Source organism: Undibacterium sp. Ji50W (assembly GCF_049340445.1).
Lineage (GTDB): Bacteria > Pseudomonadota > Gammaproteobacteria > Burkholderiales > Burkholderiaceae_D > Undibacterium.
Genome location: NZ_JBMPOX010000010.1, coordinates 57,672 through 115,342, shown reverse-complemented (window position 1 = coordinate 115,342; position 57,671 = coordinate 57,672). Strand labels below are relative to the sequence as shown.

The 57,671-nt window shown below is 52.1% G+C and carries 44 protein-coding genes (2 of these 44 cut by a window edge); 23 read left to right on the top strand and 21 right to left on the bottom strand.

Annotation, left to right across the window (positions count from 1 at the left end; translation table 11 throughout):
• The 4 genes from ACO0K9_RS15720 to ACO0K9_RS15705 form a co-directional block, all read right to left on the bottom strand.
• On the bottom strand, positions 1-102 hold the 5' portion of the coding sequence (locus tag ACO0K9_RS15720; RefSeq protein WP_422986668.1) for a DUF2256 domain-containing protein. Its footprint begins 54 nt before the window's first position; the window shows 102 of its 156 coding nt (coding positions 1-102); its start codon is at positions 100-102; the stop codon falls past the left edge of the window.
• Between the two features lie 183 nt (positions 103-285).
• On the bottom strand, positions 286-963 hold the full coding sequence (can, locus tag ACO0K9_RS15715; protein WP_422986527.1) for a carbonate dehydratase: 678 nt from the start codon (positions 961-963) through the stop codon (positions 286-288).
• A 213-nt stretch (positions 964-1,176) separates the two neighbouring features.
• A complete protein-coding gene (locus tag ACO0K9_RS15710) occupies positions 1,177-2,268 on the bottom strand; it encodes a hypothetical protein (RefSeq protein ID WP_422986525.1) in 1,092 nt (363 codons plus the stop codon).
• A 40-nt stretch (positions 2,269-2,308) separates the two neighbouring features.
• Complete coding sequence (locus ACO0K9_RS15705) at positions 2,309-3,016, bottom strand: glutathione S-transferase N-terminal domain-containing protein (RefSeq protein WP_422986523.1); 708 nt, start codon at positions 3,014-3,016, stop codon at positions 2,309-2,311.
• 160 nt (positions 3,017-3,176) lie between these two features.
• On the opposite strand from ACO0K9_RS15705, the gene ACO0K9_RS15700 reads away from it, so the two are divergent.
• Positions 3,177-5,339 carry a DUF7133 domain-containing protein gene (locus ACO0K9_RS15700; protein ID WP_422986521.1) on the top strand — a complete coding sequence of 721 codons (2,163 nt, stop codon included), beginning with the start codon at positions 3,177-3,179 and terminating at the stop codon, positions 5,337-5,339.
• A 272-nt stretch (positions 5,340-5,611) separates the two neighbouring features.
• Here the strand turns inward: ACO0K9_RS15700 and ACO0K9_RS15695 are convergent, their stop codons facing one another.
• The 9 genes from ACO0K9_RS15695 to grpE all read right to left on the bottom strand — a co-directional run bounded on the left by ACO0K9_RS15695 (position 5,612) and on the right by grpE (position 16,754).
• Positions 5,612-6,430 (bottom strand): TOBE domain-containing protein, encoded by an 819-nt coding sequence (locus ACO0K9_RS15695; RefSeq protein WP_422986519.1) that lies wholly within the window; start codon positions 6,428-6,430, stop codon positions 5,612-5,614.
• A complete protein-coding gene (locus ACO0K9_RS15690; RefSeq protein WP_422986517.1) occupies positions 6,427-7,140 on the bottom strand; it encodes a sulfate/molybdate ABC transporter ATP-binding protein in 714 nt (237 codons plus the stop codon). The genes ACO0K9_RS15695 and ACO0K9_RS15690 overlap by 4 nt, the downstream gene beginning before the upstream one ends.
• A 5-nt stretch (positions 7,141-7,145) precedes the next feature.
• Positions 7,146-7,826, bottom strand: a complete 681-nt coding sequence (gene modB, locus ACO0K9_RS15685; protein WP_422986515.1) for a molybdate ABC transporter permease subunit — start codon at positions 7,824-7,826, stop codon at positions 7,146-7,148.
• Between the two features lie 9 nt (positions 7,827-7,835).
• Positions 7,836-8,609: a molybdate ABC transporter substrate-binding protein gene (gene modA, locus ACO0K9_RS15680; protein ID WP_422986513.1), complete on the bottom strand. Its 774-nt coding sequence runs from the start codon at positions 8,607-8,609 to the stop codon at positions 7,836-7,838.
• A 208-nt stretch (positions 8,610-8,817) separates the two neighbouring features.
• Positions 8,818-9,420 carry a chalcone isomerase family protein gene (locus tag ACO0K9_RS15675; protein ID WP_422986511.1) on the bottom strand — a complete coding sequence of 201 codons (603 nt, stop codon included), beginning with the start codon at positions 9,418-9,420 and terminating at the stop codon, positions 8,818-8,820.
• Between the two features lie 73 nt (positions 9,421-9,493).
• The gene (locus tag ACO0K9_RS15670; protein ID WP_422986509.1) at positions 9,494-12,472 is read right to left on the bottom strand and encodes an EAL domain-containing protein; all 2,979 of its coding nucleotides are present in this window, start codon (positions 12,470-12,472) and stop codon (positions 9,494-9,496) included.
• Between the two features lie 351 nt (positions 12,473-12,823).
• Positions 12,824-13,942, bottom strand: a complete 1,119-nt coding sequence (gene dnaJ, locus ACO0K9_RS15665) for a molecular chaperone DnaJ (protein ID WP_422986507.1) — start codon at positions 13,940-13,942, stop codon at positions 12,824-12,826.
• A 147-nt stretch (positions 13,943-14,089) separates the two neighbouring features.
• Entirely contained in the window at positions 14,090-16,030 is a 1,941-nt protein-coding gene (dnaK, locus tag ACO0K9_RS15660; RefSeq protein ID WP_422986505.1) for a molecular chaperone DnaK, read from the bottom strand.
• A gap of 151 nt (positions 16,031-16,181) precedes the next feature.
• Entirely contained in the window at positions 16,182-16,754 is a 573-nt protein-coding gene (grpE, locus tag ACO0K9_RS15655; protein ID WP_422986503.1) for a nucleotide exchange factor GrpE, read from the bottom strand.
• 504 nt (positions 16,755-17,258) lie between these two features.
• Here grpE and rfbB point away from each other — a divergent pair.
• The 14 genes from rfbB to ACO0K9_RS15585 all read left to right on the top strand — a co-directional run bounded on the left by rfbB (position 17,259) and on the right by ACO0K9_RS15585 (position 32,022).
• Positions 17,259-18,329, top strand: coding sequence for a dTDP-glucose 4,6-dehydratase (gene rfbB, locus ACO0K9_RS15650; RefSeq protein WP_422986501.1), 1,071 nt, complete (start codon positions 17,259-17,261; stop codon positions 18,327-18,329).
• Entirely contained in the window at positions 18,326-19,219 is an 894-nt protein-coding gene (rfbA, locus tag ACO0K9_RS15645) for a glucose-1-phosphate thymidylyltransferase RfbA (protein WP_422986499.1), read from the top strand. Before rfbB ends, rfbA begins: the two co-directional genes overlap by 4 nt.
• A 3-nt stretch (positions 19,220-19,222) precedes the next feature.
• Complete coding sequence (gene rfbC, locus ACO0K9_RS15640; protein ID WP_422986497.1) at positions 19,223-19,768, top strand: dTDP-4-dehydrorhamnose 3,5-epimerase; 546 nt, start codon at positions 19,223-19,225, stop codon at positions 19,766-19,768.
• Entirely contained in the window at positions 19,765-20,700 is a 936-nt protein-coding gene (gene rfbD / locus ACO0K9_RS15635) for a dTDP-4-dehydrorhamnose reductase (RefSeq protein ID WP_422986495.1), read from the top strand. Before rfbC ends, rfbD begins: the two co-directional genes overlap by 4 nt.
• Before the next feature lie 60 nt (positions 20,701-20,760).
• Positions 20,761-22,062: a flippase gene (locus ACO0K9_RS15630; RefSeq protein WP_422986493.1), complete on the top strand. Its 1,302-nt coding sequence runs from the start codon at positions 20,761-20,763 to the stop codon at positions 22,060-22,062.
• Positions 22,063-22,085: 23 nt separating this feature from the next.
• Positions 22,086-23,021 carry a glycosyltransferase family 2 protein gene (locus ACO0K9_RS15625; RefSeq protein WP_422986491.1) on the top strand — a complete coding sequence of 312 codons (936 nt, stop codon included), beginning with the start codon at positions 22,086-22,088 and terminating at the stop codon, positions 23,019-23,021.
• Positions 23,022-23,134: 113 nt separating this feature from the next.
• On the top strand, positions 23,135-23,422 hold the full coding sequence (locus ACO0K9_RS15620; RefSeq protein ID WP_422986489.1) for a hypothetical protein: 288 nt from the start codon (positions 23,135-23,137) through the stop codon (positions 23,420-23,422).
• A gap of 708 nt (positions 23,423-24,130) precedes the next feature.
• Positions 24,131-24,922, top strand: a complete 792-nt coding sequence (locus ACO0K9_RS15615; RefSeq protein WP_422986487.1) for a hypothetical protein — start codon at positions 24,131-24,133, stop codon at positions 24,920-24,922.
• A gap of 3 nt (positions 24,923-24,925) precedes the next feature.
• Positions 24,926-25,879, top strand: a complete 954-nt coding sequence (locus ACO0K9_RS15610) for a UDP-glucose 4-epimerase family protein (RefSeq protein ID WP_422986485.1) — start codon at positions 24,926-24,928, stop codon at positions 25,877-25,879.
• Positions 25,880-25,891: 12 nt separating this feature from the next.
• A complete protein-coding gene (locus ACO0K9_RS15605; protein WP_422986483.1) occupies positions 25,892-26,455 on the top strand; it encodes a sugar transferase in 564 nt (187 codons plus the stop codon).
• A gap of 89 nt (positions 26,456-26,544) precedes the next feature.
• Positions 26,545-28,482 carry a polysaccharide biosynthesis protein gene (locus ACO0K9_RS15600; RefSeq protein ID WP_422986666.1) on the top strand — a complete coding sequence of 646 codons (1,938 nt, stop codon included), beginning with the start codon at positions 26,545-26,547 and terminating at the stop codon, positions 28,480-28,482.
• Between the two features lie 25 nt (positions 28,483-28,507).
• Complete coding sequence (locus ACO0K9_RS15595) at positions 28,508-29,884, top strand: phosphomannomutase/phosphoglucomutase (RefSeq protein ID WP_422986481.1); 1,377 nt, start codon at positions 28,508-28,510, stop codon at positions 29,882-29,884.
• 182 nt (positions 29,885-30,066) lie between these two features.
• On the top strand, positions 30,067-31,062 hold the full coding sequence (gene waaC / locus ACO0K9_RS15590) for a lipopolysaccharide heptosyltransferase I (RefSeq protein WP_422986479.1): 996 nt from the start codon (positions 30,067-30,069) through the stop codon (positions 31,060-31,062).
• Positions 31,063-31,656: 594 nt separating this feature from the next.
• Entirely contained in the window at positions 31,657-32,022 is a 366-nt protein-coding gene (locus ACO0K9_RS15585; RefSeq protein WP_422986477.1) for a DUF6717 family protein, read from the top strand.
• Between the two features lie 155 nt (positions 32,023-32,177).
• Here ACO0K9_RS15585 and ACO0K9_RS15580 read toward each other — a convergent pair whose 3' ends face one another.
• The 5 genes from ACO0K9_RS15580 to ACO0K9_RS15560 form a co-directional block, all read right to left on the bottom strand.
• On the bottom strand, positions 32,178-32,624 hold the full coding sequence (locus ACO0K9_RS15580; protein WP_422986475.1) for a hypothetical protein: 447 nt from the start codon (positions 32,622-32,624) through the stop codon (positions 32,178-32,180).
• Between the two features lie 33 nt (positions 32,625-32,657).
• Positions 32,658-33,086, bottom strand: a complete 429-nt coding sequence (locus tag ACO0K9_RS15575; protein WP_422986473.1) for a hypothetical protein — start codon at positions 33,084-33,086, stop codon at positions 32,658-32,660.
• Positions 33,087-33,096: 10 nt separating this feature from the next.
• On the bottom strand, positions 33,097-33,453 hold the full coding sequence (locus tag ACO0K9_RS15570) for a hypothetical protein (RefSeq protein ID WP_422986471.1): 357 nt from the start codon (positions 33,451-33,453) through the stop codon (positions 33,097-33,099).
• Between the two features lie 109 nt (positions 33,454-33,562).
• Positions 33,563-34,408, bottom strand: coding sequence for a 3-deoxy-8-phosphooctulonate synthase (gene kdsA, locus ACO0K9_RS15565; protein ID WP_422986469.1), 846 nt, complete (start codon positions 34,406-34,408; stop codon positions 33,563-33,565).
• Between the two features lie 67 nt (positions 34,409-34,475).
• Positions 34,476-35,480: a hypothetical protein gene (locus ACO0K9_RS15560; RefSeq protein WP_422986467.1), complete on the bottom strand. Its 1,005-nt coding sequence runs from the start codon at positions 35,478-35,480 to the stop codon at positions 34,476-34,478.
• 326 nt (positions 35,481-35,806) lie between these two features.
• On the opposite strand from ACO0K9_RS15560, the gene ACO0K9_RS15555 reads away from it, so the two are divergent.
• Both ACO0K9_RS15555 and waaA read left to right on the top strand, forming a co-directional pair.
• Positions 35,807-36,721 carry a DMT family transporter gene (locus ACO0K9_RS15555; RefSeq protein ID WP_422986465.1) on the top strand — a complete coding sequence of 305 codons (915 nt, stop codon included), beginning with the start codon at positions 35,807-35,809 and terminating at the stop codon, positions 36,719-36,721.
• 3 nt (positions 36,722-36,724) lie between these two features.
• Complete coding sequence (waaA, locus tag ACO0K9_RS15550; RefSeq protein ID WP_422986463.1) at positions 36,725-38,002, top strand: lipid IV(A) 3-deoxy-D-manno-octulosonic acid transferase; 1,278 nt, start codon at positions 36,725-36,727, stop codon at positions 38,000-38,002.
• A 13-nt stretch (positions 38,003-38,015) separates the two neighbouring features.
• Here the strand turns inward: waaA and ACO0K9_RS15545 are convergent, their stop codons facing one another.
• Positions 38,016-43,232, bottom strand: a complete 5,217-nt coding sequence (locus ACO0K9_RS15545) for a two-component regulator propeller domain-containing protein (protein ID WP_422986461.1) — start codon at positions 43,230-43,232, stop codon at positions 38,016-38,018.
• A 611-nt stretch (positions 43,233-43,843) separates the two neighbouring features.
• Here ACO0K9_RS15545 and ACO0K9_RS15540 point away from each other — a divergent pair.
• Both ACO0K9_RS15540 and ACO0K9_RS15535 read left to right on the top strand, forming a co-directional pair.
• Positions 43,844-46,330: an adenosylcobalamin-dependent ribonucleoside-diphosphate reductase gene (locus ACO0K9_RS15540; RefSeq protein WP_422986459.1), complete on the top strand. Its 2,487-nt coding sequence runs from the start codon at positions 43,844-43,846 to the stop codon at positions 46,328-46,330.
• A 222-nt stretch (positions 46,331-46,552) separates the two neighbouring features.
• Entirely contained in the window at positions 46,553-49,159 is a 2,607-nt protein-coding gene (locus ACO0K9_RS15535) for a hypothetical protein (protein WP_422986457.1), read from the top strand.
• A 187-nt stretch (positions 49,160-49,346) separates the two neighbouring features.
• Here ACO0K9_RS15535 and ACO0K9_RS15530 read toward each other — a convergent pair whose 3' ends face one another.
• Together ACO0K9_RS15530 and ACO0K9_RS15525 are read right to left on the bottom strand one after the other, a co-directional pair.
• Positions 49,347-49,787 carry a hypothetical protein gene (locus tag ACO0K9_RS15530; RefSeq protein ID WP_422986455.1) on the bottom strand — a complete coding sequence of 147 codons (441 nt, stop codon included), beginning with the start codon at positions 49,785-49,787 and terminating at the stop codon, positions 49,347-49,349.
• 34 nt (positions 49,788-49,821) lie between these two features.
• Positions 49,822-51,282: an efflux transporter outer membrane subunit gene (locus ACO0K9_RS15525; RefSeq protein ID WP_422986453.1), complete on the bottom strand. Its 1,461-nt coding sequence runs from the start codon at positions 51,280-51,282 to the stop codon at positions 49,822-49,824.
• 120 nt (positions 51,283-51,402) lie between these two features.
• Here ACO0K9_RS15525 and ACO0K9_RS15520 point away from each other — a divergent pair, with 120 nt between their 5' ends.
• The 4 genes from ACO0K9_RS15520 to ACO0K9_RS15505 all read left to right on the top strand — a co-directional run.
• Positions 51,403-52,029, top strand: coding sequence for a TetR/AcrR family transcriptional regulator (locus ACO0K9_RS15520; RefSeq protein ID WP_422986451.1), 627 nt, complete (start codon positions 51,403-51,405; stop codon positions 52,027-52,029).
• Positions 52,030-52,112: 83 nt separating this feature from the next.
• Positions 52,113-53,222 (top strand): efflux RND transporter periplasmic adaptor subunit, encoded by a 1,110-nt coding sequence (locus tag ACO0K9_RS15515; protein WP_422986449.1) that lies wholly within the window; start codon positions 52,113-52,115, stop codon positions 53,220-53,222.
• Complete coding sequence (locus ACO0K9_RS15510; protein WP_422986447.1) at positions 53,219-56,287, top strand: efflux RND transporter permease subunit; 3,069 nt, start codon at positions 53,219-53,221, stop codon at positions 56,285-56,287. The genes ACO0K9_RS15515 and ACO0K9_RS15510 overlap by 4 nt, the downstream gene beginning before the upstream one ends.
• A gap of 748 nt (positions 56,288-57,035) precedes the next feature.
• A protein-coding gene (locus ACO0K9_RS15505) for a sugar-binding domain-containing protein (protein WP_422986445.1) crosses the window boundary here: on the top strand, positions 57,036-57,671 show its 5' end (the start). It continues 2,334 nt past the right edge of the window; the window shows 636 of its 2,970 coding nt (coding positions 1-636); it begins with the start codon at positions 57,036-57,038; the stop codon falls past the right edge of the window.

Sequence of the window (57,671 nt, the reverse complement as noted above, 5' to 3'; positions counted from 1 at the left end):
ATATTTCACATCGTCCCAAACTTTTTCCCACTTCTTGCGCCAGTTAAAAGGCAGACCGCAAGTCTGGCAAAGTTTGCTGGGTAAATCCGCTTTCTTTCGCATTTTCATTTGAATAGCTCCAGCAAATCCCCGCATAGATTACCCGAACCAGAAAATCTCGTTTGAAACATGACGTAAGCAGGGTATAAAAAAACAGATGGCTGCTGCAATGCAGCCCTCTGTTTTAGCGATAATTTATTGTGACATGAATTTGAAATTCACTTATTTGCTCACTTACTTTCTCACTTATTTGCCCACTTCGTCATAACGTGCCAGGCTGGATTCCAGATGCGGCGCAAGTTCATCGGCTGAACTGATAGTCATACCCAGCTCACTGAGCAAACCGTCACGCAAGCCATATACCCAGCCATGTACGGTGACTGACTGGCCACGGTCCCAGGCGTCTTGCACAATGGTGGTCTGGCACAGATTCACCACTTGTTCGATGACATTCAATTCGCACAGGCGTTCGCTTCTTTGCTGTACAGACAGTGTTTCACCCAGGTATTTTTCATGCTTTTGATGCACATCCTGCACATGACGCAACCAGTTGTCGGCCAGGCCGACGCGGCGCCTGGTCATGGCGGCATGTACCCCTGAGCAGCCATAGTGGCCGCAAATAATGACGTGTTTGACACCCAGCACGTCTATCGCAAATTGCAGTACCGACAAGCAATTCAGATCAGAATGGACGACAACGTTGGCGATATTACGATGGACGAATAATTCACCAGGCAAAAGCCCCAGTAACTCATTCGCTGGAACGCGGCTATCAGAACAGCCTATCCATAAGTATTCAGGGCTTTGCTGTGCTGCCAGCTTCTTGAAAAAGTCAGCATCTTTTGACGTGATGGCAGCAGCCCAATTGCGGTTGTTTTCAAATAATTGCTGTGGAGTCAATCCAGTGTTGCTTGTTGTGCTCATACTCTCGCCCATTTATTTTAGACAGGCGAGATTCTACCTTATTGGCGGGTGAGTGGATGGTCTGAGGCTGATATATCCCGGAATATGAATTATCTGACATCAGCAATTACTAATAAGCACGCAATAAGCAAAATTAATATCGAAGTTGCGCTTTTTGCGAGAGTCACTATACAAGCACATCCGGTTACAGTTCATCTTAAGCGAACATCAAACTTAAGGCGCTGCTTCGAATGTCAATGTTTTAGCCGCCCCACGCCACTGCCCCAGCAACTTATTACCGTCCCTGCGGTAGCTTATTGTTGCAACTGGCTTTCCCTTACTGTCAAACTCAGTCAGTTCAGTCACATCGTTCTTGCGTTCTACCTTGAGTTCTATGGCCTTGCGATGTTTATCATAAAAGTAACGCGAGCTTTCGTAGTGTATGCCTTCAACATTGTTTGTCAGCATCAGCGTGATAGCTGTATTGCCATTGATCTTGCCACGAAAAACTTGTGCATAGGGATTGATTTCTGCTATTTCACCCTGCCCTTCGCCCAGCAAAATATATTTTCCATAGTTGCTGAGATACGCATTTAATTGCCGCGCTTTGAGTGTAAATACCAGGTTACCTAAATCGTCCACGGCACGGTTTGCGTGCACGGAACATGTTCCACTATCAAAACTGAATGCACCATCGAGTAAGCGTATATAACCCAGATCCTTCAAATACAAATCATAGCGACCGCCACCCTTGGTATAACGCTCTTCAAGACAGCGCTCATATAATTCTATCTGTTCAGCTATCTGTTCTTTGTTACGCTCTTTTGTGCCCTTGCCCTGCAATTTCTCAAGACGTGCTATTTCGGTACGCAGGCGTCTGGTATTGTTTTTTTGCGCCAGTGCAGCCAGGCTTTTTTTGCCTGATTCACTTAATAACTCCACAGGCGTAATGACACGTCCTGTCCTCGCATCAAAGTCAAACCGAATCTCACCTACGCTGCAATATGCACCACAACCCTCTGTGCTTACAGAGATGGCATAGTGACGATTGCCATTCATCAGGCCGGAAGACGCTGGTTCCATGGATTCGAGTGGAAATTCCAACTCTATGAGGGCTGGCTTTTTGGCAGCGTCCTCTTTGTCCGGCGGTAAAGTATTGAGCAGCTGAATATGCAAAAAGGTATTGATACGATCTGCCACACGCTGGTCTTCAGTTGAGATGAAAGGGACGACAATCTCAATTTTTTCCCCTGATGAGTTCTTGCTGGCATACATCAGGGGCTTATCGCTAAATGTTGCACCCAAACAGGTGGCAGTGAGTAACAAAAGAGTACTCAGTAAACCAATTTTTTCACACGACATAGTATCAACGCCCAGGTATCAACAAACCCCTCTGCACCGCCGGACGCCCGACAAATTCAGCCAGGGCGCGTTGTACATGTGGATAATCATTGATACCCACCAGATCAGCCGCTTCATAGAAACCAATCAGATTGCGTATCCACGGAAAAGTCGCAATATCGGCGATGGTATAGCTGTCACCCATGATCCATTGGCGATCCGCCAGACGTTGATTCAGCACACCCAGCAGGCGTTTGGATTCTGCCACGTAGCGGTCACGCGGGCGCTTGTCTTCGTAGGCCTTGCCGGCAAATCTATGAAAGAAGCCAAGTTGTCCAAACATGGGGCCTATGCCGCCCATCTGGAACATCAGCCATTGTATGCATTCATAACGCTCTGCCGCATCAGTGGGAATGCACGAGCCGGTTTTATCAGCCAGGTATAGCAGGATGGCACCGGATTCAAACAAGGCCAGCGGTTTGCCACCGGGGCCCTGTGGATCAATGATGGCGGGAATTTTATTGTTGGGGTTCAATGACAGAAATTCTGCAGACATCTGGTCATTGGTTTCAAAACTGACCAGATGGGGTTCATACGGCAAACCCGTTTCTTCCAGCATGATGGATACCTTGACGCCGTTTGGCGTGGGCAGTGAATACAACTGCAAGCGTTCAGGATGTTGTGCAGGCCATTTTTTATTGATGGGATAATTGCTGATTGCAGCGTTGGACATGGTGTTTCCTTCCTGACGTGTGATCTGGCCCGTAGGCATAAAGTAGAGATGCTAATGCATTTAAGGTTTTTCTGCGCAGGATGCCAATACAGGTGATGGCAAGTCCTGGGTATTTGGGCTAAGCTGCACGACTTGTGCCGACCATCAATTTACCTGCCCCATGTTCAGAACCATTGTCATACGCCTGCTGTTTGTTACTGCTGTGCTCGCCATCATACTGGGGCTGGTACGCTACCTGGGCAGGGACACAGCCAGCATTGCACCTGAAAATTTGCTGGCTAAAGTTGGCATGATTAAAAAGCCTGCTGCCACTTCATTTGACTGGCAAGCAGAGCTGGATGTGTATGCAGGCGTACCAGATGTCGATGCCAGTTATTTCTCTGATCCCTATGCAGTCGCATTGGACAAGCAGGGCAATATCTTTGTCAGCGATGCAGGTGAGCACAATCAAATCATGAAAATCAGCGTGGATGGCACAATCACCCCCTATGCAGGTTCCGTCGAGGGTTTTGCTGACGGCAAGGCAGAGCAGGCAGCTTTCAATACGCCGTCTGGCATTGCACTGGACGGCAAGGGTAATCTGCTGGTAGCCGATACCGGCAATCATGCCATACGCAGTATCAGCCCGGAAGGTGTCGTGACGACGGTGGCAGGCAATGGCAAACCCGGTTATCGCGATGGCGCTGGTGCCGAAGCACAATTCAATGGCCCGGTGGGCATAGCTGTTGATGCAGCCGGCAATGTGTATGTAGCCGACACTTACAATGACCGCCTGCGCAAAATCAGCCCGGATGGCCAGGTCAGCACGCTTGCCGGTGGCGATGGCTCTGGCTATCTGGATGGACCGGCAGCAACTGCGCTGTTTGATACACCCACCGGGCTGGCCCTGAATAGCAAGGGGGAGATACTCATCGCAGACAGCAAGAATGACGCCATACGCAGGCTGAGCAAAGATGGCCAGGTCAGCACCATTACCCGCGCCCTTGATGACGAAGACCACCCCCTGATGCGCCGCCCCCTGAGCATTGTTGCCACTTATGATGACCATCTGTACATTGGCGAAGGTGGCAAGGGTCGCATCATACAGATTTCCCCCACAGGAGAAATGCGCGGGGTAACAGGTGTAGGTATCAATTTTGAACCCGGTGACGACACCACGCCACGCCTGCTCCAGCCCACGGGCATAGGCTTGAATGACAAAGGTGCTTTGTTTGTCAGCGATTCAGCGCGCTTGCAGGTGCTGAGGATACGCCCCCACGGCGCAGTCGATGCCGCGACAACCAGAAAACCAGCGGCACTGGCGGCTTTGCCGACGATCAGGAATACCCGTCTCGACGATGACATCAAATCTTACCCATGGCCCATCAAACCACAGAAATCGCCGCATGAAGTGGTAGGCACCATGGGCGAAGTACGTGGCAATTATGAGGGTGAAAGCCGCGACCACTTCCATGGCGGCCTGGATGTACAGGCCAACATGGGGACGACCGTGTATGCCATCGCCAACGAAAAAGTGCGTGGCACCAGCAGCAGTTGGGGCTTCAATGGGCTTAGCGAAGGGTTCAAGATAGACAGCATGGCTTACATCCATATGAAGGTGGGGCGCACGGCAAAAAATGCATTGCTGGATGAAGAAAAATTCCAGCTACAGACGCTGGCAGATGGCAAGCCCTATGCCGTACGAGTCAGGCGCGGTACTCGCTTCAAGACGGGGGAAGCACTGGGTAGTATCAACCGCATGTTCCATGTCCATCTGGAACACAATCATGCAGGCTTGAAAATCAATCCACTGAAATTGAATTTGCCGGGCCTGCTTGATACTGTCGCCCCGCAGATAGAAGAAATCACTATCGTCGATGGCAATGGTAATGAAGTCAAAGGAAAGAAAAAAGGCCCCCTGCTGCTATCGAGCCAGGTAAAAGAGTACGGCATCGTCGTCGATGCCTATGATCAGGTCGATGGCAACGCCAGACGTCGTCGCCTGGGTCTGTATCAATTGGGTTATCAAGTCCTGTACACCAATGGCAGCCCCGTACCCGGTTATGAAAGCCCGCGCATCACCATGGAATTCAATGCCTTGCCACCTGACCGTGAAATGGTCAAACTATTGTATGCAGCAGAGAGTGGCATCACCGTGCATGGCGCCAAGAAAACCCGCTTCCTGTACATGGCCAGCAACACAGTGAAAGATGGCGTTGCCAGAAAAGGCAACTGGGATGTCAGCAAGCTCGCGCCTGGTGACTATATCTTGCGCATCCATGCCAGCGATTTCGCCGGGAATGTTGCCACGCAAGATCGCGACCTGGCTTTCAGGCTGGAGTAAATGCGGGTTTCTAACTAGGGCGTGTTGACCTATCTTTTAGGCAAGCAAATGGGTTTGAAACCTTGTCTGGCTAGGCGTGCGGAGCGCTGCTTGGTGATCCAAGTGAGCGACGCACAACAACGCCAGGCGAGGTTTCGGACCCATTCCCTCCGGGTTCCCCCCATAGCGCGCGCTGGACTGTGTTGCACGTCTTGTCAGGGGCACCAGCCCTGACTGCGCCGCGCGCCTTGCCAGCCCGCGCTATGGGGGGAATGCTTTGCCTAAAAGATAGGTCAACACGCCCCGGCCACACCAAGTATCACGCTCGACGCCTTGAACATGCCAGTTGCAATGCCACCCGCAGACAATTCCAGGTGATTACTGCTGTCATTGGTGATGATGGCTGCCAGGGTTGCACCACCCGGCATTTCCAATACGACTTCGGTATTCACTGCGCCTGGTTGTATGCGCGAGATGGTGCCGGTCAGACGATTGCGCGCAGAAAACTTGGCACCGCTGTCATCCGTCATCAGGATAACGGATGAGGACTTGATCAAAGCAAAAGCCTCAACGCCTGGCTGCAAGCCCAGTTCCTGCGTACTCTCATGCGTGATGATGGCGACTATCTTTTGTCCACCGGTGATTTCCAGCTCTATCTCGTCATTGATGGCACCCAATTTGATGTACTTGACCTTGCCAAGAAATTGATTGCGTGCACTGGTTTTCATATTCATTTTTCTGATCAGTAAAAAATCATCGGCAATCCCTTCGGCCTGCCGGTCTAATTGTGCGATGAAATCACGGTGTTCTTTTTCTATGATCTTGAAATTGTTCACCAGTTGTTCACCCCGTGCTGTCAGCCGTGTACCGCCACCGCCCTTGCCACCGGTCAGGCGTTCCACCAGAGGTTCACCTGCCAGGTTATTCATGGTGTCGATGGCATCCCAGGCGGCTTTATAACTCATTTTCACTGCCTTGGCAGCCTGGGTGATGGAACCGCTTTCGGCAAGTTGCGCCAGCAGGGCAATGCGGCTCTGACCACCCAAGTTTTCACCATCCACCGTCATCCATACTGAACCTTGCAGACTGATTGCTTTGTTTTTATTCGTCATGACCTATTCCGGATTTCAGTTTGGACTGGAACTGCCGCCATCTCGCCGGGAATAATGCATCCGTCCTGCAAGTGAATTATTTCTTCACCCAGGACTTTGGCATCTTCGGCATCATGGGTAATCAGTATCATGGGCACTTGCAGTTGCCGCTGCAGGCTGTCAAGTTCCTGGCGCATACTGACGCGCAGTGACTGGTCCAGAGCGGCAAAGGGTTCGTCCAGTAACAGGGCTCGTGGTTCGGAAATCAGGGCCCGCGCCAGGGCGGTCCTTTGCTTTTGTCCACCTGACAATTCATGTGGCAACTGACGGGCCAGCGACTGCAATTGAAAGGCTTGCAGCCAGTAATCAATTTTTTCGTTCTGGATGGCCACGGGCGTATTACGCCAGCCCTTGTTCAGTCCAAACGCAATATTCTGCGCCACATTCAAATGTGGGAACAAGGCATAGTCCTGGAACAGGTAAGCAAGCTGGCGCAATTGTGGTGCCAAATTGATGTGCATCGCAGATTCAAACAAGGTCGTGCCACCCATGCGTATATGGCCACTGTCTGGCGTCATCAAACCGGCAATGGCTTTCAGCAGCAGGCTTTTACCCGCACCAGACGCCCCCAGGATGACCAGTCGCTGACTGTCTGAACGGAAGGCAATATCGAGTTCAAAACGGCGCTTGCCGGATTCCAGTATTTTTTGGATATGCAGGTCAACTTGCATCTGGCCTACCCCTGCATCTGATGGCGAATGCGGCCAGGTGCCAGGCGGCCTGCCAGCAGCAAGACCGCAATACACACTGCCGAGGTCAGTAAGACCAGGGTATTGGCGACATCATCCTGCCCAGCCTGCACCGCTTCATACACCGCAATCGACAGGGTCTGGGTCTTGCCGGGTATGCTGCCGGCCACCATCAGGGTAGCACCAAATTCACCCAGGGCGCGGGCAAAGGCCAGCAAGACACCGGCCAGAATGCCACGCCATGCCAACGGCAAGGTGACCCGGAAAAAAATCGCCATTTCAGAGATACCCAACACCCGGGCCGCCTGTTCCAGTTGCCCATCCACCGCTTCAAACGCGGCCCGTGCCGGCTTGAACACCAGTGGGAAAGCGACAATGGCTGCGGCAATCACTGCCCCTTGCCAGGTGAAGATCAGGCTGAAGCCAAAATTGTCTTGCAGCCATGCGCCAAGCCAGCTACGTCGCCCCATTAGCACCAGCAGGTAATAACCCAGCACGGTGGGTGGCATGACCATGGGCAGGGTCAGCAAGGTATCCAGCAAGTCACGGCCAGGAAAACGCTTGCGCGCCAGCAAATAGCCGACTGCGATGCCGCCGATCAGGTTCAGCAACGTGGCCCAGCCAGCTACTTTCAGCGACAACAGTAATGCGATCCATGCTGGATTCATCAAATGGCCTTATGGCTTCTGAAAACCGTATTTATTCAATATGGCCTGGCTTTGAGGCAAAAATACATAGGCAATGAAACGCCTGGCTTCGTCGGCATTGGTACTGGCCTTGAGTTTGGCGATGGGGTAACTGATCTGCATGGTCAGCGGCACTTCCATTGCGACCTTGACCTTGTCTTTCATGATGGCTGCATCAGTCGCATACACAAAGCCGCTATCGACTTCACCACGGGCGACATAGTCGAGCGACTGGCGCACGTTCTGGGTATGGATGGTTTTGCTTTCCAGCGCAGGCCAGAGTTTGGCAGCTTCCAGCGCATGCTGGGTATAACGGCCCACCGGCACACTGGCTGGGTTGCCGATGGCAATGCGTTTGACAGCAGGCTGATTCAGGTCATCCAGGCGTTTGATATTCAAAGTACTGTCGACAGGTACGATCAGCACCAGCGCATTTTTGACAAAATCACGCCTGTCTGCATTCGCCACCAGACCCTGTTTTTCTGCTGCATCCATGGTTTCCTGGTCGGCTGAGGCAAACACATCCACCGGTGCGCCCTTGGCAATCTGCTGCAACAGCGCGCCGGAAGCACCAAAATTCAGCGCGACCTTGGCCTCGGGATACTGCGTCTGATAATTCTGGGCGATTTCCTTGAAGGCATTGGTCAGGCTGGCAGCGGCAGACACGGTCACTTCGCCTGCATGGGCAGCCACAGCAAGTGTACTTATGGCGATGGCCAGACCTATCTGGCGGCAAATTCTGGTGGATTTATTCAACGCTGGCATAGTGAGGCTAAAAATTATAGAAAGAAGCGTAATATACACTTATATACAGCGCTTTTCCAGGGAAGATTGCCATACAACAAATATGTACCTGCGAGAGGCGAAAAAAAACGCAAGGGGTTCAAGCCCTTGCGTTTTCCCTTGCGTTTTCCCTTGCGTTTTCCCTTGCGTTAATTATGCCGCTGACTGACCTGTGTTATCAGATGCGCTATCAACGTCCGCGTGTATCTTCTTCAGCCAGCAATGCTCTCTTAAGGCTCTTGTCTACCGGATATTCACCCAGCCAGATTCTCAGCAAGGCGTTATAGAAAGCCAGGTCAGGATAGGGTTCACCCATCTTCTTACCATTAAGCAATACCACCGTGCCTACACTAGGCACCCATTCAATGGCCATGACATCGCCTTTTTTCAATTCCGGCACGGAAGCAAACAACTCACCAAAACGGATGAACTGCGAAGTCATTTTGGATTTTTCTGCCTTGTCGTTATTCTGATGTATGCCGGCCATAAAACTACGACCAAATTCTTCATTGGTCAGGTCACGCATCATGACCAGGGTCACGCGACGTGGCCCCTGTGCCGCCAGTACATCTGGCACCGTGGTCTTTTTTTCTTTCAGATACAAGGCAGCAACATACACCTTGAAAATTGCCTTGTAGCGTATGCCTGCACCATTCAGCTTCAATTCAGTGCCGCCCACCTGCATGGTATCTTCCAGCTTGACGCCAGCCACATCCATGGCCCAGACCGGTGCGACCAGACCAGCCATCAATAGCAGTCCTGCCAGTTTTTTTGCGTAGGTATTCAACTTCATTTATCTCCCCTTTTTTATGTATTCAAATCACTTTTAGCTATTTGGCGTGCTGTGGGTTGCGTTCGCCTTCCGTCTAGCTTACATGAGATTTGAAATTCGGGCTGTCGGCTTTTTGTAGCTGTATCCTGGCGGCAAGTAATAGCTCAAACTGCTCTATGGGGACTGGTTTGCAAAACAGGTAGCCCTGATAGGCCTGGCAACCTGATTGCAATAAGAATTCACGCTGCTGTTCGGTTTCCACACCTTCTGCAATGACGTTCAGATCAAGGCTGGCACCCAGGCTGATGATGGTGCGTACGATATTCGCATTGTTGACATCATCCGGTAAATTGTGGATGAAGGTGCGGTCAATTTTAAGTTGCGTCAAAGGCAGGCGTTGCAGGTAAGAAAGGGACGAATAGCCGGTTCCAAAATCATCCATGGAAAAGCCTACACCCAGCGCCTTGATTGCATGCATTTTTTCAATCACGATAGACACATCTTCCAGCACCACGCTCTCGGTCAGTTCCAGCTTCAACAGCACGGGATTGATACCGCTTTCCTGCAGTACGCGCTTCACATCATCCACAAAACCATGATGGCGGAACTGCCTGGCACTGACGTTCACCGCCAATTGCAAGGCACAGGTGTTGCTGTCGCCTGCCCATTTGGCGATTTGCAGGCATGCTGTTTCCAATACCCACAAACCTATGGGCAAGATCAGGCCAGACTCTTCTGCCAGGGGAATAAATTCCAGCGGTGACACCAGGCCGCGGGTAGGATGCTGCCAGCGCAACAATACCTCGGCACCGATAGCGTCACCCAGGGCGCTGACCTGCAATTGATAATGCAGCAGCAATTGCCGATTACTGAGCGAATACCTGAGGTCGTTTTCCATGGCGGTACGCGACTCCAGCGCTGCCTGCATGCTGGGGTCAAAAAAGCGCAGGCTATTTTTACCCAGTGCCTTGGCCTGGTACATGGCCATATCGGCGCGCCGCAACAATTCGTCGATGCCTATGGTGTCGACACCAAACATGGTAATGCCTATACTGCCAGAACTGTCGTAATCGATATGACCAAGATTGATGGTCTGGCTCAGCACCAGGCGGATTTTTTCAGCGACGTTTTCTGCCAGACCAGCGGCATGCTGCTGATCTTCATGCAAGCCTTCCAGCAATACCACAAATTCATCCCCACCGGTACGCGAGACAGTATCGTCGGCGCGCACGCAACCATGGATACGCTTGCCTATCTGGGTCAGTAACATGTCGCCCATATTGTGGCCCTGGGTATCGTTCAAGGTTTTGAAATTATCGAGATCTATCATCAGGATGGCGCCGTAGCGCTTATGCCTGCGGCCCGCCGCCAGGGCACGACTCAGCCTGTCAAGCAAAAGACGGCGGTTCGGCAAACCCGTCAGCGGATCAAAGAATGCCAACTGGTGTATTTTCTCTTCCGACGCCTTGTGTTCGGTAATATCGCTGAATGAACCAACATAATTGCTGACCTTGCCATCCGGACCGAGTACCGCAGAAATCACCAGACGTTCCGAATAAACTTCACCATTTTTGCGACGACTCCAGATCTCGCCCTGCCAGCGATGCGAGTGCAAAATATCTTCCCACATCTGCTGGTAGAAGCATTCGTCATGCCGGCCAGACTGCATGAGGCGCAGGGATTGTCCTACCGCCTCGCTGGCCTGATAGCCGGTAATACGGGTGAAGGCACGATTGACGCGCAGGATATTCAATGCGGGGTCAGTGATGAAAATACCTTCTTCGGTTTCAAATGCCATGGCGGCAATTTCCAGCTCATTTTCTGCCAGTTTCTTTTCCGTGATATCTCTGAGCAAGACCACATATTGCTGGATCTTGCCATCCTGGTCATGTACCGGGGTCAACAATAATTCCAGCCAAAACTGTTTGCCAGCATCGCTGTCGCGAAGAATTTCGCGCAGGACGGAAGCGCTGGTGGCTTGGCCCAGGTCAAATAGCGGGCCATTGGCATCGACGAAGAGTTCATCCAGTTTTTTTGCATACAGCGCTTCCTGGCAATAGGCACTTAACTGACAGGCGGCCTGGTTGACGTAATTGACTTGCCCATCCGGGCCGGTAATCATGACCCCTTGCGATGTGGCGCTCAAGGCTTCGTTGCGCAAGCGCAGCAGTGCTTCACTTTCACGCAATTCCTGAGCATTGAGATCACGCTGTCGACGTCGCAAAATCGACTGGTAACTGATGAGCCAGGCCATGGCACACAAGACAAAACCAAAAAATTCAAAGAATTTTGACAGCCTGCTGGCACCTTGCCAGCCGCCATGGGGTGCCGCTGCCAGTTCCCAGCTACCACCTGGCAGGACGATGGTCTGGGTCACGGCATCGCCGCTGAACAAGCTGCCATCCCCCAAAAAAACCTCGCCCTTGCTGCCCAGAGCATCGCGCCCGCGTATAGCCAGGTTGATTTCTTTTTGTACCTTGCTGAGGCCAGCCAGTTCCATCAAAGGCTCATAATTGACAACCATTGCAACTGAGCCCAAAAATGCGTCGCGGTTTTCATGCATGTACACAGGAATACGTACCACCAGCCCGACACCGCCCTGTACCAGATTCAGTGGTCCGGCGACCTGTATGGTACGGTCTTCCATCATGCGCTGATAGACTGGCCATTGCTTGGGCAGATTGCGATAATCCACGCCCACCATTTTTTCATTGCCGAGATAGGGGTACACGTAGTTGGCGATGGTACCTTTGACCAGCACCAAATTGCGTATGCTGGAATTGCCACTGGCGACCTCGGTTGCCAGTACCTTGAATTCCTGTTCGCTTAAACTGGGTTTGGTGGCAAAGGTGATCGCCAGTACCCGTGCGGCAGAGATGTTGGATGTCATGCCGGCACTCAGTTTCGCGCGCAGCACAGACAGTTTTTCTATGACTTCGACTTTTTGCTTTTGTATCCCCAGCTCGCGCTCATTATGATCAATCACCCACAAACCGAGAAATACAATCAGTGCCGCCACCAAGGCAAAGAGCTTCGGATATTTATATGGCAATCCAGAATGAGGTGTGTCCATTGGGGCGGTAAAAATCCTGGAAACAAGTGTCAGTTTGTAGGCGCATATCGTCATCTCATAGTAGCAGAACGCAAGCTTATACGTTTGTACAAATGCCTGCCTTGGCAACAGCGGTGTCAAAGTAACTGGCGGACAGCAACAAAAAAGCCTGCCGAAACTGGTTTCGGCAGGCTTTCAGGTGCTAAGAACCTGATTACGATCTTACTGCGGGTACGCAACAGAAGTCCACGCGAGGCTCATGTGCTGCTCAAAATGCTCATGTACTACAGTATATTCCGCTTTTTGCGCTGCGTTTTATGTTGCCCTGACGCCAGCTCGCTACAGATCGTAAACAAGTGTTAAGGAAATATTTTATTCAAAAAATTTCTTCACTTTGTCCATCCAGGTCTTGCTTTGCGGATTGTGTTTGGCACCACCTTCCACCGTCAATTTTTCAAAATCACGCAGCAATTCTTTTTGCTTTTCTGTCAATTTGACTGGTGTTTCTATCACCACGTGGCAGAACAGGTCGCCAGCATAGCCGGAACGTACTCCTTTCACACCCTTGCTGCGCAGACGGAAGGTTTTTCCTGACTGCGTACCTTCGGGTACGGTGAACGATGCCTTGCCACTCAGGGTAGGAACTTCAATGTCACCACCCAGTGCTGCCTTGACAAAGGAAATAGGAATTTCACAATGCAGGTCGTCACCTTCGCGCTGGAATACCGGATGTTGCTTGATGTGGATTTCCACATACAAGTCGCCCGGAGGACCACCGTTGACGCCAGGCTCGCCGTTGCCGGAAGAGCGGATGCGCATGCCGTCATCGATACCCGCTGGTATCTTGACTTCCAGCGTCTTGTTGCGTTTGATACGGCCCACACCAGAACAGGTGGTGCATGGTTCGGGGATCATCTTGCCGGTGCCATGACATTTCGGGCAAGCCTGCTGGATGCTGAATAAACCCTGTTGCATACGCACCTGGCCATGCCCACCGCAAGTGGTACAGGTAACCGGTGAGGTACCAGGTTTGGCACCAGAACCATGACAGGTATCGCATTCATCCCAGCTTGGTACGCGGATAGTGGTATCGAAACCGTTGGCGGCCTGTTCCAGCGAGATTTCCAGGTTATAGCGCAAATCGGCACCACGATACACTTGTGGGCCGGCATTGCGGCGGCCACCACCAAAAATATCGCCGAAAATATCACCAAAGGCATCGGCAAAGCCGCCTGCACCACCGCCACCGCCGCCACCCATATTCGGGTCTACGCCAGCGTGACCATAACGGTCATAGGCATCGCGTTTCTGACTGTCGGAAAGCATCTCGTAAGCCTCTTTGGCTTCCTTGAATTTTTCTTCCGCGACCTTGCTATCAGGATTACGGTCCGGATGGTACTTCATCGCCATTTTGCGATAAGCCTTTTTGATTTCGTCTTCGGTGGCGTTTTTGCCTAACCCAAGAATCTCGTAAAAATCACGCTTCGCCATCTCTTGTTAACCTCAGTATTGTTCTTGAACTTAAGCCACTAATTTAAGCATCTAACTTAAGCATCAAACTTAAGCGCAAACGCCGGGCAGGCACCGCAAAGCGAGCCACCCGGCGAGTCATGACGGGCAAGCCCGTCACAGTGTGTATTACTTGCTGTCTTTGACTTCTTTGAAGTCAGCGTCAACTACATCATCATCTTTAGGTTTGGCATCTGCACCGGCAGCGCCTGCACCACCGGCGGCACCTGCAGCGGCCTGTTGTGCCTGCATGTCGGCATAGACTTTTTCACCCAGCTTTTGTGATGCGGTGGACAATGCGCCCAGCTTGGTATCAATCTCAGCCTTGTCACCGGATTTCAATACATCTTCCAGTTCCTTGATGGCGGCTTCGATCTTATCTTTTTCGCCAGCTTCCAGTTTGTCGCCATGCTCAGCCAGCGCCTTTTTGGTGGAATGCACCAAAGCGTCGCCCTGATTGCGGGACTCGGCCAATTCCTTGACTTTTTTGTCTTCTTCCGCGTTCAGTTCAGCGTCTTTCACCATTTTCTGGATTTCTTCTTCCGTCAAGCCAGAATTGGCCTTGATGGTGATCTTGTTTTCCTTGCCGGTGGCTTTGTCTTTCGCGCCTACGTGCAAGATACCATTGGCGTCGATGTCGAAAGTCACTTCAATCTGTGGTGTACCACGGGATGATGGTGGAATACCTTCCAGATTGAATTCGCCCAGGCCTTTATTACCGGCGGCGATTTCACGTTCCCCCTGATACACCTTGATGGTCACTGCAGGCTGATTGTCGTCAGCAGTCGAGAACACCTGGCTGAACTTGGTCGGGATGGTCGTGTTTTTCTGGATCATCTTGGTCATGACGCCGCCCAGGGTTTCGATACCCAGGGACAAAGGTGTCACGTCCAGCAACAACAGATCTTTACGGTCACCCGACAGGACGGAACCTTGAATCGCGGCACCGACGGCCACGGCTTCATCAGGGTTCACGTCTTTACGTGGTTCCTTGCCAAAGAATTCCTTGACGATGTCCTGGACTTTAGGCATGCGTGTCATACCGCCAACCAGGATGATGTCGTCGATGTCAGTCGTTTTCACGCCTGCATCCTTGATCGCCATACGGCATGGATCAATGGTTTTCTGGATCAGTTCTTCCACCAGGGCTTCCAGCTTGGCACGTGTGATTTTCAGGTTCAAATGCACAGGTGCGCCGTTTGCCATGGCGATGTAAGGCTCGTTGATTTCCGTCTGTTGCGCACTCGACAATTCGATTTTTGCGCGTTCGGCAGAAGCCTTGATACGTTGCAGGGCAATAGGATCTTTGGACAAGTCCAGGCCATTGATCTTTTTGAACTCATCAATGATGTAGTCGATCACGCGTTGATCGAAATCTTCACCACCGAGGAAAGTATCGCCGTTTGTGGACAATACTTCGAATTGCATTTCGCCGTCGACGTCAGCGATTTCAATGATGGACACGTCGAAAGTACCGCCGCCCAAGTCATACACGGCAATCTTGCGATCGCCTTTTTCTTTTTTGTCCAGACCAAAGGCCAGCGCAGCTGCTGTTGGCTCATTGATGATGCGTTTGACATCCAGACCGGCGATACGGCCAGCATCTTTGGTGGCCTGACGTTGTGCATCGTTAAAGTAAGCAGGAACGGTAATGACCGCTTCTGTCACTTCTTCGCCGAGGTAATCCTCAGCGGTTTTTTTCATTTTGCGCAAAACTTCAGCGGAAATTTGTGGTGGTGCCAAACGCTTGTCGCGCACGGATACCCAGGCGTCGCCATTGTCTGCCTTGGAAATGGTGTAAGGCATCAGGCCGATGTCTTTTTGCACTTCTTTTTCTTCAAATTTGCGACCGATCAGACGCTTTACAGCAAACAGCGTGTTTTTCGGATTGGTAACAGCCTGGCGTTTCGCCGATGCACCAACCAGAATTTCGCCGTCTTCCTGATACGCAATAATGGAAGGCGTAGTACGCGCGCCTTCTGCATTTTCGATCACTTTTGGCTGACCGCCTTCCATGATAGCAACGCAAGAATTGGTTGTACCCAAATCAATACCAATCATTTTTCCCATGATAGTTCCCTCAGAATGTCGATTTTTTTGTCAATGTTGGTGAGTCAGTCTGCTTTTTTGCTCAATCTGACTCGTCTGTTTCGGATATAAGGTAAAAAACGCGCTTTTCAAGGCTTTTCTAGCTATTTCCGCGTGTTTTTTTACGCTTTTCTTACTTTCCTTGCGCTACTGTCACTAAAGCCGGACGCAACAAACGGTCGGCAATGGTATAGCCTTTTTGCAATACAGTCACAACTGTATTGGCATCCTGCTCAGCTGGCACCATGGAAATCGCCTGGTGTTTCATAGGATCGAGCTTTTCCCCCTGGACAGGACTGATCTCGGTCAGACGATTTTTATCAAAAGCAGCGCTTAATTGCTTCAATGTCATTTCCACGCCTTCTTTCAGTGCTTCAATCGAAGGAGTATCAATCTTCAAGGCCATTTCCAGGCTATCCTTGACTGGCACCATGGCTTCGGCAAAGCCTTCAATCGCGAACTTGTGTGCTTTGGAAATATCTTCCTGAGCGCGGCGACGGATGTTTTCACCTTCTGCCTTGGCGCGCATGAAAGAATCCTGTAATTCCTGCACTTTTGCTTCCAGCTCGGCGATCAGCTTTGCAGATGTATCCTGAACAGCGACTGTTTCAGCTTCCGGTTGAACAATGGTTTCTTGCGGTGTTTCCGGCACGGGTGTACCGGTCACTTCAACTTTCTCCGTTTGCTGGTTTTCTTGCTCTTGCATTCTTACTCTCCCAATCAAAAACTAACATTACCCCCGCAAATGAGGGTATACACACACCATTTCAAGGGTTAATCGCGAACTATTTTTGTTTTTGCCAGTCCAGAGTGTGCAGACATGTACATCCATGTACAAAAAAACACATTTGGTAACAAAATCAGAACAATACAATACTGAAATTTGCGGCGGTGCATCCTAAGATACCTAATAGGAAATCACCAGAAAAGGAGGTTAAAGCCATGAAACTCTCACTCATATCACTGCTTTTGCTGGCCTACACCGTAGCGACCGTGACCTGGATCTGCATGTCACAAGGTAGTGCACTGTCTTAATACTATTTAAACATCACTGGCTTCCGGCAGCGGAAGCCAGGGGGTTTTTGCGGCAATTTCTCCCTTATATCCCCTATATATCTTTTATATAAACCTGACTTATCAAGAAAATCAGCCTCTTCTCAAGTAAAATCGCCTGTTCAAGGCAATTCAGCGATTAATACAGGAGCGAGACATGATATTCGTCACAGGAGGCGCGGGTTTTATTGGTGCCAATTTTGTTCTGGATTGGCTGGCTCAGTCAGATGAGCCTGTTCTGAACTACGACAAACTGACTTATGCTGGCAATCTGAACAATCTTGCCAGTCTCAAAAATGATAAGCGGCATATCTTTGTGCAGGCCGATATCAATGATGGTGCCCAGTTGTGTGCGCTGTTTTTTGAATATCAGCCACGCGCCATCCTGCATTTTGCAGCGGAAAGCCATGTGGATCGTTCCATCACCGGACCGGCAGCCTTTGTCACCACCAATATCAATGGCACGTTCGAGTTGCTGGAAGCCGCCCGCACCTATTGGCTGAGCCTGGAGGATGACGACAAGGCAGACTTCCGCTTCCTGCATGTGTCTACGGATGAGGTGTATGGCACACTGGGGCCAGACGATGCTGCTTTCAGCGAAACCACCCCCTATGCACCCAACAGCCCGTATTCCGCCAGCAAAGCCGCCTCTGACCATCTGGTGCGTGCGTATCACCATACCTATGGCTTGCCGGTACTGACGACCAATTGCTCAAACAATTATGGTCCTTACCATTTTCCGGAAAAACTGATTCCCCTGATGATCACCAATGCGCGTGCTGGCAAGGCTTTGCCGGTCTACGGTGATGGCCTGCAGGTGCGTGACTGGTTATATGTCACAGATCATTGCGCCGCTATCCGCCGCGTGTTGGAAGCCGGCAAACCGGGTGAAACCTATAATATCGGTGGCTGGAACGAGCAAACCAATCTCAGCGTCGTGCATACCCTGTGTGAATTGCTGGATGAATTACAACCCAAGGCCGCAGGCAGCTACAAGGACCAGATCAAGCATATCACCGACAGGCCAGGCCATGATCGCCGTTATGCGATTGATGCCAGGAAGCTGGAGCGCGAGCTGGGCTGGAAACCGCAAGAAAGCTTTGCCAGCGGCCTGAAAAAGACTGTCGCATGGTATCTGGCCAATGATGTCTGGACCAAACAGGTACAGTCAGGCGAATACCTGCAATGGGTGGCACTGCAATACAATGAGGACGAGGAGGAAGAATGAGCCGTCCGACTACACGCAAGGGCATCATCCTGGCGGGTGGCTCTGGCACCCGTTTGTACCCGGTCACGCAAGCCATTTCCAAGCAATTGCTGCCGGTGTATGACAAACCCATGATTTACTACCCACTGACCTCCCTGATGCTGGGCGGCATGCGCGATATCCTGATCATTTCCACGCCCCAGGACACACCGCGTTTTTCCGAATTGCTGGGTGACGGTTCACAATGGGGCATCAATATCAGTTACGCCGTGCAAGCTGCGCCAGACGGACTGGCACAGGCATTTGTGATTGGCCGCTCTTTTGTCGGCAATGCCACATCAGCCCTGATCCTGGGTGACAATATTTATTACGGCAATGACTTTGAAACTCAATTGCGTCAGGCCGACGAACAGCAGCATGGCGCAACGGTATTTGCCTACCATGTACATGATCCTGAGCGCTACGGTGTGGTCGAATTCGACAGCAAGCGCCAGGCCATCAGCATAGAAGAAAAACCGCAGCAACCAAAATCGAATTACGCGGTCACCGGCCTGTATTTTTATGACCAGCAAGTCTGTGATATCGCCGCCGACATCAAGCCATCCGCACGTGGTGAGCTGGAAATTACCGACGTCAACAATGTATATCTGAAACAGGGCAAGCTGAATGTGGAACTGATGGGCCGGGGCATGGCCTGGCTGGACACCGGCACCCATGAATCCCTGCTGGAAGCGGGCCAGTTCATTGCCACGATAGAAAAACGCCAGGGCCTGAAAGTCGCCTGTCCGGAAGAGATTGCCTACTACCGCAATTACATTAGCGATGCCGATCTGGAAAAACTGGCACAGCCTTTGAAAAAAAATGAGTATGGCCAATACTTATTACAACTTTTAAACAAGAAAGCGTATTGACAGATGAAAGTGTTAGCTACCGGGCTTCCTGATGTATTGATACTGGAACCTGCCGTATTTGGCGATGACCGCGGCTTTTTTTACGAGAGCTTCAATGCCAGGAAATTTGCCGAACTGACCGGAGTGAATGCCAACTTCGTGCAAGATAATCATTCCAAATCCGCCAACAATGTCTTGCGCGGCCTGCATTACCAGATACGCCAGAGCCAGGGCAAACTGGTGCGCGTGACTGCCGGTGAAGTATTCGATGTGGTGGTGGATTTGCGCAAATCGTCCAGCACCTTTGGCCAATCCACCAGCGTGATTCTGTCCGCCGCCAACAAGCGTCAGTTGTGGGTGCCTGAAGGCTTTGCCCATGGCTTCCTGGTCATGAGTGAAAGTGCCGAATTCCTGTACAAAACCACTGATTACTGGGCACCAGAACATGAACGCTGCCTGCGCTGGGATGACCCGGCCCTCGGCATAGACTGGCCCCTGAACGGCACGCCGCTACAGTCCGGTAAAGACCAGTTGGGTAAATTGCTGTCAGAAGCCGAGGTCTTTGAATGAGGATTTTACTGACAGGTAGCAACGGTCAGCTAGGCAATGCGCTGCATGCTCCACTGGGCCAACAGGGTAGCGTGTATGCGCCATTGCGCAATGAACTGGACCTGAGCAATCCTGACCAGGTGCGCCAGTGCATACGTGAATTCAAGCCTGACCTGATCATCAATCCTGCCGCTTATACCGCCGTTGACCTGGCCGAAACAGAAGAAAAACTGGCCCATGCCGTCAATGCCGAAGCACCGGCCATCATGGCGGAAGAAGCACGCAAACTGGGAGCGGGCCTGGTCCATTACTCAACCGATTATGTGTTTGATGGCGAAAAGCTTGACCAGCATGGCCAGGTAATCCCCTATCTGGAAACCGATACGACCAATCCGCAAAATGTCTATGGCAAGACCAAGCTGGCTGGCGAACAAGCCATACAATCCAGCGGTTGCCGGCATTTGATCTTGCGCACCAGTTGGGTATATTCACTACACGGCAAGAACTTTCTGCTGACCATATTGAGGCTGGCCAGGGAAAGAGACCAGTTGCGCATCGTCAATGATCAATGGGGCACCCCCAATTCTGCGGCATGGCTGGCAGAAACCAGTTGCAGTCTGCTTGCCGGTTTGCAGCAGGCAAACACCCCAGCCGACTGGTGGGCTGAGCACGCTGGCCTGTATCACTTCAGTGCTGCGGGTAAAGCCAACTGGTTTGAATTTGCTACTGCCATCGTCACCCTGGCCGACCGCCAAAACAAGTTGAATAAAGCAGCCCCGGCGCTGACCGGCATCAGCAGCAGCGAGTACCCGACACCGGCACGCAGGCCACATAATTCACTGCTGGGCACGCAAAAGTTGCAAGACCAATTCGCCCTGGATCTGCCCCACTGGCAAGACTGCCTGCAGGAATGCATGCAGGGCCTGGATCAGACTGCTGCACAAACCGCATGACAACAGGCCGCAGGACACCCGGCAGCAGAACAACAGCCAGCGGCCTCACATTACTGATTCATGTCACTTAAAAGAAACACCATATGGAATTTGCTGGGTAACGGCCTGCCGCTCATCGCAGCGGCAGCCTTTACTCCGTACACCTTGCGGCAATTGGGCAATGAAGCATTTGGTGTGCTGACCCTGATCTGGGCACTGATCGGCTACTTCAGCCTGTTTGATTTCGGTACTGGCCGCGCGCTTACCTATGAAATCAGCAAGCTGCGCTCTGCCGGGCAGTTCCAGTCTATTCCCTCCGTCTTGAAGGCAGGGCTGTTACTGACTGCAGCCACCGGTGCGCTAGGTACACTGATCATGATCATCCTGGCACCGCATCTGGCACAGGGCTGGTTGAAAATCAGCCTGCCTCTGCAACATGATGCACAAATCGCCTTTGAAATTGCCGCACTGGGCGTGATACCCAGTGCCATCACCAGCGGACTGCGTGGCGCGATGGAAGGCCTGGAACGATTTCGTGCTTCCAACCTGAACAAGATATTTCTAGGCTTTTGCATGTTCACCCTGCCCGCCGTAGCGATCGTATTGCACGGCCCGCGCCTGTGGCCAATTGCCTTCTACCTGGCCATGGCGCGCCTGCTGGTTGTCATCGGTGGGGCGCTGCAATTGCATCAATACCTGTTTGCCAAAAACAGTGCCTTACCTGACAGCCAGCCCAGCACCGACAATTCTTTGTCCAAACGACTGCGCAGCCTGCTGTCGTTCGGTTTCTGGGTCACTGTGTCCAGCATCATCAGTCCCTTGATGGTGTTCGGCGACCGCTTCTTTGTCAGCGCCATGGTGGGTGCCGACAAACTGTCCGTGTATGCGATTCCACAAGAAGCGCTGATGCGCATGTTGCTGGTACCAATCGCCATCTGTGGCGCACTGCTGCCCCTATTTGCGACACTGGCCGATATGCAGGCACTGAAGAACAGTTATCGCCAGAACTACCGGCGCATGACATTCATCATGCTGGGCCTGTGCATTGCCGTCGCCCTGCTTGCTTATCCGGGTTTCAGTCTGTGGTTGTCACCAGAATTCGCCGGCAAGGCTTTGCCAATCACCCTGATCCTGGCGGCGGGCACTTTTTTCAACGGTATCGCACTGGTGCCCCATACACTGCTGCACGCACAGGGACAAACAAAAATAACTGCGCAATTTCATTTTATTGAATTGATCTTGTATATTGCTGTCTTGTATTTTCTCGCAACATTTTTTGGCCTGGCCGGTGCCGCGTTCGCATGGACTTTCCGGGTGATACTGGATTGGATACTGTTGCATGTGACAGCACAACGGCACCTGAAAAACCAAACCGCTCATTGAGCCATTCGCCTTGTTTGCATGAAATGACATACATATCATCCGATTCATCCAGACCACGCATTGCTGCCGTCGTGGTTGGTTTCTTTCCAGAGCCCCCTATCCTCCAGGCCTTGCTCGCCAAGCTGCAGGAGCAGGTGGATTTGCTTTACCTGGTGGACAATGGCGGTTGCGACAAAATAGATTGGCAAGCGACACCCAAGTGTCAATACCTGCCGCTCGACAAAAATTATGGCCTGGGTTATGCGCTAAACAAGGGCTTCGAAGCTGCGATACAAGATGGTGCCCACTATGTGGCAACCTTTGATCAGGACAGCGCACCGCCAGACCATCTGATTGCCAGCCTGCTGACACAGCATGAACTGCTGCACGCACAAGGCGTGAAATGCGCAGCCATTGGCCCTACTTTCTTTGACCGGCGTGAGGTCGACAAAGTGTATTTTCCGTTTTATAAGGAAGACAGCAAGGGTATCCAGGCAATTATTCCCGCTGAGGGTAAAGATCAGGCTACACCCTATGTCGAAGTCGATGTCCTGATCACGTCCGGCATGCTGATATGCGCCGCAGCATGGCTAGATACATTACGATACGACGACGGCATGTTTGTCGATTACACCGATACCGAGTGGTGCTTCCGGGCAAGAAGCAAGGGCTATCAACTGTTTGGCAGCATGGCAGTGCAAATGGGCCACGCCCTGTCGGACGCACCGCCTGTGCGCCTGTGGAATTTAAATTTCTTTCATTATTCTCCGCTGCGACGCTACTACTATTTCAGAAACACCTTACTGTTCTGCAAAAAACCTTATGTATCCTGTGCATGGAAAAAAAGATTGTTAACGGGGATGAGCATCCGCTTTTTTGCCAGCCTGGTGTATGAAAACAGGCGCCTGTCCCAGTTCAAGATGATGTGCAAGGGGATATGGTCTGGCCTGCACAATAAAAACGGCGCCTATCCAACATAATCAGACATAATCCGACATAAATAGGACTTACGCAAAATTGTCCCAGCAAATCTATCACCTTAAGAAACCTCCCTTGCCGGGGAAGTTCGTTACATTTGAACTGAGGAGCAAAAATGAAGAAGTTTGATATTTCTTACGATACGGTTGTGATTACATCGACATATGTGACTGCTGAAAAAATGCCTCTTCTCTATATCAGCCATGACTTTGATGAGGAAGAGGGCGATGTTTGGCAGTTCCATTGTGGCAATGGGGATTACACTGCCAATCGAATGCAATTGGTTCGATTGGAGACGATTATTAATCTGGATCCAACCGTAATAGATGTTGCAGACTTACCCGTTGGATACGGTGCAAAAAGGTTAAGTATTGATCAGCCGTGGATTTATGCACAAGAGTGAATAGCTACTCTTTTCTTTAGTGGTTTTATGCTCCACACATCTTCTGTTCGCAAAGAAAAATCGCCTCGCCACGTTTATATTTGTTCTTTGCCGTAAATGGGTCATCAAGGCAGGATGTGATTGGGAAGGTATGCCGGGCAATCGATATCTCGTGATGGATCTTCCAGTAAGCACAGGATACGAAAATATAAAAGAATTTCTCGCGAAAGAACACCACTTGGACCACAACGAAGCTTGCTTAATCCACTCTCATCAAAATCGGGGCGGCACCTATCGCCTTAGGACCCCCCCCTGCAAGCGAGGTTCGTTACGTCGATAGGCAATCACCCCGTAAACACCAGCATCAGAGGTCTGTTACTAACCAGCCTGCCGACGATGGTGCCATAGTCATCCAGCGTCCGGCCATTTTGATATACTCCTCAGCAAATAAACTGTGACCAATGATCATGTCTGGTGCAGGCAAACCAGCTGGCACGCGAGACCAGCAGGCCAGAAAGCGCCGATGCATAAGAAAAACAGGTGGATGGACCAATCCGCCACCTATAAATGATGATTTCTATGAGAAAATCGACACCATAAGCCGATTCAAGATACGCCCCGCCACCAGCAGGGATGTAAAAACCAGCTTGTTGTTGCACTACCAGTAGCTGCAAAACCAGCAAGACCCGCAAGACCAGAACAGATAAAGCCAGCTCATCCGCATAATTTATGATACATGTCGCTATTGTCAGTCACGGCCATGAAAACCTGCTTATTGCAAGCGGGATGGGTGGCTTGCGCGATGCTGGTGCAAACATGCATGTGTGGATCAAGGATAACCGGCCATCGGCCCAGTTAAAGGCGTATTGCCTGCAACATGGCGTGTCTTACATTGATGATCACCCTGGTCTGGGTTTTGGTGAAAATAATAATTTTCTGTTTGATCTCATCAGCAATAGCGTCGGCTTTGGCGACGGCGACAGCTTTATCGTCATGAACCCGGACATCACCATCAGTCCGGACACCATCATGACGCTGGTATCCAATATGCAGCGGGATGCCTTCCCCATCGCCACCATCAACCTTTTCCGTGATGAGCAGCATCAATACATCGATGCCAATATCCGCCGTTTTCCCAATGTCATTTCCCTGCTGCGCATGGTGGCAGTGCGTTCGCTGTCAGAACCGTATGATAAGAAAACCATGTCGGAAACCTGCCATGTAGACTGGGCATCCGGGGCTTTCCTGGCTTTTGATGCCCGCCATTACCAGGCCCTGCAGGGTTTTGATACCCGTTACTTCATGTATTTTGAAGATGTGGACATCTGTTATCGCTCGCATCAATTGCTGGGGCTGGGCATACGCTTTTATCCGCAACTGAATGCCACCCATACCGCCGCCCATAAAAACCGTAACCTGGTATCCCGCCATGCCAGCTGGTTTTTCCGCAGTTTCCTGAAATTTTTGTCGCGTCGTTATTTTGTCTATGACCGGCGCGCCAACATATCGGCATCCAAATAAAGCATGAAGCAAGTTATTTTGTTGACAGGTGCCAGCGGCTTTGTCGGCCAGGCAATTGCACAAGCCTGCCTGCAACAGGAAGTCGAACTGGTCTGCCCGACCCGCCAGGCCTTGCAATGGCAGGCAGCACACCTGTCTAACCCCATCGTCGCCAGCCTGACTGCCGATACCGACTGGTCCACCAACCTGGCAGATGTTGATATCGTCATCCATTGCGCAGCCCGTGTACACGTCATGCAGGAAACCGCCACTGATCCTTTACAGTTATTTCGCCAGTTGAATGTGGATGCCAGCCTGAACCTGGCACGCCAGGCCGCAGCGGCAGGGGCCAGGCAATTCATTTACCTGAGTTCAGTCAAGGTGAATGGCGAAGCGACCGAACCTGGCCATCCGTTTACCGCGGACGATCAAGCCGCGCCGCAAGATGCGTATGGCATATCCAAGCATGAAGCCGAGCAGGCTTTGCTGGGCCTGGGCCGGCAAACTGGCATGGCCATCACCATCATCCGCCCGCCGCTGGTGTATGGCCCTGGCGTGAAAGCCAATTTTTTAAGCATGCTGCGTATGCTCAGGCGTGGCTTGCCACTGCCGCTGGGCAGCATCCGCAACCAGCGCAGTTTTGTATATCTGGGTAACCTGGTCAACCTGGTCCTGCATTGCCGCCTGCATGAGCAAGCCCGCAACCAGGTGTTTTTGGCTAGCGACGGCAGGGACTTATCGACGACAGAATTGCTGAGCCTGTGTGCGCAAGCCTTGCAGGTGCAGCCCCGGCTGTTTGCTTTTCCAGCCAGCCTGCTGACCCTGGCGGCAAGTATGCTGGGTAAACGGAATGTGGCCGACCGCCTGTGCCAGTCCTTGCAGGTGGATATCAGCAAGACCAGAAAATTGCTGGGCTGGTCGCCCCCGTATACCGTAGAACAAGGCTTGCAGGCGACTGCTGCTGCCATTCCTATTTAATCGCCATTCATCATGTTAAAGCGCCTGTTCGATCTCTTCGTAGCCCTTATTGCCAGCCTGTTTCTGCTGTTCCCCCTGGTGGTGGTGGCGGTCTGCGTCAAACTGACTTCACGCGGGCCCATCGTCTACTGGTCAGACCGGGTCGGGCGCAATAATGCCATCTTCAAGATGCCCAAGTTTCGCAGCATGCGCATAGACACACCTGCAGTTGCCACCCATTTACTGAGCAACCCGGATCAGTATCTGACACCCATCGGTTCTTTCCTGCGTAAATCCAGCCTGGATGAATTACCCCAATTGTGGAGCATACTGTGTGGCGACATGAGCTTTGTCGGCCCCCGCCCCGCCCTGTACAATCAGCATGACCTGATCGCCCTGCGCACCGAAAAGCAAGTGCACACCATCCCGCCGGGGCTGACGGGCTGGGCGCAGATCAATGGCAGGGATGAATTGCCGATCCCTGTTAAAGTGGATCTGGATGCCTATTACCTGCAACATCAGTCCTTCATGCTGGACCTGCGCATCCTGTTTTTGACGTTTTACAAGGTGGTGCGCCGTGATGGCGTTACTCATTAAGTTACTCACTAAGTGACCTGTTAAGTGCTTATTCCCCTGTCCATGCAGTCATTCTTTCAATCATTCATCAGGCGGGCCTAACGATCATGATGCAGTCTCTACTGAACCTGCCACGCATACATAAGCAATTGCTGGCTGCCGTAGCAGATGCCATCTGCCTGCCCATGACTTTTGTGCTGGCAGTCTGGTTGCGCTATGACAGCTTCAATGCTGCGCTGTTTAATCATTACTTCTGGCTTATTGTTTCGGTACCCTTCATCGTCATACCGGTATTCATACGTATCGGCCTGTACCGTGCCGTCATCCGCTTTATTGACCAGAAAATCATCAGCGTCGTGGTATTTGGTGTCACCCTGTCTGTGCTGCTGCTGGTCTTTGTCAGTGTCATGCTGCACATTATGCCGCTGTCACGGGCCGTATTTGGTTTCTTCTGGGCCGGTTCCATCCTGTATGTCGGTGCCAGCCGCTTTCTGGCCAGGGCCTGGTTATTGCAGGCCGACATGACAGAAAATGCCACCCGCATCGCCATCTATGGTGCCGGTAAGGCTGGGGCACAACTGGCTACTGCCCTGCGTGCCGGTGGTGAATATGTGTGCGTGGCTTTTATTGATGACAGCAAACCGGTACAAGGTTCGACCATAGGCGGGGTCAAGGTATTTGCACCAGACCAGTTGCCTGCCCTGGCCGAACGCCATGAAATCCGCGAGATTTTGCTGGCCATGCCCAGCATCAGCAAAACCCGGCAGAAGCAGGTACTGGATCAGCTGGAACCCCTGAAGCTGAAGATCAAGGTCACACCATCAATACAAAGCCTGGTCAACGGTGAATTGCGCGTGCAAGACATACGCGAAGTCGAAATTGAAGATCTGCTGGGCCGCGACCAGGTTGAACCAGATACCCGCCTGCTAAGCATCTGTATTAGTGACAAGTGCGTCATGGTGACCGGGGCCGGTGGTTCCATCGGCTCTGAACTATGTCGCCAGATATTACGCCAGCGCCCGGCCAAACTGGTTTTGCTGGAAATGTCGGAATACGCCCTGTATGCCATTGAACAGGAATTGACTGGCCTGCGCCAGCAACTGAAGCTGGATGTGGAAATTTTACCTTTCCTCGGTTCCATACTCGACAGCGCCAAGCTGGACCGCATCTTCACCACTTGTGAAGTCGAGACCCTGTACCACGCCGCCGCCTACAAGCATGTGCCGCTGGTGGAACACAATCCGGCCGAAGGCATACGCAATAATGTGTTTGGCACCCTGTCAGTTGCGCAAGCCGCGATGGCGGCCAAGGTCAGGAATTTTGTCTTGATCTCGACTGACAAGGCAGTGCGCCCGACCAACGTCATGGGTGCCACCAAGCGCCTGGCCGAACTGATCTTGCAAGCCTGCTCACGCCGCCAGCAACATACGCGTTTTTGCATGGTACGTTTTGGGAATGTATTGGGTTCTTCCGGTTCTGTGGTGCCGCTGTTTCGCAAGCAGATCATGGCAGGTGGCCCCATCACCCTGACCCATCCAGAGATCACCCGTTATTTCATGACCATACCCGAAGCCGCCCAACTGGTCTTGCAGGCCGGTGCCATGGGCGAAGGTGGCGATGTGTTTGTGCTGGACATGGGCGAACCAGTGCGCATCATCGACCTCGCGCGCCGCATGGTGCATTTGAGTGGCCTGGAAGTGAAAAGCGAAACCACACCGGACGGCACGATAGAAATCCAACACGTGGGCTTGCGTCCCGGTGAAAAACTGTATGAGGAATTGCTGATAGGTGACAATGTGGAAGGCACCTCACACCCGCTGATCATGCGTGCGCAAGAGAATGAGTTGCCATGGGATCAACTGAATGCCATGTTGCAAGAATTGCAGGCCGCCTGCAGCGCCTTTGATTATGCGCAAATCCGCGCTTTATTGCTGCAAATAGTGGCAGAATACGAACCACAATGCGGTATTGAAGACCTGATCTGGCAAGCCCAGCAAGCTGGCTCTGAAGATCAGGCCAAAGAAGCCAACACGGGCCTGCTCCACTGAACCTTTTTAATATAGAAAAATAATCATGTCCCTACTCTCCCCCAGCATATTCAAAGCCTACGACATACGCGGCATCATCGATAAAACCCTGGATGCCGAAGTTGCCCACCTGATAGGCCAGGCCTTCGGCAGTGCCGCCATCGCCAAAGGTGAAAAAGCCGTGGTCATCGGTCGCGATGGTCGTTTGTCTGGCCCTGACCTGATCACTGCACTGGCCAAGGGCTTGCAATCCACTGGCGTCGATGTGATTGACCTGGGCGTCGTCGTCACCCCCATGGTGTATTTCGGCACCAATGTGTTGGGTGCCCCGTCCGGCATCATGGTCACCGGCAGCCACAATCCGCCTGACTACAATGGTTTCAAAATGGTACTGGCCGGCGAAGCGATTTATGGTGATGCCATCCAGGCACTGTACCAGACCATACTCAACAAGGATTTCAAACAAGGCAGCGGCAACTACCGCACGCATGACATCAAGGCGGCTTACCTTGAACGCATTATCGGTGACGTCAAAGTTGCCCGCCCATTGAAAATTGCCGTCGATTGCGGCAATGGCGTAGCAGGTGCATTTGCCGGCGAACTATATCGCGGCATGGGTTGTGAAGTCATCGAACTGTTTTGCGAAGTCGATGGCACCTTCCCTAATCACCATCCTGACCCTGCCCATCCGGAAAACCTGCAAGACCTGATACGCTGCCTGCAAACCACCGATGCAGAAATCGGTCTGGCTTTTGATGGCGACGGTGACCGCCTTGGTGTCGTCACCAAAGATGGCCAGATCATCTACCCTGACCGCCAGCTCATGTTGTTTGCCGAAGACGTATTGACACGCAACCCTGGCGCGCAGATTTTGTATGACGTCAAATGTACCCGTCATATCGCCCCGTGGGTGAAGGCACGCGGTGGTGTACCACTGATGTGGAAAACCGGTCATTCCCTGGTCAAGGCCAAGCTGCGCGAAACCGGCTCACCACTCGGTGGTGAAATGAGCGGCCACATCTTCTTCAAAGACCGCTGGTATGGTTTTGATGATGGCCTGTACGCCGGTGCACGCTTGCTGGAACTGGTCAGCCGCGTGGCCGACATGACAGCCGCGCTGAACAACTTGCCGCAATCAACCTCAACACCAGAACTGCAATTGCAACTGGCCGAAGGCGAAAACTTCAAGATCATCGCCGCCATGCAAGCCAATCCGCATTTCCCTGGCTCAGACGAAATCATCACCATCGATGGCTTGCGGGTCGAATACCCGGATGGTTTCGGCCTGGCCCGTTCATCCAACACCACCCCCGTCATCGTCATGCGCTTCGAAGCCGAAACTCCAGCAGCAATGGCCCGCATTCAAGATGCGATGAAACAGGCTGTACTGACTGTGAAGCCAGATGCGAAATTGCCGTATTAATTCTATTTAAACCTGCAAGCTCACCACAGAGGCACGGAGACACAGAGAAAAACAAGAGAAAATCTTTTAAGGTGAGAGTGTTTAGCAAAACTCTTAACGCCTTTAGTTTTTCTCTGTGCCCCCTCTGTGTCTCCGTGTCCCTGTGGTGAGCATTTTGGTCTTCACCGCGTTTATCTATCATCGTGAAAATTCTGCTTGTTCGTGTCTCGTCTCTGGGCGATGTGTTGCACAATATGCCCATCGTGGATGACTTGCGTCGCCAGTTTCCGCAGGCGCGTATAGACTGGGTGGTGGAAGAAGCCTATGTGCAACTGGTGCGACTGAATCCCGGTGTCGACCAGGTGTTTCCCTTTGCCCTGCGCCGCTGGCGCAAGAGCCTGGGCCAGGCTGCGACACGGCAAGAAATCAAGCATTTCTTTCGCCAGTTACGACAAGAGCGCTATGACCTGGTACTAGATACCCAGGGCTTGCTGAAGACCAGCATCATCATGGGCCTGGCCAAGACCGTCAAAGGCGGTAAGAAAGTTGGCCTGGCAAATGGCACCGAAGGTTCGGGCTATGAAGGCATTTCCAGAATTTTCCATGACATCAGCGTACCGGTAGATAAACGCACCCATGCCGTTTTGCGCGGCCGCCTGGTCGCTGCCGCGGCTAGTGGCTACATCGTCAATACCCCAGCCAGCTTTGGCTTGCAGGCACCGGACGTACCCGCCGACCAGCGTGCATGGCTACCAGCTACGCCGTATGCGGTATTCTTTCATGGTACTGCCGGTGCTGCAAAAAAATGGCCACGTGATCACTGGCAAGCCATTGCCAGCACGCTACAGGAATATGATTTGCCGATCTTGCTGCCTTGGGGCAGCCCGGCAGAAAAAGCCGAGGCCGAGGCCATGGCAGCCATCATGCCGAATGCCACCATCCTGCCTGCGCTAACCATGCAGGCCGCTACCCTGCTGGCGCAAAAGGCGCGTCTTGCGATAGGCGTGGATACAGGACTGACACATATCGCTGCAGCTTATGAAACACCGACCATAGAAATTTATTCTGCTTCGCCGCGCTGGAAGACTGAGGGGAATTGGTCAGACAGGATTATTAATCTTGGTGATAGTGGACGGGCTGCGACTATTGACGAGGTTCGGAATGCGATTAGTGTACTAATGAAAGCAACCGAGAAGTAGTAACAGCTCTGCGATTGATAATTCCTGAATTTTAATAACGTCATTCCAGCGTACCTTTGGCTGGAATCCAGCGGCGTTCTCGGCATGCCGTACAACGTATGAATTTCAGAATCGTGTCACTTTAAGAACTAGCTTCTCAAATACCTTCATACGTCATTTGCGATTGCCAGCCGGGGGTAGCCCGGCAGCTACTCCCTTTTCTTGCTTCGCCAAGAAAAGGAAGCAAAAGAAGGCGACCGAGGCGTCTAGCCCCTGCGGGGTTCCCGTTTGTGCAGTACAAAAAATGGGAAGATCCGAAACTCGCTTCGCTCAAACATCGGCTCTTCTTTTTCCATTTTCTGTACTGCACAAACGGCTTCGACACATCGGAATTGCCAAAGTCAAAAACAACGTCATCGCAACCGACATTCAATTTTTTTATCAAGTAATTGAATTAGAAACAATTTTATTGCATGAAATTTCTAAAATATTAATATTATAAAATATGTGGCCATGAATTACAAACTACAAATCCACGTCTATAGCAAAGATTGCTGTAAGACTCAAATTAAATTATTCTTCAGTGAATAACTCCAATTTACCTATCTCATTAAAATGAATGCAATCAACGTAATCGCCCCCTACAAATACCTCGACATGTGGGTATTTGATGATGAGCGCGTAGGCCTGTTACAAGAACCTTTCGTCAGCGGTGCCGACACCATGATAGATAGAGTCGTTGCCACATTTCCTGATCCGGAATCAGGTTTCATCATGCTATTCTCTGCGACGGCTTTTCCTGGTCACCAGATTAAACTCTCATGGCGCAGATCTGACAGCAACGGCAACTGGTATTTCTCGGAAGAGCTGGATATGGAAGGTTGGCTATGCCCTGCCTTGCTCAAATATTTTGACCAACCACCAAAAAAGATTTACGTGCAGGTCAAAGCTAAAAGCAGTTCACCTATAAAGCAAGCTTAAGTAAGCTATATCGGCGGGCTAATGGTGGAGAATTTTTCGTGAGGTCGCAAAAGAATTGGCGGATAAATGAGGCAACCGATCATGCATCACTCATAGATTCGACATCGGTACATGAACAATACCAAGTAGGATAAATATGTATGCGAATGTCTAACTCAAGATATCCAGACATTCTCCACACACAAAACTATCTGTCTCTCTTCGTCGAACTTGTAGTGCGCACCACGTCCAAATTTTCCGCCCCAGATAAACTCCAGATAAATCAATTCTGATTCGCGTACTGGAGCAAAAGAAGCCAGACCTATGGAGTGTGTACCGGACGATCTGTCATTAAATATTGCAGATGGCAAAACCGGGAATCTGAGACTATTCCAATGCACACCAGACTGCACGGTCATAAACCTCGCATAATCAGATGCTGACCGCTTTACTATTCCATCGCGATCCATCAACCATGCATGGCAGACTGGTGTATCAGGGTGTTCGCAGTCTTTTGAGACAGCACCGTGCCCAGCTATCCATACCGAGTATGGGCGCGAGTTTTCTTTAGCTTCAAGCCAAAGTTTATGTATCTCATCCAAACATGCTTGCTGAATGCTCATCGATGTCGCTTACTTACGTTGTATTCAGACATTTTAATTTTTCACAAATCTGTTCTGATGCTGTAAAAGAATTGGCCGGATAAATGGAGTAATCGACCATGCGCCACTCAAATCCTCGGTATCAGTACATGACCAATACCAGACAAGATGAATATGTATGTCAATGTCTCGCTCAAGCAATTCCAGAAACTGCATCCAGTTCTCGCTGCGCAGAAAATTCTCATCTTCATCTATGGCGTCGCAAGATGATTGCAATAGCATGGCCATGAGCGTGAATTTTTCGTCTTCGCTTAACTCGGCGCTCTGATAGACTGCAAGAAATTCAGCTATCCTGTTTGCATCAGCAACTTCATATTCCCAATCCTGCATATTTTTTGTATTGGGCAGATTGAAGCGTAATGCCAGTGCGTCTATAGCAGCTCGCGTGGGGAAGCGGTAAAGATGATCAAGGTTTTCGAACATGTGAAAACCATTATTTCAAGTTTGGATAAGGACATACATCAGAAGAAAGGTGCCAAACTGCAGATCTGGCATTTCCTAGTTCCATGGAATATTTGTCGTTTAAAACATTTATATCTTCAGTGCTCAATGTCGCAGTTGGTGTTGAAATTGATAAGCCGCTATAAGTAAAAAGATAAATCGTAGCCAATTCTGCTAACCGCTCATTATCAGAAACAATAGAAAATATGCCTGGATCATGAGGGAGCTCAGCAATTTCAACGCTAGGTGCTTCGCCGTCACGATCCGTGATATAAAGATAGGTCCAGGTCCGGCTATTTACCGGACAAGAATTACCATCAGTATCAACATTTCGATTTTTCCCGAACAAGAGATCAATGAATACCCTGTAGTCAGGTCTCTCGCGGTTTACTGTTACGTGATACATCTTTCCATCACAAGTCTGTTGAATTGTCCGTCAATCGTCACTTCACTTTACGTTAAATCTCCAACGTCCCAAACGACTTCACCAAATCATCCAGCGCCTTCAATTGCGCCAGGAATGGTTCCAGCTTATCCAGTGGCAAGGCGCTGGGGCCATCGCATTTGGCATGCGCCGGATCAGGATGCGCTTCCAGGAACAGGCCTGCCAGGCCAGTCGCCATACCGGCACGGGCCAGTTCAACGATTTGTTCACGGCGGCCACCTGAAGCTGCCGCACCAGCTTCACGCTGTTGCAGGGCGTGGGTGACGTCGAAGATGACGGGCAGATTGTTGGTCACTTTTTTCATGACGGCAAAGCCCAGCATGTCGACCACCAGGTTATCGTAACCAAAGCAGGTGCCACGGTCGCAGAGTATCAGTTGATCGTTGCCTGCTTCCCTGAATTTTTCGACGATGTTCTGTACCTGCGAAGGGCTGAGGAATTGCGGTTTCTTGATATTGATGACGCGGCCGGTTTTGGCCAGGGCGACGACGAGGTCAGTCTGGCGTGCCAGGAAAGCCGGTAGTTGTAAGACATCGACCACTTCTGCCACTGGGGCAGCTTGCCATGGTTCGTGCACGTCGGTAATGAGGGGGACGCCGAATTCTGTCTTGATGGCTTCGAATATCTTCAAGCCTTCTTCCAAGCCGGGGCCACGGTAAGAATGAATGGATGAACGATTGGCCTTGTCAAAGCTGGCCTTGAAAACATAGGGGATGCCCAGCTTGCTGGTGACGCGCACGTATTCTTCGGCGACGCGCAAGGCCATGTCTTTGGATTCGAGTACATTCATGCCGCCGAACAGGACGAAGGGGCTGTGGTTGCTGGCCTGAATTTTTGGGGTAATGGCTATGGTAGTCAAGATGATTCCAGTTCTGTAAAAATCAGTCGGGTGTTGTATATTTTTCGGTATCAGCGACGCAGCAGCATTATGCTACCCAGCGCAAATAGTCTTGCCATTGCGGGTCAAATTCGCTGCTGATGTCAAACTGCAGAGGGGCAAAAGTCCGCGCCAGTGTATGTGCCTTTGCCACGGCAATCCCGACATCGCTGACGTGCCAGTTCATGCTGCGCACATTGCCGTGCAAGGTGATCTGGCTGCTGATGCCTTCCTGGGTTTGTGTAAGCAGGGTTTCAAGCTGGTCTTCAAACTCGCGGGCAATTTCCAGGTCGTCTTTATTGTCGAGCGCAACTTCGACTTGCAAGCGCCACAGCATATCTGCCCTGCCGACCAGGGTCATGGCGGATTCATTGCGTTGTACCAGCAGTTTGTCGTCAGGGTCGGTATTGCTGACGAGCTCAAAGCCTGTCCATTCATTTTCACCGATGGGGAACAGGGCAGTATGCTTGAGTTCATCGCACCAGAAGCTGTCCAGCACTGGCGGGAAGATGGCCAGACTGACGGTGGTTTGCTCAGGCTTGCCTTCCATGAATTCGACCGGACCTATCTTGATGGCGAAATCATATTCACCTATGGCATGATCAAGCAGGATGAAGGACATGTGTTTGGCATGATCCAGCATGTCTTGCGGTATGAGCTTGCCAAACCAGAGTTGCAAACCTATCCGGCCAGCATCGGCATAATGCCCGACCAGGATATCCGCAGGGCTGAGGGAGAAATTATCCATGGACATGGTCAGGTCTCCCAGTTCGGCACGCGCCCTGAAGGCAATCACGTCGGCAAACAGGCTTAGTGCGGGGGCGGACCTGGTCAGTGCCATGACATCCTGAAAATGCTCGGTCGCACCATGGGCAGTGATGATCAAGTCATATTGTCCAGCTTCACCTTCAGCCTTGCCCTGCAATTCTGCTGCCAGATGGGGGAAATGCGGCTGCAACAAGGTATTGATTGCCTCCATGGCATCACGCGCTTCCAGTTGTTTCAATTGTGGCTGGGCTTTTTCCAGTGCTTGCCAAAATAGGTCAGTGCTCATCTGTTTCATTCCGATTAATGATTTGATTGCCATTTTGGGCATAGGATATCATTTTATATGCGCAGTTTTGCCTGCCATGCAGGGAATGAGGCAGTCAGGCTAATATCAGAAGCCAAGTGTAAACCGACAAAATTATCCATAAATTGCCGCACTCCTCGATGAGTCAAGGTTGAGAACAGATAGTCGAAGATTTTTTACTGCTACTTACAATATTAAAATAGCAAGATAAACTGCTTTAACCCGTATTAACACCAAGCAACACATGCACTTCTGAACCCCGTTTTCAGGTATATTCCCTCCTCTTCGCCAACACTCCCCCACGCTTGATGTCTGTTCATCGTAAAAATCTTGATGGTTTTGCCATTTCGCTCATGCTTTTGCTTTGCCTGTGCTGGGGCCTGCAGCAGGTGGCTGTGAAACTGGCGGCACCAGTGATCAGTGCGGCCATGCAACTGGGATTGCGGTCAGGTATGGCTGCCGTGCTGGTGTTGTTGCTGATCTTGCTTAAGAAGATTCCTTTTTCCTTGCGTGACCAGCATGTATTGCCTGGCATTGCTGCCGGTGTCTTGTTTGCGCTTGAGTTTTTATGCATTTCGTTGGGGCTGAAATACACGACTGCCTCGCATATGTCGGTATTTCTGTACACCGCACCTATTTTTACGGTGCTGGGCTTGCATTGGCTGATCCCTGCCGAGCGTTTGCAGCCTGCGCAATGGCTGGGCATTTTGTCGGCATTTGGAGGCGTGGCGATTGCGTTTTCTGGCGCTTTATCGGGTACATCCAGCAGTAACCAGCACGATGTCAGTGACATGCTGATCGGTGACAGCTTCGGTGTGGTTGCAGCGATTTTGTGGTCGGCCACAACCATCACCATACGTAAATCCAGCCTGTCTGAGGCTGAACCGACGACTACGCTGTTTTATCAACTGGCAGTCGGCGCGGTGATATTGCTGGTTTTTGTGTTCTTGCGCGGTGAAAGTCTGCCTGCGCAATGGAACATGACCAGCATTGTGAGCCTGTTTTTCCAGACGGTGATTATTGCCTTTGCCAGTTATCTGACCTGGTTCTGGCTGATGCGGCGTTATCTGGCGTCGCGTCTTTCTGTATTTTCTTTCCTGACACCCTTGTTTGGCGTGGCTGCCGGTGTCATCCTTATGCACGATCCCATTAGCCCGCGCTTTGCGCTGGGTGCAATACTGGTTTGTGGTGGTATTGTATTGGTGAATTTCCGTCGGACATAACCCATGCGTCTTCTTTATTCCCTGGTCTGGGGTTTGTCTTTGCCCTTTGCCCTGTTTCGCCTCTGGTGGCGTGGTCGCCAGGAACCTGGCTATCGTCAGCATATTGCCGAGCGCCTGGGCTTTTATCCGCTCAGTACAAGCATGCCCACCATTTGGGTGCATGCCGTCTCTGCCGGAGAAACCCGCGCGGCCGAACCCTTGATCCGTGCCTTGCTGGCGCGCCGTCCTGATCATCGCATTTTACTGACACATATGACGGCCACCGGGCGTGAAACCGGCGGCAAGTTGTTCGCCGATGTCGGCCCACGCCTGGATCAGGCATTTTTACCATATGACATCAACTGGATGATACGGCGTTTCCTGCGGCATTTTTCACCGCAATTATGTGTGCTGATAGAAACCGAGGTCTGGCCTAACCTGATTGCCCAATGCGAATTGCAATCCATACCGGTGACACTGGTGAATGCCCGCCTGTCTGAAAAATCACTGAGGAAGGCGCAGCGGCTGGCCACGCTGATATTGCCCGCAGCCCGCGCCATCAGTTGTGTGGCAGCACAATCGAATCCTGATGCCCAGCGCCTGCAAGAACTGGGCATAGAGCGCCCTGATGTCACCGGCAACATGAAGTTTGATGTGACGCCACCGCCCTTGATGGGTGAGCGTGGGGCAGCCCTGCGCCGCAGCTTTGGCGAGCGTCAGGTGATCTTGTGTGCCAGTACACGTGACGGGGAAGAAGAATTGATACTGCAAGCCTTTGTCGAACAGATTCCGCTGTTGCAGACCAATCCCCTACTGATCATTACCCCACGTCATCCGCAGCGCTTTGATCATGTGGCCAGTATGCTGGAAGCACGTGGCATCAGCTATGTGCGCCGCTCTACCCTGAACCACGAAGAAATTGCTCCTATCACTAAGGATGTGCAGGTCTTGCTGGGTGACAGCATGGGTGAAATGTATATGTATTACGCCGCCTGCGATATCGCTTTTGTCGGTGGCAGCCTGGTGGCGCTGGGCGGGCATAATCTGATTGAGGCCTGCGCCATGGGTAAACCCGTATTGACGGGCACCCACACTTTCAATTTTTCTGAAATCACTGATCAGGCGATAGCCTGCGGTGCGGCTTTCAGGGTGGATGGTGCACTGAGTTTATTCCGGCAAGCGCATGCCCTGCTGGCTGATCAGCAGCAGCGGCAACGCATGGGAGAAGCCGCATACGCATTCTTCCTGCAGCATCAAGGCGCCACGGCGCGTACCATGCACCTGCTGGAACCGTATTTATAACAGGACTTCGTCTTCACTGTGGCGTAGGCGGTGTGAGTGCAGTCAAAATCTGCAGTGCGGCCTCAAATTCAAATGCCTTTAACGCACGTTCCAGTGCGTCAGCCTGTGCACCTGCCAGCGTACGCAGGCTGTTGCGATGGTTCTGGAAGTAATCCAAAGCCTCGCTGTCTGAATCCTTCAGATAATTGCTGAGTGTCGCCAGCAAGGCTTGCGTATCGGCTTCATTTTCCACCGCGCTGCCGGACACTTTGTCGGGCACCTCATCCACCGCCACCGGCCCGGACAAGGCCAGTTGCAGATCGCTGATCAATTTTGCGCTGGCATCAGTAAATCTTTGCAGCAGGCTGCTATCTTCGCTGGATTTTTCTATCGCCAGTTCCAGCTCTGTTGCCACAGCGGCCAGCTCTACCGCACCGATATTACCGGCGGCACCGCGCATGGTATGGGCTTCGCGTTCGGCAGAAATGCGGTCACCTTTTTCCAGGTGGGCACGAATTTTCTCTGGTGTCGCAGCGGCCGTGTCTATGAACAATTGCAGCAAGCGCTGGTATAAATCCATATTCTGGCCACAACGGCGCAAGGCTGATTTCACATCCACACCTGGGATTTCAAGCTCGACCGTATTCTCTACCGGCCTGACGGGGACTTCATTGATACTCACCGGGACCGAACTGGTTCTGGGCATGCGTTGCCCGCTCCAGCGCGCCAGAGTGTCAAAGAAACTGTCCGGATTGATCGGTTTGGCGATATGGTCATTCATGCCGGTATCCAGGCAGCGCTGTTTTTCTTCGTTCATGGCATGGGCGGTCATAGCGATGATAGGTAAATCCAGCCATTCAGGATAAGAGCGGATCACGGTCGTGGCAGCATAGCCATCCATTTCCGGCATTTGCAAATCCATCAGTACGATATCAAATTCGGCCCTGTTGAGCTTATCAATGGCGATGCGTCCATTGTCTGCCACTTCAACGATGATGCCGGCTTCGTGCATGAGTTCGGCTGCAATTTGCTGGTTGATCTGATTGTCTTCCACCAGTAATACGCGCAGGCCGTCAAACCGGTTTTCGCGCCCTGGCATGGCTGCAAGCTGGGTCGGGTCATTCGAATACCGGCGGCTCAGGCATTGCAGGCTCTCTATCAGACCCGGCATGCCGATCGGTTTGGACAGATAGGCAACCGGCGCATGGACAGTATTGAGCATGCCGGCTTCATCGAAACCCATATTGGTGAGCATGATGATATCGGGTGCCTGCCCGACATTTGCGACATGGATAGCCTCGGCAGTTTCGGCGCCATTCATGTCTGGCATCTGGGCATCGAGCAACACCAGTTCATAGGCCTGACCTGTGGTTCTGGCGTCTTCCAGCATCTGCAATGCCTGTTTGCCACCGCTGGCTGCATCTGGCGTCAAGCCCAGTTGCTGACAGAGTTTGACCAGATGCTGGCGCGCTTCATTATGGTCATCCACGACCAGTACATGCAGGCCAGCCAAAGCCAGCACGACAGCAGTACGTACATCGTGGGGTGGTGATTTGGCATGTTCAAACCAGCAGGTGAAATGGAAACTGCTGCCCACGCCGACCTGGCTTTCTACCCAGATATCGCCACCCATCAATTCCACCAGGTGTCGTGAAATGGTCAGCCCCAGCCCGGTACCACCATATTTGCGGGTGGTGGAACTGTCGGCCTGGGTAAATGCCTTGAACAGGTTTTGTTGCTGTTCATCGGTCATGCCAACGCCGGTGTCACGCACGGTAAATTGCAACTGCACCTGGTCGGCAGATGACTTGATCTGCTTGACCATGATCACCACCACGCCATGGTCAGTAAACTTGATGGCATTGTTGACCAGGTTGGTGACGACCTGGCCCAGACGTAAAGGGTCGCCCTGCAGATTCGCCGGCACTGATACATCGATATCAAATACCAGTTCTATGTCTTTTTCTGCCACCTTATGGCTGACGATGGTGGCAACGTCATTGATCACATCGGTCAATACAAATTCTGCCGATTCGATATCCAGCTTGCCGGCCTCGATCTTGGAAAAATCCAGGATGTCATTCACCACCCCTAACAGGGAGGTGCCTGCATTGTGGATTTTATCGATATAGTCGCGCTGCTTGACGCTGAGTGCAGTTTTCTTGGCCAGGTGGGAAAGCCCGATAATCGCATTCATGGGCGTGCGTATTTCATGGCTCATATTTGCCAGGAAATAGGATTTGGCAATGGTTGCCTGTTCGGCTTGTTCCTTGGCTTCACGCAATTCATTTTTTTGCAGATAGGTTTCGGTTTCATCAATCCAAAAACCATTCCATATCCATTCGCCATTCATGTATTTGGGGTCCACTGTTTGCGCCCGCAACCAGCGTATCTGGCCGTTCACCAAAATACGTTGGTGAAAATTGCCTGCCGTGCGAGTGTCGACGGCGATTTTGGCCTGCTCTTCTGAGGCCTCGCGGTCTTCTTCCACCGTGGTTTGCCAGCGTGCAGTCTTATCTGCGATGATGGCTTTGGCGGTGACGCCCAGCACATTTTCCACGTTCTCGCTGACGTAGGCATATTCCCTTTGGCCATCTGGCAACTCGCGGAACTGGAACACCGACAAGGGTAAGGCAAACGTGAGGTCATTCAAGCGCTTGCGTTCGTCATCCGCTTCAGCAGTTCTTTGCCGGACCAGATCTTCCAGCAAAGCCTGCTGGCGCGAGAAACGCCTGACGCGCATGCGGTACACCAGATAAATCAGTGCCAGCAACAGGACAGTGGCTGCCAGACGGAAACGCCATTCCATCCAGAATGGTGGGGTAATGGTAATGAGCAGGCTGGCCCCGCCTTCATTCCAGTCACCATCCTTGGTAGCTGCCCTGGTCCTGAAAATATACTCGCCAGGTTCCAGATTGGTATAGTTGGCTGAGCGGTGACTGGCTTCTGCCATTACCCAGTCTTCATCAAAGCCATCCAGTTTATAGGCATAGCGGTAATGCATGGGGTCGGCAAAATTCAGGGCTGCGAATTCTATCGAAATGACGTTTTGCCGGTAACTGAGGGTGATTGCCCTGGCATCCGAAATATTGCCCTTCAGGGTAACGCCTTCCGGCAACTTGCCGCCGCGCACCGATTGATTGAAAATCAGGAAGTCGGTAATGGTGGTGGTGGGTGAAACAGTCTTGTCACGTATCGATTCAGGATAAAACCAGGCCAGCCCCTGGAAGCCACCAAAATACAGGGCACCATCGGCATCGCGGAAACTGGCACCTACGGTGTAGGTGCCGTCAATCAGGCCATCATCTGCTGAATATTTTTTCAGGGTACGGCGGTCGGCTCCCAGCTTGTACAAACCACCATCGGTGCTGACCCACAGATTACCGGCTTTGTCTTCGGCAAACCCGGCCGTGGCATCATTGCCCAGCATGCCGCCGTAGCGGAAAAAACTGACGGTGCCATCGCCAGCGACAACCATGCGATTGAGGCCGCTGGCGGTTCCCACCCAGACACTGCCGCTGCTGTCTTCAAATACCGCATACACACGACTATGGCTGAGAGTGCTGCCATCACCCGGATTATGCCGGTAGTGGGTGAAATGCCCGGTCTGCATGTCGAGTTTATCAAGTCCTCCAAAGGTACCTGCCCACAGTTGACCATGACGATCAAACAGCAGCGACACCACCCGCCCATGGCTGAGGCTGTCGGGGTCTTTGGGATCATGCATATAACGGTGGAACTTGCCAGTCTTTGCATCCAGCCGGTTTAGTCCGTCATCACTGGCCACCCACAAATTACCGGCACGGTCATACGTAAAGGAGTGCACGATATTTGAACTGAGGCTGTCGGGATTGCGCGGATCATTCTGGAAATGCCGGGCACGCTCGCTGACCGGATCAAACAGATTCAGGCCATCTTGCGTACCGACCCACAATTTCGCATCCGGTGTCAGTTGCAGCGCCCTGATCTTGCTATTGGTGATGCTGTATGGCTGCGCCGCCTGGTGCTGGTACACCTTGATCTGGCCTGTGGCCTTGTCCAGGCGGTTCAAACCACTGCCAGTGCCTATCCAGATGTGCCCATTGTCACCAGTGATGGCAGAGACGGTATTGTTGCTCAGGGTTTTGGGTTCGCCCGGCAGATGCAACATGCGCTCAAAACCGCCACTGAACAGATTGGTACGACTGACCCCACCCAGCCAGGTACCTACCCACAGGGTGCCTGAACGGTCTTGCAACAAACGGGTAACGCGGTTGTCTGCCAGACTATGGCGGTCACTGGCGTGATGACGGTAAGATGAAAACCTGCCGGATGCCTGATCCCACCGTTTAAGGCCGTCATCAGTGCCGACCCAGACTACGCCATCCTTGTCTTCCAGCAGGGACGAAACGGGGCCAGGCTCCAAACCTTCATGTTCGCTGAAGCGGTGTTTCGCAGCCCTGTCCCTGCCCCATATTTCCAAACCCGCCAGCGAAGCTATCCAGATGTTATCCTGGCGATCCACCAGGATACTCTGCACGGCATTGCGACGCGGATCAGCCTGTTTGTCATTATCGAAGCGAAAATTCTGGAAACCGGACTTGTCCTTCGCCATCAGGCTGACGCCTGCATTGCTGCCTATCCACAAATTGCCATCGGCATCGTAGGCCAGGGTATTGACCTGATCACTGGCGATACTGGTATCGTCCTTGTCATCATGGCGCATGCTGAGAGAACGTCCGGTATCAGGATCAAAATGCGTCAGCCCGTCACCCGTTGCCAGCCACAAGCCTGCCGCCCCATCGCCTACGATGGCCTGAATCTGACTGCCGGCAGAACTGCGAATATCGATGGCATCACGCCGGTACCTGACCATGCTTTCGGTTGCGGGGTCGTAACGGTGCAGGCCACCGCTGCGCGTGCCTACCCACATGCGGCCTTTATTGTCTTCATACAAGGCCCACACCCAGTTATCTGCCAGACTATTGGGCCTGCCCGGTTCATGGCGGAAAAAGATGACCTTGGTACCGTCATAGCGATGCAAGCCGCCCTGGGTACCGAACCACATATAACCTTGCCGGTCTTGCAACATGGATTGTATGGATTCGTGCTGAAAACCCTGTTCACGCCCCACCTGGTCAAAACGCAGGCTTTGTATGCTGGCCGCATGGGTATCAGAAAAGCAGCAGGTCGCGATGATCGCGAGAAAGAAAACGCAGTGGGACAATAATTGACGGTAGGTAAACAGGGTAGCCGATTGCGGTAGCCTCATTGTGCGCTCTCTTGTACTTAAACCATCTGCCAATGGTTACTGCCTGGAATATTGTAAACGAGAAGTATATGTTATTCAGCAGCATGAAAAACACCTGATTGCCTCATAAATAATATTTTTGCTTGAACAGGTCAAGCTTAAAACAAAATCTGCTTGCCAGGCCCTGATATCCTTGTTGCATAAAAGAAAATTCGTCTATTTATCTGGCTGCCAGGGCAGACAATCAATCAACTTCTGGCAACTTCAAGATAAGGCAAACTTTGCTTTGTCTTGCCATGGGCCATATGCGTAAATCAGGCTTTTGCCGTCTTACTAAAAATTCACGAAAGAGAAAGGAGCTTATTGCACGTCAAGGAAATAAAAAACCGCAGGGGTTTATAATAAGCGCTTCAGTTTGGGAAGATGAGCTGTTTGTGAGCTATTTGTTGCAATGGCCACCTATTCACCATCCCCGAAATCAAAGATTACATTCCATCAAATTGATGAATTGGACACGTATCCATCTTGCTGTTTTTTATGGGTCACATCATACCGACCGACAGCAAACACATAAGCTAACGCTTTTTCAGCATCATTTCTGCAACAGGTAACAAAGAAAGCCCTCATTTCATATGAACGCAAACGAAAAAATATTAGGATTGACTGACATGTCTCCTCAGGAAATCTCTCTTGATGTCTTGCTGGAAAAATATGCCAAAGGTGATGAAGTCACCATCCATGATGTGCAGGCACGTGTTGCAAAAGCACTGGCCAGTGTAGAGCAAGCGGACTTCCAGGCTTATTACGAAGAAAAATTCTTGTGGGCGCAAAAGAATGGCTTTGTGCCAGCTGGCCGTATCAATTCTGCCGCTGGTATGGACTTGCACGCTACCCTCATCAACTGTTTCGTGCAACCGGTAGGTGATTCAGTATCCAGCGCCACCGACGGCAAGCCAGGTATCTATACCGCACTGGCCGACGCAGCAGAAACCATGCGTCGCGGTGGTGGTGTCGGTTACGATTTTTCCACCATACGCCCGAAAGATGCGGTGGTGCGCGGCACGCGTTCACGCGCATCCGGCCCGGTATCTTTCATGCAGGTATTCAATGCATCTTGCTCGACCGTCGAATCTGCCGGTGCCCGTCGCGGTGCGCAGATGGGTGTCCTGCGTGGTGACCATCCGGACATCCTGGAATTCATCCGCTCGAAAGACAAGGGTGACTTGACCAACTTCAATATCTCCATCGGCGTGACCGATGAATTTATGGAGGCCGTCGCCAAAGATACTGATTTCTGCCTGGTACACAAGGCCGAACCTGGCGATGACAAGAAAGAAGCTGGTGCCTATCAGCGTGAAGACGGTCTGTGGGTCTACCAAACCGTAAGGGCGCGCGACCTGTGGGACGCGGTCATGAAATCCACCTACGACCATGCTGAACCCGGCATCCTGTTTTTGTCGCGCATGAATGCAGAAAACAATCTGTACTATTGTGAAAAAATAGAGGCCACCAACCCTTGTGCAGAACAGCCTTTGCCTGACTATGGTTGCTGCTGCCTGGGTTCCATCAACCTGACCCGCTTCATTAAAGGTGCATTCACTGATGCGGCAGAGTTTGACTTTGCTGCCTTCGAAGCTGTCGTTACTGTCGCCACCCGCATGCTCGACAATGTGCTGGATGCCACTGCCTGGCCTTTGCCACAGCAAAAAGCCGAAGCCATGTCCAAGCGCCGCGTTGGGCTGGGTTTCCTTGGTCTGGGTAGCAGCCTGGTCATGCTGGGTCAGCGTTATGATTCTGATGCAGGTCGTGCCTTTGCGCAAAAAGTATCAGAAACCATGCGCGATGCAGCCTATCTGGCATCGGCAGAACTGGCCAAGGAAAAAGGTCAGTTCCCGCTGTTTGACGGCAGCAAATATCTGGCTGGCCCATTCGCCAAGCGCCTGCCCAAAAATGTACGCGCGGCGATTTCCAAGCATGGCTTGCGCAATTCGCATCTGCTGTCGATTGCCCCTACCGGCACCATTACCCTGGCCTTTGCTGACAATGCATCCAACGGTATTGAACCTGCCTTCTCCTGGGTATATAACCGCAAGAAACGCATGGCAGCAGGCGACAGCAAGATTTATGAGGTGGCTGATCATGCCTGGCGTTTGTTCCGCCACATGGGCAATGACGTGTCCGATGACAGCAAACTGCCGAGCCAGTTTGTCACCGCGCTGAATATGTCTGCCAGCGACCATATGAAGATGTTGCAGGTGGTACAGCCGTATATCGATTCTGCCATTTCCAAAACCGTCAATGTGCCGGCAGACTACCCTTACGAAGACTTCCAGAACCTGTACATGGATGCCTGGCGCGCTGGTCTGAAAGGGCTGGCAACGTACCGTCCGAACAGCATACTCGGCAGTGTACTGTCTGTGTCAACAGAAACGGCACCCGAAGTCAGACAGACACCAGATGATGACCTGCTGCGCAAGCAATTCGATGGCCGCCCATTTGGCGACCTGGAATCGGTCACGTCCAAAGTACAGTACATGACTTATGAAGGCAAGAAAACGGTTTACCTGACCGTCAGCTTCATTCACATCCAGGGCACGGTTGGTGGTGAACACGTGACGATAGAACGCCCATTTGAATTCTTCATGCCTGCTGGCCAAAAGAACGATGGCCAGCAATGGATATCGGCCAGCATGCGTTTGCTGTCAATGGCAGCACGCTCCGGCGGCTCCATCGCCAAGGCACTGGCTGACATGCGGGAAGTGGTGTGGGACAAGGGCACGGTACGCTGCGGCATGATCACCAAGGACGACGGTTCACAAGCACCACTGTTCCATGAATCCGAAGTCGCCGCTATTGGTTATTCGCTGCAACGCATCCTGATGAAACGTGGTTTCCTCGACGCCGCAGGCAACCAGATCCCCATCACCGTACTGGCAGAAAAGTTCAAACAAAGAACCCACCACTACGGCATGGACGACCTGGCCTATGAAGGCGAAACTGCCCCCATCAGCTACATCCCCACAGGCAAAAAATGTCCGGATTGCGGTGCGCACGCCCTGCAAAAAATAGACGGTTGCAGCCGTTGTGTTTCTTGTGGTTATGTGGGGGCTTGTGGCTGATCAGGTATTGCCAACAAGTTGTATTAGTGTGGGTTACACCATAAGCTGCAAGTACTTTAAGTAAAAAAATAGTTGCACAAAGCCGTTCATTTCAAATTGAACGGCTTTTTTTGCATAATTATTCGATAAATTCTCACTTCATGCTCACCAGTAATTTTTGGCTAGTAAATGGTACAGATTCAATCAACAATGCGAGACGATAGTAACCATATGAGGATAGCTATGCGAGTACAGAAAAGTTGTGGTAATTCGAATAGAAAACTATCAGGGTGGCAGAAAGTGCGCCCAATTCGCATAGCGTTTCTTGTTGAGAATTCTGAAAACATCGAATTGATCTTAGATGCGATTTTTGCTGATGGCTATAGCCGTTGGGGTGGACGCTTCAGCTTAATTGTGCCATGCGAAGAAGGTAGTATAGTGGATGACTACTGGCCTTGGTTGGAGGCATACGATCCTGACATTGTTTATTCCTACGTTAATCTGTCAAGCGTGGATGTACTGGACATCCACGAACGTCTTACTCCAGCAGACTACATTTCTCATAAAATAAAGCGGGAGAGGCCAACAGAAGTTGGTGATTTTCAACCATTGTATGGCTTCGAGATACTATCATCCTTGTCAACGGTCTTTAGTCTTGCCAGACACAGTCCTATTGGTAATGACCCTAAAATCAAGATTATAGACTCGTGGTTCACAGAAAAGCCAACGAGGCTTTTAACCGATAATTTCGGTACCTATCGCACCAGTACTTATAGCGGCACCTATCCCAACGACGCCCTGGAAATAGCTGGATTACTTACCGTTGCCTCAGACGAAAATTTCAGAAATTCGCCACAATTTGTTCCACGTGAACTAGATCGAATCTCTGACGAGTACAGTGCGTTTCACAAATTTTTGAATCGACATGCGACATGCATGAGTCTATTGTCTGCCCGCCAATCCTCGCACTTAGAACTGAACGATCCGCGATGGAGCGGTTCTTTTAACTTAGTCATTGGCGACAGTTTCGAAGATCGCATGCTGTTCTGGAATGCGAGGCACTTCATACCTACATGGCTGGATGGAAGCCTATGCTGTTTGCGAGTAACGCGCATGGACTTGGAGGACGCCGAATTTGTGCAGCTTCTGGCATTACTCATCAATACACACAACCACATCAAGGCGGGCGGCGGGCAGGAGCAATTGTGCATAAGATCAGCTTCACACGACGAAAGTACGCTCCTAAATGTACTTAGTCGGCTCAAGGCAGCACATCTCCTAATTCCTGCGAGCGTGGAAGTTGTTCTAGGCGGTCATGCCATTCCCAGCGATTCGGCATTGCGCCTGGCTCGTATAGCAGTTCATGCCTTTTTCGGGGATGCAAATGATCCTGAGGGAAAGGAGTTTCATTGGGATCCACCTACTGCGACACCACCGAAAGAGTTGCCAGTGCACTTAAAGGACGCCCCTCCAAATCAGGTCTTCACGCTGGGGCATTGGGCTGTGGACCTAGACTTCGAGCACGACCTGGAAAACTCGCGCTATGGAAAAGGTAATCTATGGATGCTTTCCAAACGCTGGCGCCTAGCATCAGCCTTTCGGCCACATTTTGACAGTCGTGGATTTCATCTAGATCTCTTTTCGACAACTCGTACCAGTCGATACGGGGCTTTAGCGGTATTTCCGAGTTTGACTGCGGTACTCGAATCTATCACTGTGCCCAATATAGACAATGCCATAAACCACGCTCTATGTAGTGATTCCGCACCGAGACAACTTTTCCAGAATGACCCAGTATGGCCGGAGCGTAAAGTTCAATGGATGCGGCCTTCCAACGAAGCACAATACCTAATTGGAGTACTTGGACTGACTGGTGGACTAACTCGTGCATGCGAACTCCTGTTGCATCCATTTCTAACGAAATTGCTTGCTGATTTTGGAGGAACTCCAAATATTGCCGACTCGGATTTGGTCAAAACTATGAATTGGCTCCAGAAGCGAGCTACAAGATTCCCGCTATTTGATGTCTCCAATGAGAGTGAGCGAGGCGCACTAGCTCAGCTACTAACCTTGACAGCCAAGTCAATGAAAAATCCTAAGGTATTTATCAGTCTGAATGCCATCAAAAACCGTTGGAAGGACTATTGTGAAGCTTCCATTGCAGAACGTTCCAATTCGATAGGAGTCATTGAAGTTAGTGAAGATGAAGAAACACTCGAGCAAGATCGCACCGGCATTACATCGATCTTGGGTGAAATGCGATTGCGTCGGATGTTATTCCAAGGATACCCTTGGAAATGTGACACATGCCAACACCGCAATTGGACTGACTTTACAGCCTTAAAGGCTATGTTACCATGCGATGTCTGCTCAACAGAAAAGGAATTGCCAGTGGAAATCCCTTGGAATTTTCGAGCTAATGAATTTCTCATCGAGAGTTTGCGCGCACATAGCGTTCTCTCATTAGTCTGGTTACTAGACTACTTGCGCAATAGTGCCAAAAAGTCGTTTCTTTATTTGGGACCAGTAAGTTTTGGTTATGATGACGTGTATGACACAAGTGATAGGGAGGCGGACCTACTAGCTATAGTCGATGGCCAGACAGTCCTATGCGAAGTAAAGTCCGCCTGGCGAAGCCTGAGAAAAATTGACTTGACAAGTTTTATAGAACTCAGCTTACGGTTACGGCCTGATTGTGCAATCCTCGCCATTATGGAAAATCTTAAGGACAAAAAACTAGATGACGACATCGAAAATGTTAAACGTCAGCTAAGCAAGGAATCCATCAAGTTCGAATTACTTACAACAGACAAGCATATAGTAGATGGCCAACCAGATCGCTTAGTATAAGACATAGCAAGTCAGGTTTAACCTAATATCAACTGTCAGATGACTTCACAGAAAAACGGGGTCAGGTCGAAAAACAGGGTCACATTACGACAATTCTGCATCAAGGAACTGTGTGAGTATAAGACCTGCCTGTCTCCGACCTTCATTCTCGCGAAAGTCTTTAAAGAAGGCGCGAATCAACACCAGTCTACTGTTCGCATTTTGCTTCAAATGCCCGCACTGCCCTGCTGACAGTGAGGTAGTGAACAGAGAAAAAGGCTGCAATTTCAGCCATGGAATAAGCGCCTGACCGATACGCCTGGGCCATGACCTCATTGCGGTCGGTGAAGTTTTCCTGATAGGCATGAAATGGTAAAGAAATCGCACGTCGATGCGCGATAGAGACATCCCTGAGGTCTTCTGGGCGCAATTGATGCTGGTATTTTTCGACAAATGCATCATCCCCCAGCAGCAGTTGGTGCCGGGTTGCCAGCAAAGGTGATGCCAAACCGATTCCTTCCAGTACAAATCTGGCATAGGCTAACCTGGCCTGTTTTCGTTTAACGCCAAACTGCCCCAATAACCAGTCTGTATCCAGCCACGGCGGCGCGTGCTTATCACGCACACAGCGCCGGTGGCGAGACTCCACACGCCCTCCTTCATTCGCCTGATGCGTACTGGACTTATCTCGTTGCTACCGCTTCTACCGTTGCGGTTTGCCAGCCGCCGCCCAGTGCCTTGAATGTCGCGACCGCCGCACGGGCAGACTCGGTTTGTACTTGTGCTCGCATATCGGAGACACGCAGCAAATTTTCGTCGGCTTGCAGGACGTCGATAAGACTGACGACCCCTTTCTGGTAAGCCGCAAACGAAGCCGCTCTCGCCCGACCGAGTGAATCCACACCCTGAGCGAGTGTGCTGGCCTGATCCTCACGTTTTACCAGGGCTGAGAACGCGTTTTCCACGTCTTCAGTAGCACGCAACGCGGCGAGCCTATAAGCAGCTAGTGCCTCTGCTTCCTGCCCCTTGGCTAATTCAATCTGCGCATTGATGCGGCCAAAATCGAACAGGCGCCAACGAAGACCCAGTACGCCGGCGGCCTGACTTGCGCCGCTGGTAAACAAGTTACCAGCAGACACTGATGTTGCGCTGCCTATCAGTCCACTCAAAGAGAGCTTTGGATAATACTCGGCAATCGCAACGCCGATGCGTGCGTTTGACGCAGCCAGGCGTCGCTCCGCCACGATCAGATCTGGCCTTTGCCTGAGCAAATCCCCCGGTGAACCAGTTGATGCAATCTGCGGGGCGACCGGAATAACGCCAGCATTCGCCAGTTCCATCCGATAGGTACCAGGCGGCTTGCCCAGCATGACGTCCAGCGCATTCATGGCCGTGTCCAACCCTGCTTCGAGGACCGGTACCGATGCCCGTACCTGGGCCAACGCACCCTCGACCTGTCGTACTTGAAGTTCAGCCACCAGTCCCTTGCCATACAGCAGATTGATAATGGCGAGCAGGTCTTGTTGTGTCTGCACTTGCCTGCGAGCGATGTCAAGGCGGGCCTGCAGTCCACGGATGCTGATGTAGATGTCAGCGGTCTGCGCCGCCACCGCCAGTCGTGTTGCCGCTGCGCCTGCCTCGGAAGCCTGATACTCGGCAGTTGCCGCTTCCCGACCACGCCGCACGCCACCAAATAGGTCCAGTTCCCAGCCGACATTGAGATTGGCCTCATCGGCGTTGCCGTAGCGATTGAAATTGGGCTTTGAATTCAAGACTTGTCCCAACGGTGTTTCAACCGACTGATAGGCGCGCGCACCCTGGGCATTGATGGAGCCGGAAGGTAGCAGCGCGGCATTTGCAGCGCCCAGTCCCGCTTGCGCCTGAGCGACGCGGGCAGACGCTTGCGCGAGATCCAGATTTTGTTCCAGCGCAAGCGTCACAAAGCGGGCCAGTTGTGGATCACCAAAGCCTCCCCACCACAGGTTGAAGTCCGCTTTGGCATGGGCAGGCCGTTGCTCCACTGCAGTTTGACCCAAGTAACAATCTGGCATAGTTGAAGCAGGTCGAAGGTAATCCGGTCCGACAGCACAACCCGCCGCGAGGCTGGTGACGACGAACATCAAGAGAGGGCGTTTGATAGACATGGGCATCTTCCGTGAAGTAAAAAGGGCTCAATAAATTGAAAAGCGGCTTAATTTATAGTGACTATATCACCAAATGGTCACTCGTTGTGCAAATCGAATTTAAGAGGTAAGCTACCTGACATGAGCAAAACCACCACCAAAACCCCCCATCCGGGTGCAGCCCGGGGCCCGGTCGATCACGAAGTGCGGGATCAAATCATCGTCGCGGCGACCGGACACTTTCGCCTGTACGGCTACGAAAAGACCACCGTTTCTGACCTGGCCAAGGCCATCGGCTTTTCCAAAGCCTATATCTACAAGTTTTTCGAGTCCAAGCAGGCCATTGGCGAACTGATTTGCGCCAATTGCCTGCACGAAATTGAAACGGATGTCAGAACAGCGGTTGACGGAGTCAATCATCCACCAGAGAAATTCCGGCGCATGTTCAAGGCCATCGTCGAGTCCAGCCTTCGCCTGTTTTTTGAAGATCGCAAGCTGTATGACATTGCAGCCTCAGCCGCCACCGAACATTGGGAAGCGGTACACACCTATGAGGAACGCATCAAGGTCATGCTGCAGGACATACTGCGCCAGGGCCGTGAGACTGAGGAGTTTGAACGCAAGACGCCACTCGATGAGACGGCGATGGCGATCTACCTGGTCATTCGCCCTTATCTTAATCCGCTGCTCTTGCAGCACAGCCTTGATTCCACCGATGACGCGCCGGCCCAACTATCCAGCCTGGTGCTACGCAGCCTGTCGCCATAAATACCCATTATCGATGTGACTGTTGACATATTTAGTCACTAGTCATAAAATGGGAATCCTAATCAGTTCCATATGGGATTCCTATGTTCCGTCGCCTCGCTTTTTCTGTTGTCGTATCTGCATTGCCGTTTGCGCTGGTCGCCTGCGGCGGAAAACCGCAATCCGATCCCCGTACCGAAACGCCGTTGGTACGTGCGGCAACCATACAGGGCGCGGTCGCTGCATCACGCAGCTTCACCGGAACCGTAGCCGCCCGGGTACAAAGCGATCTTGGTTTCAGGGTCTCTGGCAAAGTGCTGGAGCGCCTGGTGGATACAGGGCAAGCTGTCAAGCGCGGGCAAGTACTCGTGCGCATCGACCCTGTTGACCTGAAGCTGGCAGCCCATGCCCAGCAAGAAACCGTTGTCGCTGCCCGGGCACGTGCACAGCAAACCGCCGATGATGAGACTCGCTACCGTGACCTGCGCGGAACCGGTGCGATATCGACTTCAGCCTACGACCAGATCAAGGCTGCGGCAGATGCAGCCAAAGCCCAGCTCAACGCGACCGAAGCCCAGGCAGAAGTTGCCCGTAACGCCAGCCGCTATGCAGAGCTGGTAGCGGATGCCGATGGCGTCATCATGGAAACGCTGGTTGAACCTGGCCAGGTCGTCAACGCCGGCCAGGTAGTGATACGGGTAGCCCATGCCGGACACCGCGAAGCCGTCATCCAGTTACCAGAAACCTTACGCCCCGCCCTGGGTTCTGTTGGCCAGGCCACGCTCTTCGGCAAGGAGGGCATTACTGTTCCAAGTAAGCTCAGACAGCTCTCGGATGCGGCAGACCGGCTGACGCGTACCTTTGAAGCGCGGTATGTGCTGGATGGAGAGCTGTCCAATGCCCCACTGGGTGCTACTGTCACCATCCAGATTCCGGAACTGCGTGCTGCGGCGCAGGATGGCTTACGTGTACCTATCGGTTCCCTGTTTGATGCTGGCAAAGGACCAGGTGTCTGGGTGGTCGAAGGTGAGCCGGCAAAGGTATCCTGGCGTGCAGTCAAGATCCAGCGCCTGGAGGATGATGGCGCCTATATCGCCGGACAACTCAAACAAGGTGAGCGAATTGTCACACTCGGCACGCACTTGCTGCACGAAGGTGAGCAAGTGCGGGTAGCCGGCCAAGCCGCCGCTGCAACTTCGGGAGTGTCTCCATGAGCGAAGCTCGTTTCAACCTGTCGGCGCTGGCCGTGCGTGAGCGCTCCGTCACCTTGTTTCTGATCTGTCTGATTTCATTGGCCGGGCTCATCTCATTTTTTAAACTTGGACGTGCTGAAGATCCTGCGTTCACGGTTAAAGTGATGACCATCATTACTGCCTGGCCGGGTGCCTCTGCACAAGAAATGCAGGATCAGGTCGCCGAAAAAATCGAAAAGCGCATGCAGGAATTGCGCTGGTATGACCGGACCGAGACCTACACCCGGCCGGGCCTGGCCTTCACCACCCTGACCTTGCTCGATGGCACACCACCTTCGGAGGTGCAGGCGGAGTTTTACCAAGCCAGAAAGAAAGTCAGTGATGAAGTAAACAATCTTCCGCCCGGCGTGATCGGACCGATGGTCAATGACGAATACGCGGACGTGACTTTCGCCCTGTTTGCACTCAAGGCCAAAGGCGAACCGCAGCGTCTGCTGGTACGCGACGCAGAGTCACTGCGCCAGCGCTTGCTGCACGTGCCTGGCGTGAAGAAAGTCAATATCGTTGGCGAGCAGTCGGAACGTATTTATGTCGAGTTCTCGCATGACCGCCTGGCAACCTTGGGTGTCAGTCCACAGGAAGTGTTCGCCGCACTGAATAGTCAGAGCGTCCTGACGCCGGCTGGCTCTGTAGAAACCAAGGGACCGCAGGTGTTCATTCGCCTGGATGGTGCTGCCGACGAATTGCAAAAGATCCGCGATACCCCGGTCGTGGCGCAAGGTCACACACTGAAATTGTCAGACATCGCCACGATCAAGCGCGGCTATGAAGACCCGTCAAGCTTCATGATACGCAACGGCGGTGAACCCGCTCTGCTGCTTGGCATCGTCATGCGCGACGGTTGGAACGGACTGGACCTGGGCAAGGCGCTGGATAAAGAGGTAGGTGCAATCAACGCCGATATGCCGCAAGGCATGGGTCTGACCAAGGTGACGGACCAGGCTGTCAATATCAGTTCGGCGGTCGACGAATTCATGGTCAAGTTTTTCGCCGCGCTGCTGGTGGTCATGCTGGTATGTTTCGTGAGCATGGGCTGGCGTGTGGGCGTCGTCGTTGCCGCGGCTGTGCCACTGACACTGGCGACCGTCTTCGTGGTCATGGCCGCCACCGGCAAGAACTTCGACCGCATCACTCTGGGTTCCCTGATCCTGGGGCTGGGCTTGCTGGTGGACGACGCCATCATCGCCATCGAAATGATGGTGGTGAAGATGGAAGAGGGTTACAGCCGCATTGCCGCCTCTGCCTATGCCTGGAGCCATACTGCGGCACCCATGCTGTCAGGCACGCTGGTCACGGCCGTCGGCTTCATGCCCAATGGTTTCGCCCGTTCCACGGCGGGTGAATACACCAGCAATATGTTTTGGATTGTCGGCATCGCACTGATCGCGTCCTGGGTTGTCGCCGTGGTTTTTACGCCTTACCTTGGTGTCAAGCTACTGCCCGATCTTAAACGGGTCGAAGGCGGCCACGAGACCCTCTACAATACACCGCGCTATAACCGCTTCCGCCAGGTGCTGACCCGCGTTATCACACGCAAGTGGCTGGTCGCCGGCATGGTTGTAAGTCTTTTCATCCTGGCTGTGCTAGGCATGGCGGTGGTCAAGAAACAATTCTTCCCTATCTCTGACCGCCCGGAAGTACTGGTCGAGGTGCAGATGCCGTATGGCACGTCTATAGTACAAACCAGCGCTGCCGCAGTGAAAGTGGAAGCATGGCTGGCCAAACAGAAGGAGGCGAAGATCGTCACGACCTATGTCGGTCAGGGCGCACCGCGCTTTTACCTGGCAATGGGGCCAGAACTGCCTGACCCATCATTCGCAAAGATCGTGGTCCGCACAGACAACCAGGACGAGCGCGACGCCTTGAAAATGCGGCTGCGCAAGGCGATCGCCGATGGCCTCGCCTCTGAAGCGAGGGTGCGGGTAACCCAGCTCGTGTTTGGGCCTTACTCGCCGTTCCCGGTCGCCTACCGGGTCACTGGACCAGACCCGGATAAGCTACGCAAAATTGCGGCGGATGTGCAACAGGTCATGCATGCCAGTCCGATGATGCGTACGGTTAACAGCGACTGGGGTACGCGTACACCCACGCTGCACTTCACTTTGCAGCAGGATCGACTGCAAGCCGTGGGCCTGAGCTCCAGCGCCGTGGCGCAACAACTGCAGTTCTTGTTGAGCGGCGTGCCTCTCACCACGGTGCGGGAAGATATTCGCACGGTGCAAGTCATGGCCCGGTCGGCGGGTGACATCCGGCTTGATCCTGCCAGGATCGCAGACTTCACGCTGAGCGGCACCAGCGGACAACGCATCCCGTTGTCGCAAGTGGGCAAGGTGGACGTGCGCACCGAGGAACCGATCATACGCCGACGTGACCGTGTGCCGACAATCACCGTACGGGGCGATATTGCCGACGGCTTGCAGCCACCAGACGTGTCCAATGCCATTACCCAGCAGCTCCAGGCTATCATGGACAAGCTGCCGGACGGCTACCATATTGAACAGGCTGGCTCCATCGAAGAATCAGGCAAAGCGACGACAGCCATGTTGCCCCTGTTCCCGATCATGCTGGCGATAACCCTGCTCATGATCATCTTTCAGGTGCGCTCGATCTCTGCAATGGTCATGGTCTTCCTGACCAGCCCGCTTGGGCTGATCGGTGTGGTACCAACCCTGATTTTGTTCCAGCAGCCGTTCGGCATCAATGCGCTGGTCGGCCTGATTGCGCTATCGGGCATCCTGATGCGCAATACCCTGATCCTGATCGGCCAGATACACCATAACGAACAGGCTGGGTTGGACCCATTCCATGCGGTTGTCGAGGCAACCGTGCAGCGTGCCCGACCGGTAGTATTGACCGCATTAGCGGCGATCCTGGCCTTCATCCCGCTGACCCATTCTGTATTCTGGGGCACCCTGGCTTACACGCTGATCGGTGGCACATTTGCGGGAACGATACTGACACTGGTGTTCTTGCCGGCGATGTATTCAATCTGGTTCAAGATCAGGCCAGCGCTCTCGCAAAGCTGATCTGCCGTCCATCCTGATTCACCGTTTGTTAGCAATCCAAATTTTAACGATTTTTCATGCTAAAGTGGCATTTTCCAATTTTTTCAGAACGTTTATGCATACCCCAGCTCTGGCACGTATAAAGTGGTGGACAGGCTTCGTTCTGTCAATAACGTTACCGTTTTGGTTGTACGCCATTACTGTTAATTTAGGTGGCTACCTTTTCGAAGAAATAGACTACAGCAATTTTAAGTCATTAATCTCTCTGAGTTTTATAGCGGCATTTATCTTACTCGTTCACTTTCTTCGTCAACCAGACCCTTATCTGGCCATACGTTTTGCTACTGGTAGCCTGCTTGGTATTTTCTTCTTGCTCGGGGCGTTTCTGACGAGCATAAACTCGTCATGTAACCCAGAGATAATAACTCTCGGAAAGATATCATTCGATGGACGAAAGTATGCCGCTACCAAGGGCGGTTGTGACGATGTTGCATACAGGCGGTTTCCAATAGCAGTCGCTAAATACTAGAACTCATTTCATAAATACAGATGAGTACAATGCAGATCATTATTAATTTCGTACGAATTTCCCTCACCCTCGCCCTCATGTAACGAGTTCAGCTATATCTAAATTGATATAGCAAAACGGCTAAACGTGATTGGTTCTTCAGGCTATTTAGATATAAGATTCCTCGATGCCTTTGCTGGGTAGAGCTTTGTGCGCTCCCTTCATTGGGAAAATAAGCAAAACGACACCATAAGGATGTTCATGAGTTCTTCCAGCACCATCAGTCGCCGTTCCTTCATTGCTTTGGCCATCGCCACCATCGGCACAACACGCTTATATGCGAAGGCGCTTCCGGCCAGCCCTGCACGTGTAGGGGCAGTGTCCATCGCGGGGCAATGGCGCATCGCGCTGGATCGCGATGATGCCGGAACAACTGCCAGGTGGTTTGCCAAAAATCTGGCGTCCGGTTCCCCCATACAATTGCCGGGCATACTGCAAACCCAGGGGTATGGTGATGAGATCACGGCAAAGACAGCCTTCGTCGCCGCGCTGCCTCGTGATATGCGCTGGTACTTGCTGCCACAGTACAAGGCGTACACCAAACCTGGTAATGTACAAGTTCCCTATCTTTCACAACCGGTGCGCCACTTTCTTGGTGTCGCCTGGTATCAGCGAACCATTGATATTCCGCCAGAATGGCAAGGTAAGCGTATCACGCTGACACTGGAAAGAGCACGCTGGCAAACGGATGTCTATGTTGATGACAAGCTGATGGGTAGCAACCGCTCGCTGGTAGTGCCGCACGAGTTTGACCTTGGCGTGTTGAGTACCGGCACGCATCGCCTGTCGATACGTATCGATAACCGTATGCTGCAACCGGCCTATCGCGCAGATGGA

What these genes read in the sequence shown, in the direction of transcription:
- can (WP_422986527.1), bottom strand. Translation starts at nt 963, where the DNA reads ATGAGCACAACAAGCAACACTGGATTGACTCCACAGCAATTATTTGAA.
- ACO0K9_RS15705 (WP_422986523.1), bottom strand. Translation starts at nt 3,016, where the DNA reads ATGTCCAACGCTGCAATCAGCAATTATCCCATCAATAAAAAATGGCCT.
- ACO0K9_RS15700 (WP_422986521.1), top strand. Translation starts at nt 3,177, where the DNA reads ATGTTCAGAACCATTGTCATACGCCTGCTGTTTGTTACTGCTGTGCTC.
- ACO0K9_RS15695 (WP_422986519.1), bottom strand. Translation starts at nt 6,430, where the DNA reads ATGACGAATAAAAACAAAGCAATCAGTCTGCAAGGTTCAGTATGGATG.
- ACO0K9_RS15690 (WP_422986517.1), bottom strand. Translation starts at nt 7,140, where the DNA reads ATGCAAGTTGACCTGCATATCCAAAAAATACTGGAATCCGGCAAGCGC.
- modB (WP_422986515.1), bottom strand. Translation starts at nt 7,826, where the DNA reads ATGAATCCAGCATGGATCGCATTACTGTTGTCGCTGAAAGTAGCTGGC.
- modA (WP_422986513.1), bottom strand. Translation starts at nt 8,609, where the DNA reads ATGCCAGCGTTGAATAAATCCACCAGAATTTGCCGCCAGATAGGTCTG.
- ACO0K9_RS15675 (WP_422986511.1), bottom strand. Translation starts at nt 9,420, where the DNA reads ATGAAGTTGAATACCTACGCAAAAAAACTGGCAGGACTGCTATTGATG.
- ACO0K9_RS15670 (WP_422986509.1), bottom strand. Translation starts at nt 12,472, where the DNA reads ATGGACACACCTCATTCTGGATTGCCATATAAATATCCGAAGCTCTTT.
- dnaJ (WP_422986507.1), bottom strand. Translation starts at nt 13,942, where the DNA reads ATGGCGAAGCGTGATTTTTACGAGATTCTTGGGTTAGGCAAAAACGCC.
- dnaK (WP_422986505.1), bottom strand. Translation starts at nt 16,030, where the DNA reads ATGGGAAAAATGATTGGTATTGATTTGGGTACAACCAATTCTTGCGTT.
- grpE (WP_422986503.1), bottom strand. Translation starts at nt 16,754, where the DNA reads ATGCAAGAGCAAGAAAACCAGCAAACGGAGAAAGTTGAAGTGACCGGT.
- rfbB (WP_422986501.1), top strand. Translation starts at nt 17,259, where the DNA reads ATGATATTCGTCACAGGAGGCGCGGGTTTTATTGGTGCCAATTTTGTT.
- rfbA (WP_422986499.1), top strand. Translation starts at nt 18,326, where the DNA reads ATGAGCCGTCCGACTACACGCAAGGGCATCATCCTGGCGGGTGGCTCT.
- rfbC (WP_422986497.1), top strand. Translation starts at nt 19,223, where the DNA reads ATGAAAGTGTTAGCTACCGGGCTTCCTGATGTATTGATACTGGAACCT.
- rfbD (WP_422986495.1), top strand. Translation starts at nt 19,765, where the DNA reads ATGAGGATTTTACTGACAGGTAGCAACGGTCAGCTAGGCAATGCGCTG.
- ACO0K9_RS15630 (WP_422986493.1), top strand. Translation starts at nt 20,761, where the DNA reads ATGTCACTTAAAAGAAACACCATATGGAATTTGCTGGGTAACGGCCTG.
- ACO0K9_RS15625 (WP_422986491.1), top strand. Translation starts at nt 22,086, where the DNA reads ATGACATACATATCATCCGATTCATCCAGACCACGCATTGCTGCCGTC.
- ACO0K9_RS15620 (WP_422986489.1), top strand. Translation starts at nt 23,135, where the DNA reads ATGAAGAAGTTTGATATTTCTTACGATACGGTTGTGATTACATCGACA.
- ACO0K9_RS15615 (WP_422986487.1), top strand. Translation starts at nt 24,131, where the DNA reads ATGATACATGTCGCTATTGTCAGTCACGGCCATGAAAACCTGCTTATT.
- ACO0K9_RS15610 (WP_422986485.1), top strand. Translation starts at nt 24,926, where the DNA reads ATGAAGCAAGTTATTTTGTTGACAGGTGCCAGCGGCTTTGTCGGCCAG.
- ACO0K9_RS15605 (WP_422986483.1), top strand. Translation starts at nt 25,892, where the DNA reads ATGTTAAAGCGCCTGTTCGATCTCTTCGTAGCCCTTATTGCCAGCCTG.
- ACO0K9_RS15600 (WP_422986666.1), top strand. Translation starts at nt 26,545, where the DNA reads ATGCAGTCTCTACTGAACCTGCCACGCATACATAAGCAATTGCTGGCT.
- ACO0K9_RS15595 (WP_422986481.1), top strand. Translation starts at nt 28,508, where the DNA reads ATGTCCCTACTCTCCCCCAGCATATTCAAAGCCTACGACATACGCGGC.
- ACO0K9_RS15585 (WP_422986477.1), top strand. Translation starts at nt 31,657, where the DNA reads ATGAATGCAATCAACGTAATCGCCCCCTACAAATACCTCGACATGTGG.
- ACO0K9_RS15580 (WP_422986475.1), bottom strand. Translation starts at nt 32,624, where the DNA reads ATGAGCATTCAGCAAGCATGTTTGGATGAGATACATAAACTTTGGCTT.
- ACO0K9_RS15575 (WP_422986473.1), bottom strand. Translation starts at nt 33,086, where the DNA reads ATGTTCGAAAACCTTGATCATCTTTACCGCTTCCCCACGCGAGCTGCT.
- ACO0K9_RS15560 (WP_422986467.1), bottom strand. Translation starts at nt 35,480, where the DNA reads ATGAGCACTGACCTATTTTGGCAAGCACTGGAAAAAGCCCAGCCACAA.
- ACO0K9_RS15555 (WP_422986465.1), top strand. Translation starts at nt 35,807, where the DNA reads ATGTCTGTTCATCGTAAAAATCTTGATGGTTTTGCCATTTCGCTCATG.
- waaA (WP_422986463.1), top strand. Translation starts at nt 36,725, where the DNA reads ATGCGTCTTCTTTATTCCCTGGTCTGGGGTTTGTCTTTGCCCTTTGCC.
- ACO0K9_RS15545 (WP_422986461.1), bottom strand. Translation starts at nt 43,232, where the DNA reads ATGAGGCTACCGCAATCGGCTACCCTGTTTACCTACCGTCAATTATTG.
- ACO0K9_RS15540 (WP_422986459.1), top strand. Translation starts at nt 43,844, where the DNA reads ATGAACGCAAACGAAAAAATATTAGGATTGACTGACATGTCTCCTCAG.
- ACO0K9_RS15535 (WP_422986457.1), top strand. Translation starts at nt 46,553, where the DNA reads ATGCGAGTACAGAAAAGTTGTGGTAATTCGAATAGAAAACTATCAGGG.
- ACO0K9_RS15525 (WP_422986453.1), bottom strand. Translation starts at nt 51,282, where the DNA reads ATGTCTATCAAACGCCCTCTCTTGATGTTCGTCGTCACCAGCCTCGCG.
- ACO0K9_RS15520 (WP_422986451.1), top strand. Translation starts at nt 51,403, where the DNA reads ATGAGCAAAACCACCACCAAAACCCCCCATCCGGGTGCAGCCCGGGGC.
- ACO0K9_RS15515 (WP_422986449.1), top strand. Translation starts at nt 52,113, where the DNA reads ATGTTCCGTCGCCTCGCTTTTTCTGTTGTCGTATCTGCATTGCCGTTT.
- ACO0K9_RS15510 (WP_422986447.1), top strand. Translation starts at nt 53,219, where the DNA reads ATGAGCGAAGCTCGTTTCAACCTGTCGGCGCTGGCCGTGCGTGAGCGC.